This is a genomic window from Saccharopolyspora sp. NPDC002578 (genome assembly GCF_053592695.1).
This window is the reverse complement of record NZ_JBSFWJ010000008.1, coordinates 1-57,671: the sequence shown is the minus strand read 5'-3', so window position 1 is coordinate 57,671 and position 57,671 is coordinate 1. Positions and strand designations below refer to the sequence as shown.

Annotated in this window: 46 protein-coding genes, 1 tRNA gene and 2 pseudogenes (1 of these 49 running past the window's edge); 21 read left to right on the top strand and 28 right to left on the bottom strand. The window is 71.3% G+C overall.

Going from position 1 to position 57,671, the window contains the following annotated elements:
- The 4 genes from ACWD38_RS06530 to ACWD38_RS06515 all read right to left on the bottom strand — a co-directional run.
- Positions 1-329, bottom strand: partial view of a DegT/DnrJ/EryC1/StrS family aminotransferase gene (locus ACWD38_RS06530; protein WP_184480122.1) — the beginning only. Its footprint begins 808 nt before the window's first position; the window shows 329 of its 1,137 coding nt (coding positions 1-329); the start codon lies at positions 327-329; its stop codon lies beyond the left edge, outside the window.
- 71 nt (positions 330-400) lie between these two features.
- A complete protein-coding gene (locus ACWD38_RS06525; RefSeq protein WP_184480119.1) occupies positions 401-730 on the bottom strand; it encodes a hypothetical protein in 330 nt (109 codons plus the stop codon).
- 208 nt (positions 731-938) lie between these two features.
- A complete protein-coding gene (gene ilvD, locus ACWD38_RS06520; protein WP_450123501.1) occupies positions 939-2,807 on the bottom strand; it encodes a dihydroxy-acid dehydratase in 1,869 nt (622 codons plus the stop codon).
- 115 nt (positions 2,808-2,922) lie between these two features.
- Entirely contained in the window at positions 2,923-3,447 is a 525-nt protein-coding gene (locus ACWD38_RS06515) for an Lrp/AsnC family transcriptional regulator (protein ID WP_184480114.1), read from the bottom strand.
- Positions 3,448-3,858: 411 nt separating this feature from the next.
- Between ACWD38_RS06515 and ACWD38_RS06510 the strand changes: the two genes are divergently transcribed.
- A complete protein-coding gene (locus tag ACWD38_RS06510) occupies positions 3,859-4,383 on the top strand; it encodes an Lrp/AsnC family transcriptional regulator (RefSeq protein WP_246456938.1) in 525 nt (174 codons plus the stop codon).
- Positions 4,384-4,533: 150 nt separating this feature from the next.
- Positions 4,534-5,328 carry an FCD domain-containing protein gene (locus tag ACWD38_RS06505; protein ID WP_184480111.1) on the top strand — a complete coding sequence of 265 codons (795 nt, stop codon included), beginning with the start codon at positions 4,534-4,536 and terminating at the stop codon, positions 5,326-5,328.
- A gap of 11 nt (positions 5,329-5,339) precedes the next feature.
- Here ACWD38_RS06505 and ACWD38_RS06500 read toward each other — a convergent pair whose 3' ends face one another.
- Complete coding sequence (locus ACWD38_RS06500; protein ID WP_450123500.1) at positions 5,340-6,776, bottom strand: MFS transporter; 1,437 nt, start codon at positions 6,774-6,776, stop codon at positions 5,340-5,342.
- Between the two features lie 220 nt (positions 6,777-6,996).
- On the opposite strand from ACWD38_RS06500, the gene ACWD38_RS06495 reads away from it, so the two are divergent.
- Positions 6,997-7,974 carry a bile acid:sodium symporter family protein gene (locus tag ACWD38_RS06495; protein WP_450123499.1) on the top strand — a complete coding sequence of 326 codons (978 nt, stop codon included), beginning with the start codon at positions 6,997-6,999 and terminating at the stop codon, positions 7,972-7,974.
- Between the two features lie 10 nt (positions 7,975-7,984).
- Here ACWD38_RS06495 and ACWD38_RS06490 read toward each other — a convergent pair whose 3' ends face one another.
- The 11 genes from ACWD38_RS06490 to ACWD38_RS06440 all read right to left on the bottom strand — a co-directional run bounded on the left by ACWD38_RS06490 (position 7,985) and on the right by ACWD38_RS06440 (position 21,018).
- Positions 7,985-9,199 (bottom strand): 3-deoxy-7-phosphoheptulonate synthase, encoded by a 1,215-nt coding sequence (locus ACWD38_RS06490; RefSeq protein WP_450123498.1) that lies wholly within the window; start codon positions 9,197-9,199, stop codon positions 7,985-7,987.
- Positions 9,196-11,463, bottom strand: coding sequence for an anthranilate synthase component I (locus ACWD38_RS06485; RefSeq protein ID WP_450123497.1), 2,268 nt, complete (start codon positions 11,461-11,463; stop codon positions 9,196-9,198). The genes ACWD38_RS06490 and ACWD38_RS06485 overlap by 4 nt, the downstream gene beginning before the upstream one ends.
- A 49-nt stretch (positions 11,464-11,512) precedes the next feature.
- Positions 11,513-12,526: a ketol-acid reductoisomerase gene (gene ilvC, locus ACWD38_RS06480; protein WP_184480096.1), complete on the bottom strand. Its 1,014-nt coding sequence runs from the start codon at positions 12,524-12,526 to the stop codon at positions 11,513-11,515.
- Positions 12,523-12,648: a hypothetical protein gene (locus tag ACWD38_RS06475; RefSeq protein ID WP_281398336.1), complete on the bottom strand. Its 126-nt coding sequence runs from the start codon at positions 12,646-12,648 to the stop codon at positions 12,523-12,525. Before ACWD38_RS06475 ends, ilvC begins: the two co-directional genes overlap by 4 nt.
- Positions 12,645-13,463 carry an acyl-CoA dehydrogenase family protein gene (locus ACWD38_RS06470; protein WP_184480092.1) on the bottom strand — a complete coding sequence of 273 codons (819 nt, stop codon included), beginning with the start codon at positions 13,461-13,463 and terminating at the stop codon, positions 12,645-12,647. The genes ACWD38_RS06475 and ACWD38_RS06470 overlap by 4 nt, the downstream gene beginning before the upstream one ends.
- Before the next feature lie 29 nt (positions 13,464-13,492).
- On the bottom strand, positions 13,493-14,716 hold the full coding sequence (locus tag ACWD38_RS06465) for an acyl-CoA dehydrogenase family protein (RefSeq protein WP_184480089.1): 1,224 nt from the start codon (positions 14,714-14,716) through the stop codon (positions 13,493-13,495).
- Positions 14,689-15,645, bottom strand: coding sequence for an enoyl-CoA hydratase/isomerase family protein (locus ACWD38_RS06460; protein ID WP_184480086.1), 957 nt, complete (start codon positions 15,643-15,645; stop codon positions 14,689-14,691). The genes ACWD38_RS06465 and ACWD38_RS06460 overlap by 28 nt, the downstream gene beginning before the upstream one ends.
- A gap of 159 nt (positions 15,646-15,804) precedes the next feature.
- On the bottom strand, positions 15,805-18,186 hold the full coding sequence (locus ACWD38_RS06455; RefSeq protein ID WP_450123496.1) for a bifunctional salicylyl-CoA 5-hydroxylase/oxidoreductase: 2,382 nt from the start codon (positions 18,184-18,186) through the stop codon (positions 15,805-15,807).
- A 10-nt stretch (positions 18,187-18,196) separates the two neighbouring features.
- Positions 18,197-19,813: an AMP-binding protein gene (locus tag ACWD38_RS06450; protein ID WP_450123495.1), complete on the bottom strand. Its 1,617-nt coding sequence runs from the start codon at positions 19,811-19,813 to the stop codon at positions 18,197-18,199.
- A 30-nt stretch (positions 19,814-19,843) separates the two neighbouring features.
- Positions 19,844-20,251, bottom strand: a complete 408-nt coding sequence (locus ACWD38_RS06445; RefSeq protein WP_184480077.1) for a RidA family protein — start codon at positions 20,249-20,251, stop codon at positions 19,844-19,846.
- A complete protein-coding gene (locus ACWD38_RS06440) occupies positions 20,251-21,018 on the bottom strand; it encodes an SDR family NAD(P)-dependent oxidoreductase (protein WP_184480075.1) in 768 nt (255 codons plus the stop codon). The genes ACWD38_RS06445 and ACWD38_RS06440 overlap by 1 nt, the downstream gene beginning before the upstream one ends.
- Positions 21,019-22,123: 1,105 nt before the next feature.
- On the opposite strand from ACWD38_RS06440, the gene ACWD38_RS06435 reads away from it, so the two are divergent.
- Entirely contained in the window at positions 22,124-23,272 is a 1,149-nt protein-coding gene (locus ACWD38_RS06435; RefSeq protein WP_450123494.1) for a glutathione-independent formaldehyde dehydrogenase, read from the top strand.
- A 292-nt stretch (positions 23,273-23,564) separates the two neighbouring features.
- On the opposite strand, the gene ACWD38_RS06430 is transcribed toward ACWD38_RS06435, so the two are convergent.
- Entirely contained in the window at positions 23,565-24,167 is a 603-nt protein-coding gene (locus tag ACWD38_RS06430; protein ID WP_184480070.1) for a TetR/AcrR family transcriptional regulator, read from the bottom strand.
- Between the two features lie 199 nt (positions 24,168-24,366).
- Here ACWD38_RS06430 and ACWD38_RS06425 point away from each other — a divergent pair, with 199 nt between their 5' ends.
- From ACWD38_RS06425 to ACWD38_RS06415, 3 genes are all read left to right on the top strand, one after another.
- On the top strand, positions 24,367-25,719 hold the full coding sequence (locus tag ACWD38_RS06425; protein WP_450123493.1) for an FAD-dependent oxidoreductase: 1,353 nt from the start codon (positions 24,367-24,369) through the stop codon (positions 25,717-25,719).
- Between the two features lie 167 nt (positions 25,720-25,886).
- Complete coding sequence (locus ACWD38_RS06420) at positions 25,887-27,029, top strand: epoxide hydrolase family protein (RefSeq protein ID WP_450123492.1); 1,143 nt, start codon at positions 25,887-25,889, stop codon at positions 27,027-27,029.
- A gap of 229 nt (positions 27,030-27,258) precedes the next feature.
- The gene (locus tag ACWD38_RS06415) at positions 27,259-28,674 is read left to right on the top strand and encodes an MDR family MFS transporter (protein WP_450123491.1); all 1,416 of its coding nucleotides are present in this window, start codon (positions 27,259-27,261) and stop codon (positions 28,672-28,674) included.
- A 134-nt stretch (positions 28,675-28,808) separates the two neighbouring features.
- On the opposite strand, the pseudogene ACWD38_RS06410 reads toward ACWD38_RS06415, so the two are convergent.
- From ACWD38_RS06410 to ACWD38_RS06395, 4 genes and pseudogenes are all read right to left on the bottom strand, one after another.
- A pseudogene (locus tag ACWD38_RS06410) lies at positions 28,809-29,384 on the bottom strand (LLM class flavin-dependent oxidoreductase); the annotation flags it as partial.
- A gap of 106 nt (positions 29,385-29,490) precedes the next feature.
- Complete coding sequence (locus ACWD38_RS06405; RefSeq protein ID WP_246456935.1) at positions 29,491-30,039, bottom strand: phage integrase N-terminal SAM-like domain-containing protein; 549 nt, start codon at positions 30,037-30,039, stop codon at positions 29,491-29,493.
- A gap of 115 nt (positions 30,040-30,154) precedes the next feature.
- Positions 30,155-30,228 (bottom strand) — tRNA-Pro (locus ACWD38_RS06400).
- A gap of 57 nt (positions 30,229-30,285) precedes the next feature.
- A pseudogene (locus ACWD38_RS06395) lies at positions 30,286-31,346 on the bottom strand (DNA polymerase IV).
- Positions 31,347-31,401: 55 nt separating this feature from the next.
- Here ACWD38_RS06395 and ACWD38_RS06390 point away from each other — a divergent pair.
- Complete coding sequence (locus tag ACWD38_RS06390; protein WP_184479936.1) at positions 31,402-31,869, top strand: NUDIX domain-containing protein; 468 nt, start codon at positions 31,402-31,404, stop codon at positions 31,867-31,869.
- Positions 31,870-31,872: 3 nt separating this feature from the next.
- On the opposite strand, the gene ACWD38_RS06385 is transcribed toward ACWD38_RS06390, so the two are convergent.
- A complete protein-coding gene (locus ACWD38_RS06385) occupies positions 31,873-32,325 on the bottom strand; it encodes a DUF1707 SHOCT-like domain-containing protein (protein ID WP_184479935.1) in 453 nt (150 codons plus the stop codon).
- Positions 32,326-32,518: 193 nt separating this feature from the next.
- Entirely contained in the window at positions 32,519-33,835 is a 1,317-nt protein-coding gene (locus ACWD38_RS06380; RefSeq protein WP_184479934.1) for an MFS transporter, read from the bottom strand.
- Between the two features lie 186 nt (positions 33,836-34,021).
- Here ACWD38_RS06380 and ACWD38_RS06375 point away from each other — a divergent pair, with 186 nt between their 5' ends.
- The 3 genes from ACWD38_RS06375 (at position 34,022) to ACWD38_RS06365 (ending at position 41,054) form a co-directional block, all read left to right on the top strand.
- Entirely contained in the window at positions 34,022-35,416 is a 1,395-nt protein-coding gene (locus ACWD38_RS06375; protein WP_425503562.1) for an arsenic transporter, read from the top strand.
- Positions 35,417-35,675: 259 nt separating this feature from the next.
- Positions 35,676-36,215 carry a hypothetical protein gene (locus ACWD38_RS06370; protein WP_450123490.1) on the top strand — a complete coding sequence of 180 codons (540 nt, stop codon included), beginning with the start codon at positions 35,676-35,678 and terminating at the stop codon, positions 36,213-36,215.
- Positions 36,216-36,278: 63 nt separating this feature from the next.
- Positions 36,279-41,054, top strand: a complete 4,776-nt coding sequence (locus ACWD38_RS06365; RefSeq protein WP_450123489.1) for a hypothetical protein — start codon at positions 36,279-36,281, stop codon at positions 41,052-41,054.
- Between the two features lie 18 nt (positions 41,055-41,072).
- Here ACWD38_RS06365 and ACWD38_RS06360 read toward each other — a convergent pair whose 3' ends face one another.
- The 3 genes from ACWD38_RS06360 to ACWD38_RS06350 form a co-directional block, all read right to left on the bottom strand.
- On the bottom strand, positions 41,073-41,291 hold the full coding sequence (locus ACWD38_RS06360) for a hypothetical protein (protein ID WP_184479931.1): 219 nt from the start codon (positions 41,289-41,291) through the stop codon (positions 41,073-41,075).
- A gap of 62 nt (positions 41,292-41,353) precedes the next feature.
- On the bottom strand, positions 41,354-43,636 hold the full coding sequence (locus ACWD38_RS06355) for a glycoside hydrolase family 3 C-terminal domain-containing protein (RefSeq protein ID WP_450123488.1): 2,283 nt from the start codon (positions 43,634-43,636) through the stop codon (positions 41,354-41,356).
- A gap of 199 nt (positions 43,637-43,835) precedes the next feature.
- On the bottom strand, positions 43,836-44,930 hold the full coding sequence (locus tag ACWD38_RS06350; RefSeq protein WP_450123487.1) for a GDSL-type esterase/lipase family protein: 1,095 nt from the start codon (positions 44,928-44,930) through the stop codon (positions 43,836-43,838).
- A 150-nt stretch (positions 44,931-45,080) separates the two neighbouring features.
- Between ACWD38_RS06350 and ACWD38_RS06345 the strand changes: the two genes are divergently transcribed.
- The gene (locus ACWD38_RS06345) at positions 45,081-45,662 is read left to right on the top strand and encodes an FxsA family protein (RefSeq protein WP_184479928.1); all 582 of its coding nucleotides are present in this window, start codon (positions 45,081-45,083) and stop codon (positions 45,660-45,662) included.
- A gap of 403 nt (positions 45,663-46,065) precedes the next feature.
- Positions 46,066-47,679 (top strand): amidohydrolase, encoded by a 1,614-nt coding sequence (locus ACWD38_RS06340; protein WP_184479927.1) that lies wholly within the window; start codon positions 46,066-46,068, stop codon positions 47,677-47,679.
- Between the two features lie 388 nt (positions 47,680-48,067).
- Here the strand turns inward: ACWD38_RS06340 and ACWD38_RS06335 are convergent, their stop codons facing one another.
- Positions 48,068-48,781, bottom strand: a complete 714-nt coding sequence (locus ACWD38_RS06335; protein WP_246456908.1) for an IclR family transcriptional regulator — start codon at positions 48,779-48,781, stop codon at positions 48,068-48,070.
- 145 nt (positions 48,782-48,926) lie between these two features.
- Here ACWD38_RS06335 and ACWD38_RS06330 point away from each other — a divergent pair, with 145 nt between their 5' ends.
- The 8 genes from ACWD38_RS06330 (at position 48,927) to fahA (ending at position 57,123) form a co-directional block, all read left to right on the top strand.
- Positions 48,927-49,352, top strand: a complete 426-nt coding sequence (locus ACWD38_RS06330; protein ID WP_343071455.1) for a nuclear transport factor 2 family protein — start codon at positions 48,927-48,929, stop codon at positions 49,350-49,352.
- A gap of 25 nt (positions 49,353-49,377) precedes the next feature.
- Positions 49,378-50,205: an SDR family NAD(P)-dependent oxidoreductase gene (locus ACWD38_RS06325; RefSeq protein ID WP_184479925.1), complete on the top strand. Its 828-nt coding sequence runs from the start codon at positions 49,378-49,380 to the stop codon at positions 50,203-50,205.
- Positions 50,198-50,989: an SDR family NAD(P)-dependent oxidoreductase gene (locus ACWD38_RS06320; RefSeq protein ID WP_450123486.1), complete on the top strand. Its 792-nt coding sequence runs from the start codon at positions 50,198-50,200 to the stop codon at positions 50,987-50,989. Before ACWD38_RS06325 ends, ACWD38_RS06320 begins: the two co-directional genes overlap by 8 nt.
- Positions 50,989-52,410, top strand: a complete 1,422-nt coding sequence (locus tag ACWD38_RS06315) for an FAD-dependent oxidoreductase (RefSeq protein WP_184479923.1) — start codon at positions 50,989-50,991, stop codon at positions 52,408-52,410. Before ACWD38_RS06320 ends, ACWD38_RS06315 begins: the two co-directional genes overlap by 1 nt.
- A gap of 63 nt (positions 52,411-52,473) precedes the next feature.
- Positions 52,474-53,817: an MFS transporter gene (locus ACWD38_RS06310; RefSeq protein WP_184479922.1), complete on the top strand. Its 1,344-nt coding sequence runs from the start codon at positions 52,474-52,476 to the stop codon at positions 53,815-53,817.
- 86 nt (positions 53,818-53,903) lie between these two features.
- Positions 53,904-55,100 carry a homogentisate 1,2-dioxygenase gene (locus ACWD38_RS06305; RefSeq protein ID WP_184479921.1) on the top strand — a complete coding sequence of 399 codons (1,197 nt, stop codon included), beginning with the start codon at positions 53,904-53,906 and terminating at the stop codon, positions 55,098-55,100.
- Positions 55,097-55,954 (top strand): hypothetical protein, encoded by an 858-nt coding sequence (locus ACWD38_RS06300; protein WP_184479920.1) that lies wholly within the window; start codon positions 55,097-55,099, stop codon positions 55,952-55,954. Before ACWD38_RS06305 ends, ACWD38_RS06300 begins: the two co-directional genes overlap by 4 nt.
- Positions 55,951-57,123, top strand: coding sequence for a fumarylacetoacetase (fahA, locus tag ACWD38_RS06295; RefSeq protein ID WP_184479919.1), 1,173 nt, complete (start codon positions 55,951-55,953; stop codon positions 57,121-57,123). The genes ACWD38_RS06300 and fahA overlap by 4 nt, the downstream gene beginning before the upstream one ends.
- A gap of 51 nt (positions 57,124-57,174) precedes the next feature.
- Here fahA and ACWD38_RS06290 read toward each other — a convergent pair whose 3' ends face one another.
- A complete protein-coding gene (locus tag ACWD38_RS06290) occupies positions 57,175-57,564 on the bottom strand; it encodes a hypothetical protein (RefSeq protein ID WP_450123485.1) in 390 nt (129 codons plus the stop codon).
- Between the last annotated feature and the right edge of the window lie 107 nt (positions 57,565-57,671).

Sequence of the window (57,671 nt, the reverse complement as noted above, 5' to 3'; positions counted from 1 at the left end):
ACGAACACCGGAGTCGCCCCCACCGCGTTGACGGCGAAGGCGGTGGCCGCGAACGTCATGTCCGGCACGATCACCTCGTCGCCGGGGCCGATCCCCGCGGCGCGCAACGAGAAGTGCAGCGACTCCGTGCCCGATGACGTGGCCACCGCACGACGACCCCATCTTTCGTAGAGCAGCGCTTCCAAGCGCCGGGTGTGCGGGCCCATGACGGTGGTGGCACCGTCGATCACCCCGTCCAGGAAGCCGTGGATCACCTCGCGCATGCTCGCCAGCCGCCGGTGATGTCCCTCCGCCGGAATGACATCGGGCTTTCCCGACTCGAACCTCATGACCGAACCTTCCCGTCTGGCAATGGCATGACTCGTCCGTAGCGTCGACACATCTCCGCGACACCTGAAGATCACGAAGGACTGGTGCCGCCCGTCGCGCTCCGCATCCAGCGACCGGAATGCTCGTCGGCATCGGGAGTCCGCGAGGTCGGCAGCTGTTCGCTTGCCGACACGTCGACGCGGGGACAGCTCCAGGCGTGCGGGTTGGTTTCGATCCGGTCGGACCGGGCAACACCGGTAGCTCTCGCCACGCTAGGAGGAGGGGCCTTCGCAGGGCAGATGAGCTGCGCGGCCGGCGGTTCGCGATCCTGGCCACCGACGGTGTCGAGCAGGTCGAACCGACCCGGCCCCGCCAGGCCGTGGAGCAGGCCGGGGCGCAGGTGGCGCTGCTGTCGATCCACACCGGACAGATTCCGCCGACGCGCTGTTGCGGGCCGCGCCGTCACCGGCGGTGCCCTCGCTCGGGCACTCGCGCTGCTTCGGGACCGGCGCTCGCCGTTCGGGTGCGGGATCTGCTCACCCCGAAGGACTTTCTGATCGCGACGCTGACCGGCGAGATCGTCACGGACTCGGTCCACGGCGCCTACACGTCACGCGGGGAGCGGATCGTCACGGGCGCTGCGCGAACGCCTCGTCCAGATCTCGTACCGCGCCCGTCGACGCGGAGGTCGCGAGCGCGGCGTACACCCGCAACGCCTCGCTGACGGGCCGGACCCGCGCGGCGGGCCGGAAACCGCCCGGTTGCTCGCGCACCTCACTGCGCCGCCGGACGAGCTCGGCATCGGGCACCTCCACCGAGATCGCCCGCTCCGGAATGTCGATGGTGATCGGGTCGCCGTCGCGCACCAGGGCGATCGTCCCGCCCGCGGCCGCTTCCGGGGACACGTGCCCGATGGAGAGCCCGGCGGATCCTCCGGAGAACCGGCCATCGGTGATCAGGGCGCAGGAGGTGTCCAGGCCGCGTCCTTTGAGGAAGGACGTGGGTTGCAGCATCTCCTGCATGCCGGGGCCTCCTCGCGGTCCTTCGTACCGGACCACGAGGACGTCGCCGGGCTCGACCAGTCCGCCGAGGATGCCTTCGGTGCACTCCTCCTGGCTCTCGAACACCTTCGCCGGTCCGGTGAACCGCAGCATCGAGGCGGCGACCCCGGCGGTCTTCACCACGCAGCCGTCGAGCGCCAGGTTCCCGAACAGCACCGCCAGGCCGCCATCGGGGGAGTAGGCGTGCTCCGGCGAGCGGATGCAGCCGTTCTCCCGGTCGGTGTCGAGGTCCGGGTACCGCTGCGTCGAGCTGAACGGTGCGATCGTGCGCACTCCGCCCGGAGCGGCTCGGAAGAACCGGGCCTTGTCCGGCGCGGCCGTGGCCGACCGGATGTTCCACGCGTCGAGCTGCTCGCCCACCGTGGCGCCACTGATGGTCGACAGCGATCGGTCGATCAGTCCGGCCCCGTCCAGCTCGGCGAGGATGGCCTGGATTCCGCCCGCCCGGTGCACGTCCTGCACGTGGTAGCGGCTGCTCGGGGCGACCTTGCACAGGTTGGGCACCGACCGGGACAGCTCGTCGATGTCCTCCAGCGCGAAGTCGACCTGTCCCTCGCGAGCGGCGGCCAGGATGTGCAGGATCGTGTTGGTCGACCCGCCCATGGCGAGATCGAGGGCCATCGCGTTGCGGAATCCCGCCCGCGAGGCGATCGCGCGTGGCAGCGCGGTCTCGTCGTCGTGGTCGTAGAAGCGGCGGACCAGGTCCATCGCGGCGCGGCCCGCGTCGGCGCAGAGGGCGCGCCGGTCGGCGTGCGTGGCCAGCAGCGTCCCATTGCCGGGCAGGCCCAGCCCCATCGCCTCGACCAGGCAGTTCATCGAGTTCGCCGTGAACATGCCCGAACAGGACCCGCAGGTGGGGCAGGCGCTGTCCTCGACCGCGGCGAGCTCCTCGTCGGACAGCCGCTGATCGGCCGAGGCGGAGAACGCGCTGATCAGATCGAGGTCCTGGGTGCGCAGCCGCTCGGGGATCGAGGCAGGGGGGCGGCCGGCTTCCATCGGTCCGCCGGAGACGAACACGGTCGGGATGTTGAGCCGCAGGGCCGCCATCAGCATTCCCGGCGTGATCTTGTCGCAGTTGGAGATGCACACCAGCGCATCGGCGCAGTGCGCGTTGGTCATGTACTCGACGGAGTCCGCGATCAGCTCGCGGCTGGGCAGGGAGTACAGCATCCCCAGGTGACCGTTGGCGATGCCGTCGTCGACGGCGATCGTGCTGAACTCGCGCGGCACGCCGCCGTGCGCGATCACCGACTCGGCGACGATCTCGGCCACCTGGTCCAGGTGCACGTGCCCCGGCACGAACTGCGTGTAGCTGTTGGCGACGGCCACGATCGGCTTGCCCAGATCACGCCGCGCCACCCCGGCCGCCATCAGCAGGGATCGCGCCCCGGACATGGATCGGACACCGGTGATCGTCGCTGATCGAAGTGCTCCCATTCCGGCAGCGTAGCAGTCAATCGGCCAGTTTTTACATGTTGAAAACGACAATTGATTGATCGCGGGGGATCAGGGTCACCGTGTGATCGATCCGGTGGTGAGCGGGGCGTCGAGGTCAGCCGACCGGCCGGTCGTGCTCGTCCGCCTGCTCGCCCGCGGCGCCGACGCTGTCGAGCACGATCATGGCCTCGGTGTGGATCACGCCTTCGATGCCGCGCAACGTCCCCTGCAGCAATTCCCGCAGGTGGAACGCGTCCCGGACGTAGCACTCGACGACCAGATCCCACGACCCCGTCACCACCCAGACCGTGTGCACCTCCTCCAGGTGCGAAAGGGTTTCCGCGCAGCTGTCGCTGTGCTGGTCGTCGTTGGTGCGCACCACCACCAGCGTGTGCAGGTACCCGAGCCGGGCCAGGTCGACCTCGGCGTGGTAGCCGGTGATGACCTGCGCCGCCTCCAGCCGCGCGATCCGCTCGCCCACGGCGCCCGGCGAGCGGTTCAGCTCCCGGGCGATCGCCCGCACGGACATCCGCGCATCCGCGCGCAACAACGCCAGGACCGATCGATCCAACTCGTCGAGGACGACCGGTCCTGCCGCCGCCTGATGGTCGACCGGGGCCGCACGCACCTTCTCCGTCATCGGACGCTCCTCCTCTGCCGGTGCCGGATGACACTTGACGATGTTTCGGCGCGCATATCGTACGTCTGTTCCGCGGGCTCGCGGTGCGCTTCGCGCCGCGGCGCTCTCCGCGATCACCACGATTTGCACGATTGACATGGATTACTGGACTGACCAGCATGCTGATGTCACCCAGATCCAGTGACCGGGGCCACCGCCGGGAAGCGCTGGAGCGAGAACCCGTGAGGTGCGGCCGAAGGGGCGAGCGCGTCCGCCCGGTCGCCGCACTTCGTCCGTGCTCGCCCCCTGCTGCGGCGGACCGGCAGACCAGGTTTCCCGCGCGCCGATGGCGGACTCCGGCCGATCGCCGAGCTCCGCCGTCGGGAGAACCACCGGAGCCACCAGCTCTCCGGTGTCGAGACGGAGGCAGAGATGGACCAATGGACCGGCTGTCCTGAACCCGAGACGTCGTCCCGGCCCGAGGTCGACGTGGCCGACAGGATGCTCATCAGCCTGCTTCGATCGAACGCCTGCGCCGAGACGCACGACCTGGCGAGCCGGATCGGCCTGTCCCGCTCCCAGGTGCGCGTGCGGTTGCGACGGTTGGAGCGCTCCGGCGTCGTGCGCGGCTACCACGCGCGGATCAGCGCCCGCGCGGTCGTCGAGGGCTGCGTGCTCGCCTTCGTGCGGTTCACCGGCGACGGACGTCCCACCGCGGGTGATCTGAGCGGTCTCGCGGGGGTGCAGCGCGTGCACGTCCTGTCCTCCGGCTGGGACTACATGATCGAGGCGGCCGAGTCCTGCTTCGCCGCGTGCGGTGCTCCCGGCGGCGGCACGCTGCTCGGGCACGAGGCCGACATCGCGCTGCTCCCGGTGGCGCACGGCCGGCAGGGGGCGACCACCGGCACGACCGGCGAGCCGTCGACGCTGCTGCGGTCGACCCAGACGATCCGGTGACGGCGCGCGGGTCAAGCGGCACCCGCCTGCGGGGCCGGGGTATCCGCGCAGGTCGACGTGTCTATGCTGCGCACGTCGGCGCCGCTCCGCGGGTCGGCGGAGGCGGAGAGGTCGCTGTCACGCAAACGGCTCGACGAGTGGAGTGCGAAGGTGCCCACCCCGAAGTTCGCTCCGGTCGCCCGAACGCGCGCGCACGAGGCGGTCAAGGCGCAGATCGAGGAGAAGATCCTCCAGGGGCAGCTCCAGCCGGGCGACCGCTTGCCGTCGGAACGCGAACTCTGCGCCCAGATGGGCGTGAGCCGGCCGACCGTGCGCGAGGCGATGCGCACGCTGGAGAGCGCGGGAGTCGTGGTCCTGCGCCCGAACGACCCCACCGGCGGCGCCATCGTCCGGATGCCCGACGGCGCGAACCTGGAGCGTTCGCTGCTGGACCTCGTCCGGTACTCCCAGCTCTCGCTCGGCGACCTCATCGGGTTCCGCATGCTGGTCGAGACGACCGCCTGCCACCTCGCCGCGCAGCGCCGCGACCAAGCGCAGATCGACGGCATCGTCCGGGCTCAGCTGGCCGTCGAGGCGGCCGTCGAGAGCGGCACGAACGAGGAGTACATCGCCGCCGACGTGGAGTTCCACGTCTCGGTCGCCCGCGCCTCGGGCAATCGGCTGCTGGAGCTGTCCACCAGCGCCGTGCGGGCGGCGATGGCCGGACTGATCGGCGACGCCACGCTCAAGGGCGGCGATGCCGTCAAGCGCGACTTCGTCCGCCGCCACGGTGCCGTCGTCGACGCCATCCGGCTCGGCGACCCGGACCTGGCGTCGTCGTGCGCCCGGCGGGACATCGTCGACTACTACCTACCGCTGGCCGAGGACGACGAGGTGGGCACGTTGAGCGCGCTGGAGGCGTTCGTGGCGGCGGCCACCTCGAACGCGCCCCCGACCGCGGTGTAGGAGACGCGCGGTCACCGCTGCGCCGCCCGCGAGGTGGTGCGCCGGTGCGCGCGGTCGGCGACGCCGCGGCGGTGCGGCAGCAGGACGCTGACCGAGGCCAGGATCCCCAGCGCCAGCTGGAGAACCCAGGCATGGCTGAAAGTCCGGGCCGACGGTGCGGCGGCCACCATCGCCACCAGCAGGGCCACCCCGATCGCGCTGCCGATCTGGCGGCTCATGTTCAGCACCGCGCTGCCGGTCGTGGCGCGGTCGGGCGCGAGCGCCCCGGCCGCGGCGAACAGGGGCGCCTGGGAAAGACCGCCCGAGACGCCCATCAGGACCAGGCCGGGGAACATCGCCGACCAGTAGGCGGGGACGTCGGTGACGGTGAGCAGCCAGTACCCCGCCGCCGCGGACATCGTGAGGGTTCCGACGGCGGCGGGCAGCACCCGGCCGAACCTGCGCCGGATCGGACCGGCGTTCACGGCGAAGCAGACCGAGACGATCGGGGCGGCGGCGATGCCGATCCCGGCCTCCAGCACGCTGAAGTGCCACACCTGCTGGAGGAACAGCGCTCCGCCGAACAGGTAGACCGCGAAGCCCGCGAACAGGCTGAGCAGCGCGAGCGCAGCGGCGGTGAACTCCCGGCTGCGGAACAGTGCGGGCTCGATGATCGGTGCGGACGCGGTGAAGCCGCGTCGCACCGTCACCGCCGCGAGCAGCGCGGCCGAGGCGAACAGCCCGATCGTCCACGGGCTGCCCCAGCCCCACTGCGGACCCTGGGTGGTGGCCAGGACCAGTGCGCTCACCGCCGCGAGCAGGGTCGCGGTGGACACGACGTCGGGCAGGGGACGGCCGCTCGGCTCCCGTACCTCCGGCAGCAGCCGGGCGCCCCCGAGGAGCGTGAGGGCACCGATCGGCAGGTTGATGAGGAAGATCCACCGCCAGTCCAGGCTGGCGAGCAGCCCGCCGAGCGGCGGTCCGGCCATGGCGGCCACTCCGGCCACCCCGGCCCACAGCCCGACGACCAGGGCGTGCTGGCGTGGCGGGAAGCTGGGGTAGAGCAGGCCCAGCGACGGCGGCACGCTCATCGCCGCGCCGACCGCCTGCACGGCCCGGGCGGCCACCAGCACCGGCAGCGACGGCGCGAACGACGCCAGCGCGGAGCCGATCGTGAACACCGCGACACCGGCCAGCAGCATCCGCTTCCGGCCGTGCAGGTCCGCCAGCCGGCCCGCGGGCACCAGCAGCGCGGCGAAGACGATGGCGTAGGCCGACAGCACCCAGGACATCGCCGGTGTCGACGCCCCGCCGAGGGACCGCCCGATGCCGTCCACGGCGACGTTGACGATGAAGAAGTCCAGCTGGGCCATGAACGCCACCGCGCTCAGCACCGCCATGATCAGCCAACGGCGCGGTTCGCCGCGCTCGTCCGTCGCTTCCGGACCGGACTCAGCCCCGGTGTCCACGGGCAGCACCACCTTCGTCGATCCGAAATCCGAGCAGCGACGGGGAGAACCGGCGCGCCCGTGGTTGAAACCGTTCCGGCCCAAGGGAAAATGTGAGGTGCTCCGCGATCGTGCCCCACGATCTAGAAGTCGTCGGCCCGCGTGCGGTAGCTTCGTTTCGCCACGTGCCATCGACCGTGGCATCGGCAGCGTAGCCGGGACCGCCCGGTGTGGAGGAACGATGACCTCGCGCATAGGCGCTTTCAGCCAGCTGGTCGGCCGCTGGTTCCCACTGATCGTGTTGATCGCCGGAGCGATCGCACTGTCCTTCCCGAACACGTTCGCCGGGTTGACCTCGGTGGTCCCCTGGCTCCTCGCGGTGATCATGCTCGGGATGGGCATGACCCTCGAACCGCGGGATTTCGCTTACGTGGCACGCCGTCCGGTCGCCTTCGCGATCGGGGTCGTCGCGCACTTCGTGATCATGCCGCTGCTCGCGTGGCTGCTGACCCTGGTCCTCCCGCTGAGCCCGGAGCTGGCGGTCGGGGTGATCCTGGTCGGCTGCGCTCCCAGCGGTACCTCGTCGAACGTGATGGTCTTCCTGGCCAAGGGGGACACCGCGTTGTCGGTGGCGATGAGCAGCGTGTCCACTCTGGTCGCCCCGGTCGTCACGCCGTTCCTGGTGCTCTGGCTGGCGGGCAGCTACCTGCCGGTGGATCCGACCGAGCTGATCGTGGAGATCCTGCAGATCGTGCTGATCCCGGTGATCCTCGGCTTCACCTTGCGGCGGGTCGCCGGAACCGCCGTGGCGAAGGCGTTGCCGGTGCTGCCGTTGATCTCGGTCATCGGGATCACCGGCGTGGTGGTCGCCGTGGTGTCGGGCAGCGCGGACAAGCTGCTCAGCGTGGGACCGATCGTGGTGCTCGCAGTCGTGCTGCACAACCTGCTCGGCGTCGCGCTGGGCTACGCGGCCGCCAAGGTGGTCGGGATCGACGAGGCGGCCCGGCGCGCGATCGCGCTGGAGGTCGGCATGCAGAACTCCGGCCTCGCGGCCAGCCTGGCGTCGACCTACTTCTCCCCGGTCGCGGCGCTGCCCGGGGCGATCTTCTCGGTGTGGCACAACATCTCCGGTTCGCTGGTCGCCACCTACTGGGCCCGGCGGCCCGCCGCGGTCGCCGGGAACGAGCAGCAGAGCCCGGCAGCGAGCGACGAGGCGTGACGTCGTCGGCTCAGGGCACCGGCCGGATACCGCGCCGGAGGCCCTGAGCCGCACCGCGCACCAGGGTCGAGGCCTGGTCGGCGTCGAGGCGGGGATCGCACAGCGGCTGTTGCTCGCCGACCTCGGAGGTGTCCTCGTCCACGCACTCCCGGACGTCGTCGGGCGTGCACTCCAGGTGCAGCCCACCGGGGTGCGCACCGGCTCCGGCGAGCACGTCGAACCAGCCGTCGAGCTCGGCCAGCAGATCGGTGACCCGGCGGGTCTTGATCCCCGAGGGGAGCCGGATCGTGTTGCCGTGCATCGGATCGCACATCCAGACCACCGGGTGCCCGGCGGCGGACACGGCCGCGACGAGGTCGGGCAGGACGCGGCGGACGGCGTTCGCGCCGAACCGGGTGATCAGGGTCAGGCGGCCCGGCGCGCGCTCCGGATCGAGCCGGGCGCAGAGCGCCACGAGCTCCTCCGGCGTGACCGCCGGTCCCACCTTCACCCCCAACGGGTTCACCACGCCGCTCAGCAGCTCGACGTGGGCTCCTCCGATGTCACGGGTCCGCTCGCCGATCCACGGGAAGTGGGTGCTGGACAGGAACCACTGCTCGCTGGCGGGGTCGTTGCGCAGCGTCGACCGGTCGTAGGGGAGCAGCAGGCACTCGCGGCTGACCCACAGCTGCCCGGCCGGGTGCGCGTGCAGGGTGCGGAGCAGGTTGAGCGTGGTGGCCGATCGGTAGTAGCCCTGCACGAGCCGGGAGGCGTCGGCGCGCCGCGCCGAGGCCGTGGGGGCGGCACCGTTGACCATGTGCCCGCGGAACACCGGGAGGGCCCGTCCGTCCACGAGTTCGGTCGGCGCGCTGCGCGGCTTCGCGTACTGCCCGGCGATGCGGCCGATCGCGACGGCGGGCCGGCCGGAGATCTGCTCGAAGCCGCGCGCGAGCCGGGCGATGAGCCGACCCCGGCTCGTGATGTGCTCGGTGGTGGCGTCCTCGAAGGACTCGGCGCAGTCGCCCGCCTGGACGACGAACGCCCTGCCGTGCGCCGCGTCGGCGAGCGCTCGGCGCAGGTTCGAGATCTCGCCGGGTTGCACCAGGGCGGGCAGGCTCCGCAGCTCTGCCACGGCCCGCTCCAGCTCGGCGGGATCCCACGCGGGCTGTTGGTGCGCGACGAGCGAACGCCAGGAATCGGGTGTCCACGGGGTGCGCCGGGCCTCGGCGGTGCGACTGTGGATCATGCTGGCCTGACCTGGGCCGCGGCGGTGCGCCTGCCGGAAGCCGAACCGGTCCGGCAGCTTTCGATGAGGTTCGCGATGACGCGATGCCCCACCTCGCCGTCGAGCGACAGCAGGGACTCGGGGTGGAACTGGACCCCGCCGACGGGCAGAACGGGGTGCTCGATGGCCATGACGACGCCGTCGTCGGTGACGGCGGTGACCCGCAGCGGCGGTGGTACCTCGTGGGAGGTGACGTAGAGCGAGTGGTAGCGCCCGGCGGTGAACCGCGCGGGCAGTCCGCGCAGCAGCGCGCCGCCGCCGTCGACCGCGCGGATCTGCGACGCGCGGCCGTGGATCGGATCGGCGAGCACGCGCAGGTGCCCGCCGAAGTGCTCGACGATGCCCTGCATCCCCAGGCAAACGCCGAACACGCCGGCGCCCGCAGCGAGTGCGGCGTCGATCGTGCCGCTCATGCGGAAGGCCCCCGGCCGGTCCGGCCCGGGGGAGAGCACCACCAGATCGGTGCCCTCGTCGAACCCGGTCAGCGCGGACCACCTCCGCGTGACGACCTCGCAGTCGTTCTGGCGGAGGTAGCCCGCGAGCGTGTGGACGAAGGAGTCCTCGTGGTCCACGAGCGTGACGCGCGGCCCTCGTGCGCCGGTCCTCGCTCCGCCGCGCGCACCGACCGGCCGCTCGGCGCGCGCAGGTGCGGCCGTCCTGCCGCGCAGCGCGTCCAGCACGGCGGAGGCCTTGAGCCGAGTCTCGGCCTCCTCGGCGTCCGGGTCGCTGCCGATGAGCAGGGTCGCTCCCGCGCGGACCTCGGTGGTCGTGTCCGTCAAGCGCGCCGTCCGGAGGGTCAGCGCCGTGTCCATCGCTCCGTCCACTGTGGCGTAGCCGACCGCGCCGCCGTACCAGCGTCGAGCCGAGGTCTCCCAGTGCTCGATGAACTCGGCGGCGGCGCGTTTCGGCGCGCCGCTCACCGTGGCGGCCCACATGTGGCTGAGGAAGGCGTCCCAGGCGTCGTAACCGCGTTCCAGCTCGCCCTTCACGTGGTCCACGGTGTGGATCAGTCGGGAGTAGAGCTCGATCTGGCGGCGGCCGACGATCCGCACCGAGCCCGGGACCGCGACGCGGCTCTTGTCGTTGCGGTCCACATCGGTGCACATCGTCAGCTCGGCGGCCTCCTTCTCGGATGCCAGCAGCGCGGCCACGTTCCGGGACTCCTCGATCGCGGACGCGCCCCGCGCGATGGTGCCGGAGATGGGGCAGGTCTCCACGACGCCGTCCGCGACCCGCACGTACATCTCCGGCGAGGCGCCGACGAGCGACTCGCCGCGCCCCAGGTTGATGAGGAAGCCGTACGGGCTGGGATTCGCGGCGGTGAGCCGCTCGAAGACCACGCTCGCCCGCTCGCCGCCGCGGTCGGCGGTCAACGTCTGGCTCAGCACGGTCTCGAAGGCGTCGCCCGCGTGGAACTTCGACAGCGCCGCGCGCACACCTGCCCGGTAGTGCCCGGGATCGGTCCGCGCGGGCGGGTCGGGGTCCCGGCGAGCACCGGCGAGGTCGACGGTCGCGACCGGCCCGGAGGTGCCGGGCGGACCGGAGAACGTGTAGTCGACCTCGAGCGCCAGCTCGCGCTCGGGATCGGCCACGATCACCGAGGCGGGCAGGAACGCGACGATATCCCGGTAGCCCGCCGGGCGGCGGTGCCGCCGGGTGATGGGGTCGAACCCGAGCATCAGGTCGTAGCCGAACGCCCCGTACCAGCCCAGCACCGGCTCGTCGGGATGCGCGAGGGCCCGGGTGAGCGTGCGCAGCACGCCGACCGTCGACGGTTGCCGGGTGCGGTCCTCCTCGGCGAAGCCGGTGCCGATGGGAGCGACGGCGCCGCGCAGGCCCGAACCGTCGGGCAGCACCGCGAGGCCGCGCACCTGCGGGTCGGCGGCCAGCGCGGTGGTGGCCAGCTCCAGCAGCGGGCCCGCACCGGGGTCGAGGGCGAGCACGCGGAACGCGCGACCGCGGGCCTCGAAGGCCAGCGCCACCCGCTCCGTGGCGCGGGTCCACGGCGAGTAGCGCCCGGGTTGGGTCACTGACCCGTGGAACAGCGCTCCCGGCGCGGAATCGAGCGCGGCGGCGACCCGGCTCAGGGATCTCGAAGCGGCGTTCGGCCCGGGTAGCGGGCGAACGCGCCGTTCGACGTCGAGACCGCCCGCCGTGCGGTACCGAGCAGCGCTCTGCGCGCCCTCCTCCAACGCCCGGGCAATCCAAGCGAAGTCCACCCGCATAACCACTCCATTGATCAGAAGGTGAGGAACGTGTTGTTCGGGCGCCTCGTCAGGAGGTGGCCGAGCCGCCGGTCATCCGGCGCAGCGGTGCCCCCACCGCCTCGATCGCGTGCGCCCTCGCGGTGGCGCGCGCCGACCGGAAGTGCGGGCGACCGCCGCGGTCCTCGGCCACCCACTCCGAGGCGAACCCGCCGGACCTGATGTCGTCGAGCACGGCCTCCATCGATGCGCGGACGTGCGCGTCGATCACGCGCGGACCCCGGCTGTAGCCGCCGTACTCGGCGGTGTCGGAGATGTGGTCGGTCATGGCGGCCAGACCGTGCCGCTGGATCAGATCGACGGTCAGCTTGAGCTCGTGGAGGCATTCGAAGTACGCCGACTCCGGCTGGTACCCGGCGTCGACCAGCACCTCGAAGGCAGTCTTGATCAGTTCCGTGACCCCGCCGACCAGCACGGCCTGCTCGCCGAACAGATCGGTCTCGGTCTCCTCGGCGAAGGTCGTCTCCAACGCCCCGGCCCGGGTCGCGCCCAGCGCGTCGGCGTAGTCCAGGGCGAGCGAGGACGCGGTGCCGGTGGCGTCCTGCGCCACGGCGACCAGCGCCGGGCAGCCGTGGCCGTGCTCGAAGCTCGCCCGCACGTCCCGGCCGGGTGCCTTCGGGGCCACCATGACCACGTCGACCTCGTCCGATGCGGTGATCAGGCCGTGGTGCACGGCGAACCCGTGGGCGAAGACGAGCGCGTCGCCGGGTGCCAGGTTCGGCTCCACCGACTCGGTGAACACCGCGGGCGCGAGGGTGTCCGGAACCAGCATGACGATCACATCGGCCCACTCGGCGGCCGACCCGGTGTCGGTCACCGTGAAGCCCTCTTCGCGGGCGCTGGCCACGCGAGCCGAGTCCGGCCGGAGCCCGACTCGGACTGCGATCCCGGAGTCGCGGAGGTTGTGCGCGTGCGCGCGGCCTTGCGAGCCGTAGCCCAGCACCGCGACGCGGCGGTCGGGCAGCAGGGGAATCCGCCCCTCGTCCGCGTAGTGCACGGTCGCGTCGTTCGTCGGGCGGGTCATCGCGCCACCGCCTTCGGAGAGTTCGGCGTCGTGCGGATCTGGTGCTCCCGGCACGCGCTGGTGCCGCGCACCGCGCCCGGACCGGGGAGGGCGGGCCGTCGGCGCTCTAGCTCGACGATCATGGCTGGGCTCCTGGGATCGAGGTCGTCCGCCGGGCGCGTTCGGCGAGGTCCTGCAGATCGCCGCGCAGCGCGTCGAGGACGTGGTCGGGGTGCGGGGGCAGCGCGCGCAGCACGAGCGCCCGGCGCAGCGCGGTGTGCACCGCGACCTCGCCGGTCAGCCCGATCGCGCCGTGCAGGTGCACGGCGGAGATCGCGACGTCGGGCGCGGTCGTGACCGCGAGCCTGCGCGACAGCCGTGCGTCGGTCGCGGCGCCGGTGGCCGCCGCGAGCAGCACCCCGGAGCGGGCCAGCTCGACGGCGCAGTACATGTCGGCCAGCCGGTGGGCGACCGACTGGAAGGATGCGATCGGGCGCCCGAACTGGGTGCGCTCGCGGGCGTGGGCGACGGCGAGACCGAGCGAGCGGTCCGCGACCCCGACGAGGGCGGCGGCCACGGCGATGTCGTCGACGACCGCGAGCCGCTCGGCCGCGTCTCCGGGCAGGAGGGCGGGTTCGGCCGGGGCGTCCGGTTCCACCGAGCCCCGCCACCGGCGGACCGAGGGGTCGGTGAGCTCGGTGCCCTCGGCGGACCCGACCGGGCGCAGCACCCACCCCGCGCCGGGTTCGCGGCGTTCGAGCAGCACGTCCGGCGGCGAGACCGCGACGACGTCGAACCGCCCGCCGGTTCCGGTGGCGACGGTGCCCGGGAGGGCGTCCGGGGCCAGCCGCGCCCGGAGCCACCCGGCGACGGCCGCACCGGCCGGCCACTCCGCCGTCCCCTCCCGCTCCGCGGAGAGGCAGCCGAGCGCGAGTTCGGCGAGCACATCACCGTCCACAGGGGACGGTCCTGTACCGCGTTCCGGGCTCATGCGGGCAGTCCCAGGACGTGGCGGGCGATCGTGGTGCGCTGGATCTCGCTGGTGCCGCCCTCGATGGCGTTGCCGATCCCCCGGTAGAGCTCCATCAGCCACCCGGTGGCCATCCCGCCGGAGGGGGCCAGCGCGTCGAGCCCGCCCAGCAGCACCGCGTGATCGGCGACCTGCCGGGACAGCTCGCCCCAGAGCAGCTTCTCGGTCGACGCGACCGGGCCCGGCACCCCGTCGGCCGCCAGGTCGGCCACCTTCCGGTAGGCGAGGCCGCGCAGCGCCTCCGTCCTGGCGTGGAAGTCCGTCAATGCGATCACCTCGGTCGGCGGCAGGTCCGCGGCTGACCCGCAGACCTCGATGCGTTCGGAGATCAGGCGGGCCAGTGCCCGGCGCAGCGCGCCGACCCGCGTGAGGGTGGAGAGCCCGCGCGCCAGGGACAGGCTCGTCATCAGCACGGACCAGCCGCGGTCGAGCTCCCCGACCAGGGCGCCCGGCCCGACGCGGACGTCGTCGAACACGATGTCGGATTCCTCGGCATCGCCGTAGAGCATCGGGACGGGCAGCACGCGCACTCCGGGGTGCGAGAGCGGCACGATGAAGCACGAGAGGGCCTTGTGCCGAGCCTCCGCGCTGCCGGTTCGGGCGAGCACCAGGACCTGGTCGGCGAACCGCGACCAGCTGCTCCAGCGCTTCCGTCCGCGCAGCACGAAACCGTCGCCGTCCGGGGTGGCCCGGGTCGTCACCGCGGCCAGGTCCGAACCGGCCTCCGGTTCGGAGAAGGCCTGGCACCACACGGATCCGCCGTCCAGGATCGCGGGCACGTGCTCGGCGCGCTGGTCCGCGCTGCCGCAGGCCACCAGGGTGGGCGCCACGAGCTCGACCCCGACCCAGTTCGCGATCGGCGGGGCGTCGGCGGTGGTGAGCTCGTCGATCACGATGGCCCGGTGCAGCACGTCGAGCCCGTGCCCGCCGAGCTCGGCGGGCAGGTCGACCCCGATCCAGCCACCGCTGTGCAGCGTCCGGTGCCAGGCGTGGCGCCACCAGAACCGGTCCTCGACGCCGTCCGGTTCCGGGGTGCTGGGCAGGTGCTCCGGCAGCCATTCGCGCAGCCGTCCCCGGAACTCCGCGCGGGCGGCGTCGTCGATCAGCACCGAGGAGAGCCCCTCGTCGGCGGTGTGGTCCATCGTCGCCGCCCTCAGCTCGCGGCCAGTTCCGCGCCGCACGCCCCGCACCACCGGAACGTCGCGGGCAGGTCCGCGGTCCCGCAGCTGGGGCACGATCCGACGGGCGGTCCGTGCGGGAACTCCGGCGACTCGTCTCGGGCCGCCCGCTCCCGCAGTTCCGCGTGGTCGACGGGACGCTTCTCGATGAACGACCCCATGCCCCGACGGGTCTCGACGGACCCGCTGTGGATCGCCAGCCACTCGCCTGCGAGCGCGGCGCTCGACGCCCACGCCGCTTCCTTGGCCTGGTTGACCAGTGCGCGGGTGAACCGGAGGGATTCCGGGAAGGTGTCGGTGAGCCGTCGCGCCGCGGCGTCGACGGCGGAGTCCAGCTCCGCCGCCGGAACGACCTTGTTGATCAATCCCCAGTCGTGCGCCGTCGCGGCCGGGAGGTCTTCGGAGAGCAGGACGACCTCGCGGGCGCGCCGGTCGCCGATCATCAGCGGCAGCCACTGCGTGACGCCGATGCCGGAGACGCTGCCGACCAGAGGCCCCACTTCCCGGATCACGACGTCGTCGCCGGCGATCGCGAGATCGCAGGCGAGGGCCAGCTCGTTCCCGGCGCCGACCACCAGGCCGTTGAGCCGGGCGATCGTCGGCTTGCCGCAGCGCACGATGGCCGTCTGCATGGCGATGAACTCGCGCACCCACGGGACGTAGTCGCGCGGGCGCTGGCACAGCTCCCAGTGCTCGTGCAGGTCGGCGCCCGCGCAGAACGCCTTGCTCCCGGTGCCGGTGATCACGATGACGGCGACCGAGTCGTCCCGCTCGGCCACCCGCAGCGCGTCCTGGATCTCCTGGAAGGCGAGGAAGTTCAGGCTGTTGAGGGCTTTCGGGCGGTCGATCGCGATGATCGCCTGCCCCTCGCGCCGGGTGTAGGTGATCGTGCTCGCCTCGGCGGGTCGATCCTGCTGCGGTACGCGCGCCATCTGGCAACCCCTCGGATGAACCGGTCGGAAATGAACGATTGAGCGATTTTGCCGCAGAATATTACTCAAGTGTATCCACAGTGCGGCATAAGACAAGACATTTGACCGATCTGGTCGCGGCTGTGGCGATGCGCTCCCGCAGCACGCCCGCCTGGGCGGTCATCCACCGGCGGGCTCGGGCGGGAAACCGGCCGGGTTCCACCTGGCGTGGCGCGCGCGGACGGGGCCGCTCCGGAGGAGGTCCAGCCGTGGCGGCGGCCCGTCGGTGCGGCCCGTCCGCGGACGACGGGAACCCGCCGCGAACGGCTCCGGCCACACCGCGGCGGGGCCGGCGTAGTCCTGCTCGGCCGCGGCGTGCAGGGTCCACTGCGGGTCGTAGAGGTGCGGGCGGCCCAGGGCGCACAGGTCGGCGCGCCCGGCCAGCAGGATCGAGTTGACGTCGTCCCAGCTGGAGATCGCGCCCACCGCGATCACCGCGGGCCCGTCGTGCGGGCGCCCGACGGCGTTGCGGATGCGGTCGGCGAACGGGGTCTGGTAGCTCCGGCCGAACTCGGGGGTCTCCTCGCGCACCACCTGGCCGGTCGACACGTCGATGGCGTCGGCACCGTGCTCGGCGAACGCGCGGGCGATCTCGACCGAGTCGTCCGCGTCGACACCGCCCGGATGCCAGTCCGTCGCCGAGATCCGCACCGACATCGGCCGGTCCGCCGGCCACGCCTCGCGGACGGCGTCGAAGACCTCCAGCGGGAAGCGCAACCGCCCGTCGAGGTCGCCGCCGTAGCGGTCGGTGCGCCGGTTCGACAGCGGGGAGACGAACGACGACAGCAGGTACCCGTGCGCGACGTGCAGCTCCAGCAGGTCGAACCCGCAGCGGGCGGCGGCGCGGGCGGAAGCGGCGAACTCGTCCCGGATGCCGCGCAGCTCGTCCGCCGTCAGCTCGTGCGGCATCGCGTTCCGCGCGGAGTACGGGATCGCCGACGGCCCCACCACCGGCCATCCGCCGGTGTCCAGCGGCTCGTCGATCCCCTCCCACATCAACCGGGTCGAGCCCTTGCGGCCCGAATGTCCTAGTTGGACACCGATCCGGGAGGAGGTCGACGAGTGGACGAAGTCGACCACCCGGCGCCACGCGGTCTCCTGCTCGGCGTTCCACAGGCCGGTGCACCCCGGGGTGATCCTGCCGGTAGGGGAGACGCACACCATTTCGGTCATCACCAACCCCGCGCCGCCGAGCGCCTTGCCGCCGAGGTGGACGAGGTGGAAATCCCCGGGCACCCCGTCGCGGGCCGAGTAGACGTCCATCGCCGAGACGACGACCCGGTTCGGCAGCGCGAGACCGCCGATCCGGACGGGCGTGAACATCGGCGGCACGGGGTCTGCTCCGGCGCTCCTGCCGCAGAACCAGCGCTCGGCGTTCTCGACGAACGCGGCGTCCCGCGTGCGCAGGTTGTCGTGGGTGACGCGGCGGCTGCGCGTGAGCAGGTTGAACGCGAACTGCTGCCGTTCCTGGCCGACGTAGCGGTCGATGTCCTCGAACCAGGCCTGGCTCGCCGCCGCCGCGCGCTGGGTGGAGGCGACCACGGGTCGCCGCTCCGCCTCGTACGCGGCGAGCGCGGTCGCGACGTCCCCCTGCTCGTGCAGGCACGCCGCCAGGGCGAGCGCGTCCTCCATCGCCAGCTTCGTCCCCGACCCGATGGAGAAGTGCGCGGTGTGCGCGGCGTCGCCGAGCAGCACCAGGTTCCCCGCATGCCAGCGGTCGGTCCGCAAGGTCCGGAACCGCGACCAGCGCGAGGCGTTCGCCAGCAGCGCGGCGCCGTCGAGCCGGTCCGCGAACAGCTCCTCGACGAGCTCGATCGACGCCAGGTCGCTCTCGCCGGGTCCCGGATCGCGGGAGCAGCGGTCGCGGAAGAGCTGCTCCCAAGCCGGTTCCGAGGTCTCCACCACGATCGTCGAGGCCCGGTCGGAATAGGGGTAGCCGTGCAGCTGCACGACGCCGCAGGGGGTCTCCACGACGTCGAAGGTGAACGCGGGCAAGACGCGGTCGGTGCCGAGCCACATGTACCGGCTGCGCCCGGTCGTGATGCGCGCGCCGAAGTCCGCCGCGCGCGCCGCCCGGACCGCGGAGTTCACCCCGTCCGCCGCGACGACCAGGTCGTGATCGGCTTGCAGGACCGCCGCGTCCGGGCACCGCGTGCGGTAGTGCACGGTGACCCCGAGTTCCGCGCAGCGGCGCTGGAGCACGCCCAGCAGCTCCCGCCGGCCGATCGCGGCGAACCCGTGCCCGCCCGAGGTGGACACGGCCCCGCGGTGGTGCACGTCGATGTCGTCCCAGCGCGCCATCCGCTCCGACATCGCGGCGAACACGGCGGGGTCCGCCTGCTCGATCCCACCGAGGGTCTCGTCGGAGAGCACGACGCCGAAGCCGAACGTGTCGTCCGCGGCGTTCTGCTCCCACACCGTGATGTCGTGCGGGCCGAGCTGCGCCAGCAGGGCGGCCAGGTAGAGGCCGCCCGGTCCGCCGCCCGCGATCGCGATCCGCATGCCCGCCACCTCAGACCGCCTCGCGGAGCGCGGACCGCTGCAACTTCCCGGTGCTGTTGCGCGGCAGCGCGTCGGCGAAGTGGATGCGGCGCGGGTACTTGTACGGGGCGATCACGCCCTTCGCGAACGCCTGCAACTCGGCGGCGGTGGCCGTTTCCCCCGGCCGCAGCACGACGTGGGCGGTGACCACGTGGCCGCGTTCCGCGTCCGGGGTGCCGACGACCGCGCAGTCGGCGACCGAGGGGTGTTGCAGGAGCGCCTGCTCCACCTCCGGCCCGGCCACGTTGTACCCGGCGGTGATGATCATGTCGTCGGAGCGGGCCTGGAACCAGAACAGGCCGTCGGCGTCGCGGACGTAGATGTCGCCGGTGCGGTTCCAGCCGTGCACCACGTACTCCCGCTGCCTGCGCCCGTCCAGGTAGCGGCAGCCGGTCGGCCCCCGCACCACGAGGTGCCCCGGCACGCCGTCGGGCGCGCTGCGCCCGAGATCGTCGACGACGTCGACCCGGTAGCCGGGAACCGCCCGGCCGGTGGCCCCGGGCCTGATGTCGTCGTCGGCGGCGGACACGAACACGTGCAGCATCTCGGTCGATCCGATCCCGTCGATGACGCGGATTCCGGTGGCAGCGCGGAAGTCGCGCCACACCGAGGCGGGCAGCGGCTCGCCCGCCGACACGCAGCGGCGCAGGCTCGCCAGCCGCTCGGGCCGGCCGTCCCCGGCGAGCGCGCGGTAGGCGGTGGGGGCGGTGAACAGCACCGTCGCGCGGTTCTCGGCCACGTGCGCGGCCAGTTCCTGGGGGGTGGCGCGTTCGAGCAGCAGCGCGGCGGCACCGGCCCGGAGCGGGAAGACGAGCAACCCGCCGAGCCCGAAGGTGAAGGCGAACGGAGGGGTCCCGGTCACCAGGTCGTCCGGGCGCAGCGCCACCACGTGGTGGGCGAAGGTGTCCGCGATCGCGAGCACATCGCGGTGGAAGTGCATCGTGACCTTCGGCTCGCCGGTCGTGCCGGAGGTGCAGGCCAGCAGCGCGACGTCGTCCGCCGAGGTCGCCACGTCGTCGAACGGGTCCTGCCGGGCCGCGCGCACCGCGAGGTCGTCGGCGCCGGCACCGCCGAACGGCACGATCGGCATCCCGGCGATGCCCGCGGACGCCAGCTCGGCGGCGAAGCGGTGGTCGCACAGGGCCACCGCCGGCCGGGTCAGCCCGCCGACGGTGGCGAGTTCGCCGGACCGGAGCATCGCGGTCGTCGTGACGGCGACCGCGCCCGCTTTGAGCACGCCGAGCCAGGCCGCCGCGAGCCACGGGGTGTTCGGCCCGTGCAGGATCACGCGGTTCCCCGGCACGACACCGAGTTCCCGGGTCAACGCGGCGGCCACGGCGGCGGCGCGGTCGCGCAGCTCGCCGTAGGTCCACGCGACGGGATTCGGTGCCGGGGCGCGCAAGGCGGGACGGTCCGGTCCGTACCGCGCGATCGCGGTGTCGAGGAGTTCCGAGCCCGCGTTGAGCCGCGCGGAGTAGTCCAGTTCCGGCAGCTCGAACAGCAGCTCCGGCCAGTCCTCCTCGGCGGGCAGCCGGTCCCGGCAGAAGGTGTCGATGTGCGCGGACGGGTTGAGGGACGACGTCGGCACCACGGCCAGGTCCTCCTCGCTCGCAGGGGACTACGGGTTCCGCGGCTCGACGTCGAGCACGGCGATTCCTTGCAGTTCGACCAGGGCCGCGCGATCCCACAACCGGGTCACCCCGACCGCCGCGGTCGCCGGGTAGTGCGCGCCGACGTGCCGTTTCCAGACCGCCCCCACCTCGCGGCCGACGGCCCGGTACGCCTCGACGTCGACCAGGTAGATCGTCAGCTGGGCCAGATCGTCAGGAGATCCGCCCGCGGCGCGCAGCGCCGCCACCAAGTTGGCCAGCGCGCGGTCGAACTGGTCGAGGACACCCGCGTCGACGATGCGCCCTTCGGCGTCGGTCCCGGTCTGCCCGGCCAGCAGCACCACCCGGCCCTCGGCCACGACGGCGTGGCTGAAGCCCGAGGGCCGGGCCAGCTCGGGAGGATTCACGCGGTCCATCACGAGTGCACCCCTCCGCCGTCGATGACGATGCCCTGGCCGTTGATCGCGCCGCTGGCGACGCAGACGGCCACGACGTCGGCGACCTCCTCGGCGGTGATGAGCCGGCCGATCGGTTGCTTGGCGGCCAGGGCCGCCCGGGACGCCGCGAGGTCGCGGCCGGTGCGGGCGCTGATCGCGGCCACCGTGGCGTCGGTCATGGGCGTGTCCACGTACCCGGGGCACACGGCGTTGACGGTGACGCCCGTCCCGGCCAGTTCGGCCGCGGCCGAGCGCACCAGTCCCAGCACGCCGTGCTTGCTGGCGGTGTAGGCGCTGATGTAGCGCTCGCCGCGCCGGGCGGCCACCGAGGCGATCGACACCACGCGGCCCCACCCCGCGTCGGCCATCGGCGGGGCCGCCCTGCGCAGCAGGCGGAACGGTGCCGTCAGGTTCAGCGCGAGCATCTGCTCCCACTGCTCATCGGTGGTCGACGCCAAGGGTGCGGACGTCCCGGCACCCGCCGCGAGCACCAGGACATCGACGTGCCCCCAGCGGGATTCGACCGCGGCGCACGCGGTCTCCGCGGCCTCCGGCGCGGTCAGGTCCAGCGGCAGGGTGAGGGTCGGCCCGGGCAGCTCGGCCGCGACCGACTCCAGTTCCGAAGCGGTGCGGGCGGCCAAGGCGACCCGGTGTCCCGCGGCGCCGAGCCGCCGGGCGACCGCAGCCCCGATGCCCCGCCCCGCCCCGGTGACGAGACAGACCCGCGAATCTGATCGAGTGACCATGAAGACAACATACGATTGGTCAATCGCCCATGTCTAGAGACTGATTCAGGTCAAGTGATACCCCTCCTGGGGGGCGGCAGGCGACGGCGACCTCCGGCAGCGGTGCCCGCCGCGGCCACGCGGTCGAGCAGCGCGCGGTGCCCGGACTCGAAAAGGCGGTGTCACGCGGAGAAATCAGCACTGCCGACCTCGAACGCGACCGGACGGTCCTGCGCGGAAACCAAGCGCACCAGCTTCACTTCGACGGTGCGACCCGGCATTCGGCCGAGCCCCGTGGAGAGAAATGCTCGGCCGGGGCCGGGTTCGACCCGAGGTGAGGGGATCGGCGAGCGGCCTCGCAGAACCGGCCGCTACTTCGCAGGACGAGCGGCGGTGGCTCACCGACACCTTCGAGCAGGCGGAGATTCAGCGTCGCTGCTCCACGCGCACTGCTCGACCGCGCCGTTTTCGGAGAGGAGTTCACCTCAGGTGCGCCGCAAGCGTGCCCAGTGCCTCGCCGGGTGGTTTCGAACCGGCCTGACCGGGTAACACCGGTGGCTCTCGCCGCATTAGGAGGAGGGGCCTTCCGATGGCAGATGAGCTGCGCGGCCGACGGGTCGCGATCCTGGCCGACGGTGTCGAGCAGGTCGAACCGACCCGGCCCCGCCGGGCGGTCGACCAGGCCGGGTGCAGATGACGCTACGTTCGATCCACACTGGACAGATCCGGTCGATGAACGCCGACATCGACAGGGACGACACCTCCACCGTCGGCCGGTCGGCCTCCCAACGTTGTCGAGCGACGACTTCGACGCCTTGGCCCTGCCGGGCGGCGGGCTGGGTCGACTCCGACGCGGTGGGCCTCCTGCGGGACATGGTCCGGTAAGCCGGTCGGCTCGCCGTGTCATGGCCAGCGGACGTTGGTCGAGGCCGACGTGCGTGGCCGGACCCTGACGTCGTTTCCCAGTGCCCGCAACGAAATCCGCAAAGCCGGGACCAGGGCTTGGTCATCAGCCGCGCCCCCACTGCCCGCGTTCTTCTCCCAGATCGTCGAAGAGTTCGCCGAGGGCCGCCAGCCCGTCGGCGCCCAGACCTGATCGGGCCACGATTCGCACCCGGAGATCATCATGAAGGCACTTGTGTACAACGGACCCCGCGACGTGACGGTCGCCGACGTCGACGACGCCCGCATCGAGGCGCCCAACGACGTCCTGGTCAAGATCACGGCGACGAACATCTGCGGGTCGGATCTGCACATGTACGAAGGCCGTACCGACTTCGAGCAGGGCCGCATCTTCGGCCACGAGAACGTCGGCGAGGTCGTCGAGGTCGGCGCCGGGATCGACAAGGTCGCGGTGGGGGACATGGTCTCCGCGCCGTTCAACGTCTCCTGCGGGCACTGCCAGAACTGCGAGCACGGTCTGACCAACTACTGCCTGGCCGCGAACGTGGAGGGCATGGCAGGCGGGGCGTACGGGTTCGCCGACATGGGCGGCTGGGCCGGCGGCCAAGCCGAGCTGTTGCGCATCCCCTGGGGTGACTTCCAGTGTCTGCGCCTGCCCGAGGACGCGGCCGAGAAGCAGAACGACTACGTGATGCTCTCGGACATCTTCCCCACCGGCTGGCACGCGGTGGAGATGTCGGGCCTGAAGCCGGGCGAGTCCATCGTGATCTACGGCGGTGGTCCGGTCGGACTGATGGCGGCCCTCTCCGCGAGCGTGAAGGGGGCGGCGAAGGTCATGGTCGTCGACCGCCACCCCGACCGGCTGCGCCTCGCCGAGCAGATCGGTGCGATCGCGATCGACGATTCCCAGGGCGACCCGGTCGAGCAGGTCACCGCGCACACCAAGGGAATCGGCGCCGACCGCGGCGCGGAGTGCGTCGGCTACCAGGCCCACGACCCCCAAGGCAACGAGGACAACGCGGCGACCTTGAACAAGCTGGTCTCCTCCGTGCGGTTCACCGGCGGCATCGGCACCGTCGGGGTGTTCGTTCCTGAGGACCCAGGCGGTCCGGATGAGCTGTCCCAGCAGGGCAAGGCCCGCTTCGACTTCGGCAACTTCTGGTTCAAGGGCCAGCAGATGGGCTGCGGGCAGGCCCCGGTCAAGCGCTACAACCGCCACCTGCGCGACCTCATCGCCGAGAACAAGGCCGAGCCTTCGTGGATCGTGTCCCACAACCTGCCGTTGGAGAAGGCGCCGGACGCCTACAAGCACTTCGACGCCCGCGAAGACGGCTGGACCAAGGTCGTGCTCAACCCGGCCCAGGCCGCCTGACTCGCCCCCACGCGAGGTCGACTCCGCGCTAGCCGGTGATCCACCGGCGTAGCAGGGAACATCCCCGCGTGCGCGGGGCCGACCCGAATTGGACTGGTCGAAGATGTGGACGCGGTGGGTTCGGGAAGATCCACTGCATGATCGGCAATCGAACATCAAAAGGCCCGCTGGACTGCACTTTCGTGCTAGCTCAGCGGGCTTTTGCGCCGTCGGACGGCGGGATTCGAACCCGCGGCCCCTTGGCCCCCAGCGGCCTTGAGGAGTGAGCTCGCGCTGTGCGCAGCGGCCCGGCCTACGCCTCGGGCAGCGGGTGGACGGCCCCCATGGTGATGTCGAGGAGTTGCGCCACGGAACGCTTGCCGTCGCAGCTGACCCATTCGAGACGGGCGTATTCGAAGCACGAGACGGCTGCGGCGGCGAGTGCGCCGGCACGCAGTCGCCGCTCGCCGGAAGGTGCGGCGATGAGCCGGGGCGCGAGTACATCGGCGAGAAGCTCGTTCCACTGCGCTTGTTTGCGCAGGTGGCCGCCGTAAAGAACTGGCGTTTCGTAGACGAGCCGCGTCATCCGAAGTGACCGCTCTGCTCCGTCGAGCATCTCGATCAGGTGATCGAACGATCGGCGCAATGCGAGCCAGGGGTCCTCGTGGGGTGAGCGAGCCTCGAGTCGGTCGGCGATGCCGGTGCCGGTCTCGTCCAGCATGTGGGTGAAGACGGCTTCCTTGTTCGCGAAATAGCGAAAGAAGCTGCGAGGGGACAACCCGGCTGCGGCGGCGATCTGGTCCACGGTGACGGCTTCGTATCCAGCTACGAGGAAGAGGTCGATGGCGACCGCCGTCACCTCCGTGCGCACTGCCTGTCGCTTGCGATCTTGCAAGGTCAACTCTGCTCGCTGCATCTCCCGACGTTAACAGAGGAAGTCGGATATGGCATGTCGTGCCTGTAATGGCAGAGTCTGCCAAACCGTGCTACCGTGACTTCTCGGGCGGCGAACCGAGCTCCGGACTCGTGGCCGCCCCCTCCTCCCGAGCGCCGAGCTGGATGCGCCGGCATCAACCAGGCGCGCTTCTCGGAACGAACGACGACTGAAGGCGGACATGTCTCCTGAAACGATCACTGTCGATTACCTGATCATCGGCGCGGGAGCCACCGGAATGGCATTCGCGGACGCCCTGCTCAGCGAGAGCGGCGACACGATGGCCGTGGTGGATCGCAATCACGCCCCTGGTGGCCATTGGACGGTGTCGTACCCGTTCGTCAGGCTGCACGGGCCGTCCAACGTCTACGGGGTCCACTCGCGGCCGATGCCGAGCGATTCGATCGGAGCGAGCCTCGCTTCGCGTCACGAGGTCCTCGACTACTACGACCGCATCATGCGCGACGTGCTGCTGGCTTCGGGTCGCGTCACCTACCTGCCGATGCACGACGTCGCCGACGTGCACCCCGGCCGACCGGCGATCGCGCAGGCGCGGTCCCTCGTCAACGGGGTCACGACGGAGATCATCGTCAGGAAGCGGGTCGTCGACGCGTCCTACGTGAACGTGACCGTGCCCGCGATGAATCGCCCGAGCTACGGAATCGAGGACGGTGTGCCGGTCGTCCCGGTCAACCAACTCGTCGAGCTCGGCGGTGCGCCCGAGCGGTTCACCATCGTCGGAGCCGGAAAGACCGGCCTGGACGCCTGCCTATGGCTGCTCAACCATGGGGTCGACCCGGACCGCGTCAGGTGGATCGCCCCGCGTGACGCGTGGTTGGTCAACCGCAGTCACGACGGAGCCGAGCCGCAGTTCCGGGAGCTGACGAAACTGCACGGACACGATTCGGTCGACGCCGCGATCGGAGTGCTTGAGGAGCTAGGCCTGGTGCTCCGGCGTGACGTCGCCGTCACGCCCAGCGCCTTCCGGTGCGCGACGGTCAGCTCCACCGAACTCGGTCAGCTGCGGCAGATCGAGAACGTGGTGCGGCTGGGGCGCGTGCGCCGCATGGACTCCGCCGGAGTCCATCTTGAGGGCGGCAGTATCACGACACCGCCCGGGACCGTCTACATCGATTGCTCCGCCGACGGCCTCACGCAGAAGTCGCCGAGGCCCGTCTTCGAGGACGGCTCGATCGCATTGCAACCCCTGTTGCCGTGCCTTGTCGCACCTAGTGCCGCGGTCATCGCGAAATTGGAATGCCTCGACCTTGACGACAACGCCCGCAACCGCTTGGCCCCTCCGGCGGAGAATCCCCGTACCGCTCGTGACCTGCTGTCCTTCTACGGCACGCGCATGGAGCGCTTGCACCGGTGGTCTGGTTCGCCCGCTCTGTTCGAGTGGCTCCTCGGATCTCGGTTCTCGGCCGGCTTGTTCGACCTGCACGAGATGGCCCATCCGGACAACCGGGCCACGGCGGCAGCGCTCGCCGCGCACTTGGGCAACGTCCTGAACCGGGACAGCGTAGCTGTGTGAATCGGCCGGAGTTCGAGCGAAGCATAGGGAATCGAGCGTCTGTGGCAGAAAACGACAAGAAAGGTGTGCGACGTCAGCATGTTCAGCGATTCTGGATTCGGTCGGCATCATCGAGATGCAGCAGGTTCCGGCGCCCGTATCGGCGGGGAAGAGGCGGAGGTCGTCCGGTGACAGTGCGCCCGTTCGTGGTCGATGTGCCGCAACGCGAACTGGACGAACTGAGGGAACGCCTGCGTCGTACTCGACTGTTCGATTCGGATCTTGGTTGGTCCGCCGGGATGCCCGCCCGAACGCTGCGCGGCCTGATCGATTACTGGATGAATGAGTTCGACTGGCGCCTGATCGAACGTCAGATCAACGAGCTTCCCCAGTTCCAGGCCGACGTTTCCTCCAAGGCCGGCGAGTTTCGCCTGCACTTCGTGCATGCACGTGGAAGGGGACCGGACCCGTTGCCGCTGGTGTTCAGCCATGGCTGGCCGGGATCGTTCTGGGAGGTGCATAAGATCATCGGTCCGCTGACGGATCCGGTCGCTCACGGAGGCGACGCAAGGGATGCCTTCGACGTTGTCGCGCCGAGCCTCCCGGGGTATGGATTCTCTCCCCATCCCGGCCGACCAGGCGTCGATCCATCAGCGATCGCAGAAGCGTTCCACACCCTGATGGCGGACACTCTCGGTTATCGTCGCTACGTCGCCCAGGGCGGGGACTGGGGTTCGTTCGTCACCGCCGCGCTGGGACGCAGCCACTACGGGGTCAGTGAAGGTGTCGCAGCCATTCACCTGAACTTTTTTCCAGACCGGCCTTCGCGGGCGTCCGTGGAACATGAGGAGTACCTGCGGGCCGTTGAAGATTGGAACGCCCGCGAGGGCGGGTACTCCCACGTGCAGGCGACCAAGCCGCTGACCATCGGTCACGCGCTGACGGATTCCCCGGCGGCCCTGGCAGGTTGGATCGTAGAGAAATTCCAAAGCTGGAGCGACTGCGAGGGGGACGTTGAATCGGTTTTCTCCAAAGATGACCTACTAACTGAAATCATGTTCTACTGGCTCGGCGGCACTAGTGCAACCGCGGCCCGCCTGTACTACGAAGCGGCCTCCACGTCCGGAGTCGCGCCGAGCGGCTCCAGGGGTGTCCCCACCGCTTACGCGGCTTTTCCCCAGGAACTCTTCGTGCCATCACGCGAAGTCGTTTCCACAGCCTTCAACGTTCAACGGTACAGCAAGTTCTCCCGCGGCGGCCATTTTGCCGCTTTGGAGCAGCCCGACGCGCTCGTGGAAGATATCCGCACCTTCTTCCGTAGTTATCGGTAATGCCGGTCGGCTTCGGATTGATCAGAATGTAGACGTATCCCTGCTCTCGCGCACTAGTGTCGCCATGTTCCTTTTCGTTGGATTTCGAGTCCACCTCCATCGCACAGTTGGCCATCGTGGGGCTGGCGGTTGACTTATCGCTTCACGTGTTCACTGTCGGCTCGATCAGGTGCGCTCGGCAGATTGCAGTTCTTCTTCGAAATTGCCACGGGCGGAAAGGGGGCCCCGCGTGACCAGTCCCGCGTCGCGTATCGAACAAAGGGCGGAAAACCACGCAAGACCGTTGATCGGCGTCATGGTCAGCGCTGCATTCGTGATGATTCTCAACGAGACCATACTCAGTGTTTCACTTCGTGACCTGAGCATCGAGCTTGCCGTGCCGTCTACTACTGTGCAGTGGTTGACCAGCGGGTATCTGTTGACTATGGCCATCGTCATCCCGGCGACCGGCTACTTGCTCGATAGATATACGCCCCGTCAGATGTTTCTAGTGTCGCTGCTGATATTCACCGCAGGTACCGTCCTGGCTGGTTTGGCTCCTGGATTCGAGGTTCTGCTAGCTGGGCGTGTGGTCCAGGCCGTTGGTACTGCGTTGATACTCCCGCTGCTGATGACGACGTCATTGCGGCTCGTCCCGGAGGAGAAGCGCGGCGCTACGATGGGAACGATCACCATTGTCATAGCCGTAGCCCCTGCGATCGGCCCGGCGATCGGTGGCGCCGTCCTCTCCGGACTCAGCTGGCGCTGGATGTTGTGGCTGGTTCTTCCGCTGTCCCTGGCCGCGCTCGCGATTGGTGCCCGGTGGCTGCACCTCGACACCGCTGAAAGCCCGCCCCCGCTGGACATCTCGTCGGTATTCCTTTCGGCGATCGGGTTCGGCGGCCCCGTCTACGGCCTGTCGGCGATCGGTAAGGGAAGTGGTGGCGGTGTCCCGTCATGGATCGCCGCTGGAGCCGGGCTTGTAGCGCTCGTGCTCTTCGTAGTCCGACAGCTGCGGCTGCAACGAGAAAATCGAGCATTGCTCGATCTGCGACCATTCGGGCGGCGTCCGTTCGTCATCGCATTAATGATTACGGCGTTGATGTTGCTGTCCCTGATCGGCGTTGCGTCAGTGCTACTGCCGCTCTACTTGCAGACGGTGCTCGGTGTGAGCCCGTTAGTGGCGGGGCTCATCATGCTCCCGGGAGGACTCCTTTTCGGAATTCTCGGTCGGCCGGTCGGCGCACTGTTCGATCGGCGCGGAGCCCGACCCTTGGTCATTCCAGGTGCTGCGCTAATGGCGTCGGGCCTCGGCCTGTTCTCGATCACGGGTACCGGAACTCCGCTGTCGGCTATCGTCGTATTTCACCTCGTGCTGATGTCCGGGATGTCACTGATGCTGACGCCGCTGATGGCGGAAGCTCTGGGTTCGTTGCCGGACAAGCTGTATTCGCATGGCAGTGCCAGCCTCTCCGCGGTGCAACAGGTCGCAGGCGCGATGGGTACGGCGTTGTTCGTCTCCATAGCCGCACTCGGCTCAGCCACTGACGAGCTCTCCCCGGACGCTGCCGGCCTACATGTGGCGTTCGCAACGGCCGGCGCTATCGGGCTCCTGACGTTGCTGCTGTCACTACTGGTGGGTCATCGGTACGCGCAAGCGCGGTAGTGATCGGGGTGGCGCATGCATGCACGACGCGTCAGGTGCGTCCAACAATCCAGTGCGGCACGAAGCTGTTCTCTGCCGAAGCGACCACCTTCACGCGCCACCCTCGATTCTGCTTGTCGGCTCCTGCCCGCTGGTCAGGTGACGATGTCGGCGAGCCGGGTGATCTCGTCGGGGTCGTCTACGGCGGAAACGAAAATGATCTCGTCGATACCGAGGTCGGTGTAGACCGTGACGGTCTGCTCGATCGTCTTCCGGGTGGTGCAGAGCACCGCGTTGGTGGCGATCTCCTTGGGTGCCAGCCGGTAGAAGTCCTGGATGTTCGCCCGTCCGGCCTCGGGGGCGCCCAGTGCGAAGTAGGCGAGCACGACGAGTTTCGGGGCGCCCTGGCGGCCTGCCTCGTGCCAGGCACGCTTCGCCGCCTCGAAGCGCGGGGCCGTCGTGGACGACGGCAGCGAACCGCCGATGTAGCCCTCGCCCCAGCGCACCATGCGATCCAGCGCGTGAGCGGAGTACCCGCCGAACAGCATGGGGACTTGCCGGGTTCCCGATGGCACGGCTGGGTTCGGCCCGTTGCCGACCGGGGCGCCGGCCCAGACCTCGCGGTAGGTCGCCAGGTCGGATTCCAACCGCGCGCCGTGACCGTGCAGCTCGTGCCCGGGAACGGTGAATTCGTCCCCGCGCGAGCCGACGCCCACGCCGAGCGTGAGACGGCCGCCGGAGACACCGGGGACGTGAAGTTGATCCCGGCATGGGGCAGGCCGAGACGAAGAAGTTGCTGGGGGGCAGAGGGAAGGATTTCGTCAGCTTGCGCGATGACTACTGCAACACCGGTGCCCGGCTGTCAGAGGTCGCGATCTGTCGGTCGAGGATCTGGACTTCGGCACTGATTCCGTTGCGTACCGCGGAAAGGGAGCGAAGACCCGTCGGGTGCGGTTCGGGCACAAGACCGCTCGTGCGCTGAGTCGCTACCTGCGGGCTCGCGCGAAACATCCGGGGTCCGGGCGGCCCAACGTGTGGCTCTCGGTGCGAGGCGGTCGGCCGCTGGGCGCCGAACGGTCCGCGTTCCGAGAGGGCTTTGTGCTTGTTCGCGGCAGTTGAGGCGGACCTGGTTTCGATCATCCAGGCTTGGAAGGACTCGATGTGGGCTTTGGTGATCTCGGCCGGGTCATCGGCGGCGTCGTCGGCGTCGGGGTCCGGTGAGTGTTCGGCGACGTTGCGGGCGAGCTGGGAGGCGGCGAGCAGGTAGTTGTAGCGGGTGGTCTCCGGGTGGTTGCCGGATCGCAGCGCGCGGTCCCAGTCGCGCAGGTATCCGGACCACGTCGGGGACAGTTCCCCGGTGATCCGATCAAGATCGAGAATGGGCATCGGGAACCTCCGAAGTCAAGGGGTCCAGCAACGGCGTGCTCGACTTCGAAGAACCGACCAAGAGCAGAAAAAGAGGGCCTTCGCAGTGTCTGACCTGCGAAGACCCTCTCGACCGTCGGGACGGCGGGATTCGAACCCACGACCCCTTGACCCCCAGTCAAGTGCGCTACCAAGCTGCGCCACGTCCCGGCCACACCCGTTGTTTGCGGTGTGCGGAAAGCTTAGCGCACTGTCCGCAGAGGATCTTCATCGCCCCTCGGTTTCGGTGTTCGTGCTGGTCAGGAGTTCGGCTCGGGTGCCGATGAGGCGTACGGGGCGGGTGAGGGCGAAGGCGGCCAGGGCCTCGTGGGAGGCGGCGGCTAGGGCGCTGGGTTCGCGGGTGGGGGTGGTGAGGCGGACGCCGTGCGAGTGGGTGCGGAAGTGGGAGTTTCGGAGCTTGACGACGACGCGGCCCGCTAGGAGGTCGTGGACCGCGAGGTCGTCGGCTATCAGGTGGGCGAGGCGGGTGAGTTCGGTCCGCAGCCTTTCGGGGTCGGTGGTGTCGGTTTGGAAGGTGATCTCGCGGCCGTAGGAGCGGGGCCGGTACGGCTCGGGTTGCACGGGGGTGGGGTCGTAGCCGCGGGCGAGGGCCACGAGCCACGGGCCGGTGCGGGGGCCGAAGTGCTCGGCGAGGGCGAAGCGGTCGGTGGTGGCGAGGTCGCCGACGGTGCGGAGGTCGTGTTCGGCTTGGCGGTGCGGCGGCCCACGCCTCGGAGGGCTTCGGGCGGGCGCTCGTTCATGATGTGCGGCCAGTTGTGCTGGTCCAGGCGGAAGATTCCGGTGTCGGTGAAGCCCGCGGTGGGTTTCGCGAAGCCGGAGGCCGTTTTCGCGCGGAGCTTGTTGTCGCCGATTCCCACGGAGCACACGAGTCCGGTCCGGGCGTGCACGTGGTCGCGGAGTTCGGTGGCGGAGCGGGTGGCGTCGTCGGTGTCGAGCAGGAGGTACGCCTCGTCCCAGCCTGCTTCCTCGACGACGTCGGAGCGGTCGCGCAGGGCTTCGACGAAGGTCGCGGACGCCGCCAGGTACGCGTCCTTGTCGAGGGGGAGGAACACGGCTCGGGGGCAGCGCTTCGCGGCGGTGCGCAACGGGGTTCCGGAGTGCACGCCGGATTCGCGGGCTTCGTAGGAGGCTCCGGCGACGACGCCGCGGCGGGTGGGGTCTCCGATGCCGCCGACGAGCACGGGTTCGCCGCGCAGTTCGGGGCGTCGCAGCAGTTCCACGGCGACGATGAACTGGTCGAGGTCCACGTGCAGCACCACCTGCTCCACCTGGCCAGCTTGCCTGGTTCGGGGAGTGGCGGCAGCTCGGCGGTACGGTCGGCGGATGGCGAAGCGCAGCGCGGGGATCCTGCTGTACCGGATGCGCGAGGGTGCTCCGGAAGTGCTGCTGGTGCATCCGGGCGGCCCGTTCTGGAAGAACAAGGACCTCGGTGCCTGGTCGATCCCGAAGGGCGAGTACGGCGAGGACGAGGCGCCGTTGTCCGCCGCGGTGCGCGAGTTCGAGGAGGAGACGGGGCTGCGGCCGGTCGCGGACTCGGCGATCGATCTGGGCGAGGTGCGGCAGAAGAGCGGCAAGGTCGTCACGGCGTGGGCGGTGCGGGGCGAGTTCGACGTGAGCTCGTTGCGCAGCAACCTCGTGGAGCTGGCGTGGCCGCCGCGGTCCGGTCGCACGCAGAGCTTCCCCGAGGTGGACCGGGCCGAGTGGTTCGCTCCGGCGGTGGCTCGGGAGAAGATCCTTGCCGCGCAGGCGGAATTCCTCTCCCGGTTGCTGGGGGAACTGGGGTCGGAGTGAGGGTCAGCGTTCGGTGCGGTGGCCGAGGATGACCAGCGCGAAGTACACCGTCAGCAGTACCCCGGCCGCGGCGAACAGGACCGCCGGCTCCTGGAGGGCGAGCAGCAGGACGCCGAGCGCGCCCGCGACGGCGCACGACGAGACGGTCGCGGTGACGGCGTAGCGCAGGTGGGGGACGTCCGCGCGGGGCTCCGGGATCGCGGTGCGGCGCAGCTCCACCGGCTCGTCGAGACGAGGGTGGGGGCGGGGCAGGTCCTGGAACGCCGCGAGCAGTTCCGACCTGGTGCGGGCGTGCTGCACCTGCACGGCGCGGTCCCCGAATTCCTCCGAGGTGAGGCGGCCCATCGCCACGTGCTCGTTGAGGAGGCGCTGGCCCTGCGCCCGGTCGGAGTCGGACAGGCGGGTGCCGCCGTGCTCCAGGATCCAGGTGCTCGTATCCACGTCCGCGTGCGTCATCGCGTTCACCTCGAAGTGCTCGTGCCGCCGTCCGTCGGCGATGAGCTCACGCTAGGGCGCGGGGCGAGGTGCGCGGATCGGACTCCGGGTCGGTGGCGGGTGGCCGAAAGGACGAGAATTCGCCGCCCTGCCAAGTGGTTCCGGCCTGGAGGACGAGCGTCGCCGGCTCCTCGCGGAACCGGCGACGACTCGGTCAGTCCAGCGCGGAGTCCTTCGTTTCGCGGCTGATCAGCAGCGCGATCAGCGTCAGCGCTCCCATCGCGGCGAGGTAGACGCCGACCCAGCCGACGCCGTGGCTGCCCGCGAGCCAGGTCGCGATGTAGGGCGCGACGGAGGCGCCGAGCAGGCTCGCCAGGTTGTAGGACACCGACGCTCCCGTGTAGCGCACCGCGGTGGGGAACAGCTCCGGCAGCACCGCGCCCATCGGGCCGAACGTCAAGCCCATCAGGGCGAGGCCGACGATGAGGAAGCTGAGCACCGCGGGCAGCGAACCGCTCCCGAACCACGGCCCCATCAGCAGTCCGAACACGATGATCGCCGAGGTGATCACGAGCAGCGTGGAGCGGCGGCCGAAGCGGTCGGCCAGCACGCCGGCGATGGGCACGGTCAGGCCGAAGAACACCACTCCGATGAGCAGGAACACCAGGAACTCGGAGCGGCTGTAGCCCAGCCCGGACTCGGCGGTGCCGTAGGACAGGGTGAACACGGTCATCAGGTAGAACAGCACGTAGGTCGCGAGCATGATGAACGTGCCCAGCACGAGGCCCTTGAGGCCGGTGCGGAAGACCTGCACGAAGGGGACCTTGGCGCGGGCGCCGGACTCGACGACCTTCGCGAACGCGGGTGTCTCGTGCAGGCTCAGCCGCACCCACAGGCCGACGATGACCAGGACCGCGGAGACCAGGAACGGCACCCGCCAGCCCCAGGCCAGGAAGGTCGCGTCGTCCATCGTCTCGGACAGCAGCAGGAACAGGCCGTTCGCCACGAAGAAACCGATGGGGGCGCCGAGCTGCGGGAAGGTGCCGAAGGTGGCGCGCTTGCCGCTGGGCGCGTTCTCGGTGGCCAGCAGTGCCGCGCCGCCCCATTCGCCGCCGAGGCCGAGCCCCTGCCCGAACCGGCACAGCGCCAGCAGCAGCGGCGCGGCCACGCCGATCGACGCGTAACCGGGCAGCAGCCCGATGAGCACCGTCGAGATCCCCATCGTCAGCAGCGAGGCCACCAGGGTCGACTTGCGGCCGATGCGGTCGCCGAAGTGCCCGAACAGCGCGGAACCGACGGGCCGCGCGACGAAGGCGATGGCGAACGTCGCCAGCGACTGCAAGGTCGCGGCGGTGGGGTCGCCGGCGGGGAAGAACAGCTTCGGGAACACCAGCACGGCGGCGGTGGCGTAGACGTAGAAGTCGTAGAACTCGATGGAGGTTCCTACGAGGCTGGCCACCACGACTTGGCGAGTGGAGTTGCGCGGCGCGGAGTCCTCCGCGACGGCATCGGGAACGTGGCCGACCGCCATGGTCCGGAACCTCCCTGTTCACACGTTCAGACCAGAATGAGCACACGTAGGGTAACCCTCGCTGCCCATTCAGCGGGAACCGATTCTCAAGAAATGGACGTGGCATCGACCACGGCGCGTCGTCCTCCGAGGTGGGGCATGGCCTAGTCTCGCGGGGCGAGGGCGGCGGCGAGGGTTCCACCGCGCATGGCGGAGGGGTTCGAGCTCGTGATGACGGTGGTCGCTGGGGCGATCTTCGTGCTGACCTTGGCGTTGGTCATCCGGCGCCCCGGTGGGCTGGGGATCGGGTGGAGCGCGCTCGGCGGGGCCGCCGCGGCGCTGCTGACCGGGGTGGTCGCGGTCTCCGATGTGTCCACTGTGGTCGGACTGGTGTGGAACGCGACGCTCGCCTTCGTGGCGATCGTGCTGGTCTCGCTGCTGCTCGACGAGTCCGGCTTCTTCGAGTGGGCCGCGCTGCACGTGGCCCGCTGGGGCGGCGGGCGCGGGCGGCGACTGTTCGTGCTGGTGGTGCTGCTCGGCGCGGCGATCTCGGCGGTGTTCGCCAACGACGGCGCCGCGCTGATCCTCACCCCCATCGTGCTGCAGATCATGCTGGCGCTGCGCTTCACCCCGGCCGCCACGCTGGGGTTCGCGCTGGCCACGGGGTTCGTGGCCGACACCGGAAGCCTGCCGCTGGTGGTGTCGAACCTGGTCAACATCGTGTCCGCGGACTTCTTCGGGATCGGGTTCGCCCGGTACGCGGTGGTGATGGTGCCGGTCGGCCTGGTCTCGGTGGCGGCGAGCCTGGTGGTGCTGCTCTGGTACTTCCGGCGGGACATCCCGGCGGCCTACGACCTGACCGCGCTCGCCGAGCCCGCGTCCGCCATCCGGGACCGGGTGACGTTCCGCGCCGGGTGGGCGGTGCTGGGCATGCTGCTCGTCGGGTACTTCGCGGCCGAACCGCTGGGAGTGCCGCTGTCCGCGGTGATCGGGGCGGGAGCGGTGGTGCTGCTCGCGGTGGCGGCCCGGTGGCCAGGATTCCTGTTCCGCGCCGAGCGCAAGGCGCTCGTCGTGTCCGGTGGCGGACCCGCCGGGCCGGACTCCGGTGGGCGGCGCATCGCCGTCGGCAAGGTCGTCCGCGAAGCGCCGTGGCAGATCGTGCTGTTCAGCATCGGCATGTACCTCGTCGTCTACGGCTTGCGCAACGTCGGGCTGACGCGGGAGTTGGCGGCGCTGTTCGGCCACTTCGGCGCGCACGGCACGGTCGCCGCCGCCGTGGGGACCGGCGTGGTGGTGGCGGTGCTGGCGTCGATCATGAACAACCTGCCGACGGTGCTGATCGCGGCGCTGGCCATCGCGGGTGCGGGCGCGACCGGGCTCGCGCACGAGGCGATGATCTACGCGAACGTCATCGGATCCGACCTGGGGCCGAAGATCACGCCGATCGGCAGCCTGGCCACCTTGCTGTGGCTGCACGTGCTCGACCGCAAGGGCCTGCACGTCGGGTGGGGGCGCTACTTCCGGACGGGGATCGTGCTCACCGTGCCGGTGCTGCTGGTGACGTTGCTCGCGCTGGCCGGATGGCTGACGGTGCTCGGCTGATCCGCATCGGATCGACGGCGGTCGTCGCGACGGGCTCATCATCCGCGAGCGGAGATCACCGCAGGGCCTCGTCGAATCCCCCGCATGCCAAGAGATTCGCGTCCCGGCGGCGAGACGCGCTCTGAATGCCGGGAAATGCTGGTCCCTTCGGGTTCTTCTCGGTTGCGCTCGTTGGCGCAGCGGCGAACGCGGCGGTAGATCTCGTCGTGCTCCCGTCTTCCGGATGCGGCGCACCTCCGGCCGCGCATGCGAGGTTCACATGCGGTTCCCCGTTCGATCCCGTCGGTGGCGGCGGACGCTCGGCCTGCTGCCGTTGCCGCTGATCGCCGCCTGCGCGGTGGGATTCGGCCTCGTGGCGCCGGAACCCGCGACCGGCGTCCCGGCGCGGTGGGGAGCCGGTTGGCTGGACGCCACGGCCACGTTGATCCCGTCGCCGCCGATGGAACAGATGATCGCGCCGATGCCGATGGACCACAGCCCCGAGGTCCAGATCGTGCTGCAACTGCGCAACACGACCGGCGCGCCGGTGCGAGTGCCCTTCGAGGACGTCGAGCTGCGGATCGACGGCGCGGACGGACCGGCCGCCGCCGTCGCGGGCGTCGGCGGGCCGCGGTGGATCCGGCCGGGCGGCACCGTCGAGGAGCGGCTGCGGTTCCGCGCCCGGGACGGCGCCGAGCACGTCCGGCTGACCGTTCCGGACGGCGACGGCGAGATCACCCTCGGCCTGCCGGTCCGGCCGATGGAGCAGGAGCCGGAGCGAGATCCTGCGCCGCCGGGGCACGGCCACGGCGGTCATTAGGGGCGTGGCGGCATGCGCAGCGATCCATCCGACAGCTCGCCGGGAGAAAGCGGGGGAGGCCTCGTGCGAACGACGATGCAGCGCCGGTACCGGTCGTCGGTGCTGGCCCGGAGCACTGCGGCGGCGGTGCTCGTCGCGGGCGTCGCGCTGGCGGAACCGCGCGGCGTCGGGTGGATCGACGTCGGCGGGTTTCCGGCGCCGGCGCAGGCGGTGGGGTTCGGGCTGTTCGCGTTCGCGTTCGCCATGACGGCCGTGGTGCTGGCGCTGGCCGGTGTCGACGTCGCGGTGGGCTCCGCCGCACCGGCGACGCGATGGGTGCAGCGGTCCTGCGCCGCCGCGCTCGCGATGTGCGCGTCGCTGGCGGTCGTGGCCCCGGCGAGGACGGCGCTGTCCGGGGTGTTCCTCGGGAGGCCGGAGTCGCTGCCGGACGCGGGCGGGATCGTGCACGAGGTGGCGGTGGTGGCGCCGGTGCTGGTGGTGGCGGCGGCCGTGGTGTGCCTGCCGACGACGGTGATCGTGGCCCTCGGGGCGTGGTGTCGTGAGCGGTCGTGGCGGCGGGCTTCGGTTGCCGGGGTGCTGGCGGTGCTCGTGGTGGTGCCGCTGTGCGCGGTACCGGCTACCGGTGATCCCGGCCCGCCGCCTCCCGCCGCACCGCCGTCGTCGGGGGTGTGCCCGGCCGGAGCGCGCCAGATCACCTACGACCTGTCCGCCTTCCAGCTGGACATCCCGCTCAACGGCTGGGGAGACCACCTGCCGGACGGGTTGGTGTACGCGCTGAAGAACGACGACGCCCGTGTCGGCAAGCGCGATCTGGAACGGAATCCGCAGCTGTCGCAGCCGTTGACGATCCGGGCGAACGTCGGGGACTGCGTGCGGATCGAACTGCGCAACGACATCCGCGACCGCCGGGTGGGCATCCACCCCGACGGCCTGGTGCAGTTCGACCCGCGGGACTCCGACGGTGCGATGGTCGGCGGGAACCCGGACACCTCGCTCGGCCACCGGGAGCAGGGCACGTTCACCTGGTACGCCGACCACGAGGGGCAGGCGCCGGTCGTGGACATCGCGAACCTCGACAGCGCGGCCGAAGGCTCCACCAGCACTCAGCGCGGCTTGTTCGGCGGCGTGATCGTGCACCCGCGCGGTTCGACGTGGCACGACCCGATCACCGGAGCGGACCTGCTCGACCGCCGCACCGGCCGGGCGGTGCAGTCCGAGCTGTTCGCCGACGTCCACGTTCCGGGCGGCGAGGACCACCGCTCCTTCGCCATCATGATCATGGACGAGGTCGAAGGGGTCCGGGACCGCGACGGCGAGCAGCCCACCTTCCCGACCACGGGCCTGGCGGACGCCACGTTCGGGATCAACTACCGCAGCGAGCCGCTGCGCAACCGGCTGCGGGCCATCCTGGAGCATCGCGGCACGCCCACCCCGGAGAACCCGTCGGGCACGGCGAAGACCATCACGTTGCCCAACGGGCGCACCTTCACCCCGCAGGACCACTTCTGCGACGGGTACGTGGTGGAGCTCGACCGGGTCGTCGAAGATCCCGGTGCGAAGTGCCAGAGCGAGGAATCGCACCTGCAGTCCTGGGTCTTCGGCGACGAGGGCAAGCTGACGCGACCGGGCGGACCCGGCGCGGAGCCGGTCGTGGACACCGACGCGATGATCTCCAAGGCGTACGTGGGCGACCCGGTGCGGTTCGCGCTCATCCATCCCGGCGTCCGCGAGACCCACCCCTGGCACCAGCACACCCAGCGCTGGTTCGCCGACCCGGACAACCCGACGTCACCGCGCAAGGACGTCCAGGCGATCGGGCCGGGCGAGGCGTTCGAGCTGCGCCTGGAAGGCGGCGCGGGCGGAGTGCAGCGCACCGTCGGCGATTCGGTCTTCCACTGCCACTTCTACCCGCACTTCGCGCAGGGCTTCTGGGGGCACCTGCGGATCTTCGACCGGTTGCGCGACGGCACCGCGGCCAACCCGGACGGCACGCCGCTGCAAGCGCTGCGGGAACTGCCCGACCGGGCCGGTGCGACACTCGCGCCGGACGCCCGGCACCCCGGTTTTCCGCTGTTCGTCGAAGGACAATTCGGCCAGCGCGCGTACAAACCGCCGCACACCGTCATCGAGGACGACTTCGCGGAGCTGCGGCGCCCCGGCGACACGGTCCGCGGGCCGACTCCGATGGAAGCGGCGAACATGCCGGCGCTGGACCCGGCCAAACCCGGCGCCGGATTCGTCGACCCGTGCCCGCCGGAACGCCCCGAGCGCACCTACCGGCCGCACGCCATCGACCTGCCGCTGCTCTACAACGAAGCGGGGTGGAAGGACCGCCAAGGACGGCTCTACGTCGAGGAGAGCCACCTCGACGCGGTCACCTCCGGGCGGGAGAGACCGGAGCCGTACACGATCCGTGCGCGCCAAGGCGACTGCATGCGGATCCTGCTCACCAACGACCTGCACCTGGACGAGGATCCGGACGAACCGATCGACCACGTCAACCGCTTCGACGGCGACTACATGCTTCCGGAGGAGACCTCGGAGGTCTCCGCGCACGTGCACCTGGTGCAGTTCGACGAGCTCGCCTCGGACGGCACGTCCGTCGGGTTCAACTACGCGCAGACCGCGATGCTCGGGCAGACGGCCGCGTTCCGGTGGTACGTGGACGAACCGCTGAGATCGGTGTTCTTCCACGACCACCAGTACCCCAGCCTGCACCAGCAGAAGGGGCTGTACGCGTCGATGAACGTGGAACCGCCGGACGCGGTCTGGCGCGACACCCGCACCGGCGAACCCACCGACGGCGTCGGCACCGAAGCGATCATCGAATCCGACCTGGGCATGGACTTCCGCGAATTCACCCTCTACTACGCCGACCGCGTCCCGCTGTGGCGGAACTTCGGCGCGGGGCCACCGGTGCAGCCGCCGGGCGTTCCGGGTGACTTCGGCGAAGACCAGGGCGGTTACGCGGTGAACTACCGCAACGAGCCGTTCCAGATCCGCACGCGGCCGGGCCTACCGGGGCCTCGCGGTGATCCTGCGTACGTGTACTCCTCGACGGTGCACGGAGATCCGGCCACTCCGGTGCTGCGCGCCTACACCGGTGAGCCCGTGCTGATCCGCAACATCGCCGCGGCGCACGAGGAGATGCACGACTTCACCTTGCACGGGCACAAATGGCTCAACGAACCGGACAACCCGAACAGCGAGCTCACCGACCAGCAGGCCCTCGGGCTCGCCGAGTACTTCAACTACGAGATCATCGGGTCGAACGTCGTCCACCGGGGAATGGAGGGCGAGCAGCTCAAGGACGAAGCCGAAGTGACACCGGGCAATGGCGGGCCGGCGATCGTGAACAGGGGCGCCGGTGGACCGGGCGACTTCCTGTACGGCTCGACCGCGCTCGACGACCAGTGGCTGGGGCTGTGGGGGATCTTCCGCACCACCGACCGGCCGCAGCCGGATCTGGCTCCGCTGCCCGACCACGGCCTCCCGGGACAGGCGCCCGCGCGGGAGCCCGCCGCCGACCGGTCGCGGCCCCACGCACCACCGCGCGCGGAACCGGTGAACACCTGCCCGAGCACGGCACCGGTGCGCAGGTTGGGCGTCGACGCGGTCGAGCACCCGCTCCGGTTCAACCCGGACGACGGGGACCACGATCCGTTCGGGCTGGCCTACGTCAGGTCGCAGGACGCGGCGGCGGTGCGCGCAGGACTCCGGCCACCGGAACCGCTGGTCCTGCGGGCGCGCGCAGGTGAGTGCATCGAGATCACGCTGACCAACGGGCTGCGCCCAGGCGGCCAGCCGCCGCACGGGAACCACGTGCCGCTGCCCGCGGACGCCCCGTTCCCGCGCGGTGACCGGGTGTCGCTGCACGGCGGGATGGTCGACTACGACGTGCGGACCTCCGACGGATCGACCGTCGGGTTCAACGCGGACCAGACGGTGCGGCCCGGTGAGTCGATCACGACCTACTGGTTCGCCGCTCCCGAGATCGAGGGCTCCACGATCACGCTGTCCGACTTCGGGGACCGCCGGGGCAACGCGCACCACGGCCTGTTCGGGACGCTGATCATCGAGCCGCCAGGGTCGATCTGGACGGACCCGGTGACCGGCCGCCCGGCCACCGGCACGGCCGCCGATGTCCGCTGGGTCGAGGACGGCGCTGCGCGGGCCACCCGCGAGTTCGTCGCGATCTGGCAGGACGGGGTGCGGCTGTTCGACCGCGACGGCGAGCCGATCCCGGAGGCCGTGTCGGGCGAGGACGTCGACCTGGATCCCTACGAGCGGGGCAACCGCGGCATCAACTACCGCAACGAGCGCTTCGCCCCGCGGCTGCGGGACGATCCGGAACAGGCGCACGTGTTCAGCTCGCGGGTGCACGGCGACCCGGCGACACCGGTGTTCCGCGCGCACCAGGGTGATCCGGTGACGGTGCGGTTCGTGCACGGTGCCGATCGCGGGCGGGTGCACACGATGCTGGTGTCGGGGCACATGTGGCGCTACCAGCGCGGCGACGCGAACGCGGCGATCCGGTCCGCCGTCGGCGGAATGCTGCCGGAGACCGAGGCGACCGTCGAGCTCATCGGCGGCGCCGGCGGACCCGGCGGGCGGACCGGGGACTTCCTCATCCGGGACGGGTTGACCATCAACCAGGTCAACGCCGGGTTGTGGGGGCTGCTGCGGGTGGAACCGCGCCACCGGCCCGGTTTGCTGCCGCTGAACGGGCGAGCGGGTCCCGCACCGGAACCGGTGCACCCGGCGGTGCTGCCCGCCGCCGCGATCGTCGAGGGCCGCGGAGCACCCCGCCGTCGGAGGCGGCGGCGGACCCGGGGCTGAGCGGGAACGGCCGCGAGCTCAGGCGGGGTTCTTGGCCTCGTCGCCGGGCAGGAGGCGATCCTCGAACACCTGCGGCTCGGCGTCGGCCGACCAGTGCCTGCGGTAGTTCGCCAGCGCGTTGCCCAGCCGGTCCCGCGCGGCCCGCGCCACCGAGTCGTCCGCTCCGATGCCCACGTGTGCGCACACGGCGACCGACGAGGCGTCCAGCCGGGGGCGTGCGTTCTTCACCGTCTCCACACCCCCAGTGTGCAGTCCCGGCAGAACCGGCCTCGACCGGGGCGTCCGCCGCGAGATGCCGGTCACCGCCGCGCGCGGTTCGCCTGCTCCGCCCACTCCCGCAACTGCGCGTGGGTGATGGCCACACCGGGGAACCTGGCCAGCCGCGAAGCGGGGAACGACCGCATCATCCGCACGTGCTGCGGGTCGGCGGCCAGCTCGCTCATCGGGCCCGCCGCCAGCGCCTCGCCCAGCAGGCGGCTCGCCACCGGGTCGTCCAGCCAGGCGCCCAGCTCGGATTCCGGCGCGAGCGGGCTGCGGATCGGCTCACCCGCGAGCTCCACCACGGCCGACAGCCGCGTGCTGCGGGACGACGACGCGGCCCGCAGCTCGAACTCGCCGCCCTCCACGACCCAGCGGCCGAGCGGCCCGTGCCAGTAGGCGAACGCGCGCTGATCCAGCTCCAGCGCCACGCGGGTGCTGCCACCGGGCTCCAGCGCGACCTTCGCGAACGCCTTGAGCTCCTGCTCCGGCCGGGACACCGAGCACTCCGGGTCGGCGACGTAGAGCTGCACGACCTCCTGGCCCGCGCGGGAACCGGTGTTGGTGACGGTGAGCGAGACGCCGACCTTCGGCCGCGGCCCGTCCTCCAGCACCGACACGTCCAGGTCGGTGTAGTCGAACGTCGTGTAGGACAGGCCTTCCCCGAACGCGTGGCTCACGGGCAGTTCGTGCGCGTCGTACCAGCGGTAGCCGATGAGCAGTCCCTCGCCGTAGCGGACCGCGCCGTGCTCCCCGGCGAACCCGCCGGCGGCCGGGGCGTGCGCGCCGCGCACCGGGATGGTCTCGGCGAGCCGTCCGGACGGGTTCGCGGCGCCGGTGAGCAGGTCGGCGAGCGCGCCGCCGCCCGCCTGGCCGGGCAGCCAGCCCTGCAGGATCGCCGTCGCGTGCCGCTGCCACTCGTCGACGGTGACCACCGAACCGCCCGCGAGCACCACGACGACGTGCTCGTTGACGGCCGCCACCTCCCGCAGCAGGTCGAGCTGGTTCGCGGGCAGCGACAGGTGATCCCGGTCGTAGCCCTCGGATTCCGCGGACGGGGGCAGGCCCAGGAACAGCACGGCGACGTCGGATTCGGCGGCCCGGCGCACCGCTTCGGCGGCCAGGCCCGGATCGGGGGCGTCGGCCTCCACCTCGTAGCCGGGGGCGAAGCGCAGCTCGGCGAATCCGGCGGTCTCCAGCGCGCTCAGCGCGTCGTCCAGCCGCGTCGGGCGCACCTGGGAACTGCCCGCGCCCTGGTAGCGCGGCGTGCGGGCGAGTTCGCCGAGCACGGCCACCGTCGTCGACTCCGGCCGCAGCGGGAGGACGCCGGAATCGTTCTTGAGCAGCACCGCGCTCTCGATCGCGGCCCGCTTGGCGAGCGCGTGGTGCTCGTCGGGGTCGAAACCGGCCGCGCCCGGTGCGGAGGTGGCGCGCTCGACCAGGCGCAGCACCCGTCCAGCGGCGACGTCGATGTCCTGCCCCCGCAGCGTTCCCGCCCGGTGGGCCGCGACGATCACCTCGGCTCCCGCGCCACCGGAGGAGGGCATCTCCAGGTCCAGCCCGGCCGCCAGGCTCTCGTCGCGCGCGTTGACCGCGCCCCAGTCGGACACGACGAGCCCGTCGAACCCCCACTCGTCGCGCAGCAGCTCGGTGAGCAGCCAGCGGTTCTCCGAGGCGTACACCCCGTTGATCCGGTTGTAGGAGCACATCACCGTCCACGGCCGGGCTTCGCGGACGACGTGCTCGAACGCGGGCAGGTAGATCTCCCGCAGCGTCCGCTCGTCGACCTCGGCGGAGATCGTGAGCCGCTCGGTCTCCTGGTTGTTCACCGCGAAGTGCTTCACCGAGGTGCCCACGCCCTGCGACTGCACGCCCCGCACCAGCGCCGCCGCCAGGTGCCCGGCCAGCAGCGGATCCTCCGCGAAGTACTCGAAGTTCCGCCCGCACAGCGGGGTCCGCTTCATGTTCACGCCCGGCCCCAGCAGCACCGCGACGTCCTCGGCCCGGCACTCGGCGCCGAGCGCGCGGCCGACCTCGTCGAGCAGGTCGGTGTTCCACGAGCTCGCCAGGCCCGACGCGGTGGGGAAGCAGGTGGCGGGCACGCTGTCGGCGAGCCCCAGGTGATCACCGCCGGCGCGCTGCTTGCGCAGGCCGTGCGGGCCGTCGGTGAGCATGATCGACGGGACGCCGTGCTCGCGCAGCGGTTCGGTCGTCCAGAAGTCCGCGCCGTCTAGCAGCGCCGCCTTCTGCTCGATCGTCAACGAGCGCAGCAGCGCGGGAACGTCCCAGGTCCCGTCCGCTGCGGTCTCCGGCGTTGTCGCCATGACGGCTCCCCTCCGACGGTCCGATACCGATGAGATCGTCCCATCGAGGACGTGGAGATCAGCCCCCGCCCGCCGGGCCGGAGCCGCCGTTCGCGGCGAAAGCCCAGGTACGCCAACGAGAACGACCTCACTGCCTGTCCCTGATCTTGGTTTTCCAGGTGAGCGGCCAGCTGCTCAAGCCAAGATCAAAGAAAGCCCGTCAAGGTGCCTGTTCGGGAACGGGCTTGAGCTCGCCGCGCTCGTCGGCGACGCAGGCCGCCCGCTGGACGTCACCGGCGAGGAAATCGCCCAGGCATCCCGCGAGGGCCGCGTGACCGGCGGGGTTGGCGTGGAAGGACTCCTGCATCGCGTGCGGCGCGCGGTAGTCGTCCTGCAGGCTCTCCCAGTCGACGGTGAGGCGGGTGAACCACTCGGCGTCGTTGCGAGGCACCGGCACCTGGCCCGCGGGCGTGCCGTCGGTGGGCGCCCCCGTGCAGGCCTCGTGCCCGTGGCCCGCGCGGGAGAGGTCCAGGAAGCGCGCCCCGGTCTCGTCCGCCGCCGCGCGCAGTCCCTCGGACAGCTGCGGCACCCCGGTGTCGCGGATCCACCGCAGGTCACCCGGCTGGAACGGGCACCCGGAGAGGTTGTTCAGCCGCGGGTCGAGGTCCGGGCCGACGGGGGAGGCGTAGGACTGCACCACCAGCGAGTAGGCGCCCGGGGTGTAGCCCGCCTCGTCCATCACGGACCGGACGTCGCGCAGCGCGGAGACGACCTTGGGGCGCATCGCCGCCACCCGCTGCGGCCACTCGTCGCGCATCGGCTCGGCGCAGCCGCCGGGGGCGCGGGTGGCCCACGCCTCCACGCAGCGGTTGACCAGGTCGGTGAAACCGGGGTCGTCGTTGGCGCCGACCTGCACGACGATGTCGGTGATCCGGAACCGCTGCGTGAGCTCCGCGAGCCGCGCCGCCTGGGAACCTTCGGCGTGCTCGGGGCTCTCGTCGGAGCCGACCAGCTTCGCCTGCGCCCCGGAGCAGGCGAGGTTGATGGGCGTCACCTGCGGCGGCAGCGCCAGCTGGTGCACCGGGGCGGCCGGTGAGCGGTGGCACCAGTCGCCGTTCTCACCGTTCGTGCCCGCTTCATAACGCCCGCCGCCCTCGCCGGACAGCGTGCTGTCGCCGAGCGTGACCACCGCCGGGGGCAGCCGTTGCGGCTGCTGCGGCAGGCTCGGCAGGTACTGATCACTGACCAGGATCGCGAGCGCCAGGACGCCGCAGACCGCCAGCAGTGCGAGGAATCTCGATTTGTGCGCCCGCATCGCCGATCAGTCTATGAGCAGCCGAACTCGATCATGGGCGGTGTCCGGAGTGGTGCCGGTAACACCGCGTGAATCGATCGTCCGGTTCGGGAGCAAATCGGGCATCCCGTGCGTTGAGCGAGTGAGACGGAATGCCTCCGGAGGTTCGCTTTGCCCATTCTCCTGCTGCTCCTGGCCATCGGCGTCGTGGAGATCAGCGTGCTCGTGCTGGTCGGCAGCGCCATCGGCGTGCTGCCCACGATCGGCCTGCTGATCGCGGGCGCCGCCCTCGGCAGCTGGATGCTGCGCAGGGAGGGGCGCCGCGCCTTCGAAGCGTTCAACGAGGCCGCCCGGCTGCGCAGGCCACCGGAGCGGGAGGTCGCCGACGGCGTGCTGATCGTCGCGGGCGGGCTGCTCGTCGTGCTCCCCGGTTTCGTCAGCGACGTGCTCGGGCTGCTGTGCCTGCTGCCGCCGACCAGGGCGTTCCTGCGCCGCCGCCTGCAGCGCGCCGCGGAACGCCGCGCCGAGCAGATGCAGGAGCGGATGCGCGCGGGCGCCGGCGCCGGCTGGGTCGGCGGCATGCCCGGCGCCCGGTTCCCCGGCGCGGGACGGCCCGGCGCGGGCTACCGCGACGACGGCGACGTCATCGACGGCGAGGTCGTGTCGGTCAGTGAGGACGACATCCCGAAGCAGCACCCGTCGCTGGACGCATCGACGCAGGCAGAGCGCCCGGACGGCGGCTCGGCGCGGTGAACCGCACGGCGTGACGTCGATCCCGCGAGCACTGCGGGTAAGCTTCGGCGAACGATCGTGGCCGGAGTCGGGAGCGGCGCTCCAGACGCCGGCCACGGTGGCGCACGGGCGAAGTCCGGACGGCGCGGACCTCGATCGACCCCAGCCGCGGTGATCCGCGTAAGGTGATCGACCCGGCTCCTGACCGAGCGGGTGGGGTCGTTCGGGTGGGAGAGTGCCGCCCTGATCGGCCGGACCAGGTCGGCGACGCGGAACCGGCGGTCCCGCGTCGACCGAGGCGGTCGGCGCGGCCCGGAGTGGAGGGGTCCGCCGATGGGCGGGGACCAGGTGAAACAGGTCGCCACGCCTTGCGCCGCCAGCAAGCCGAAGCCGGGGGAGATCCCCAGGACAGGGAACACAGGACATGTCCGAGACCACGTTGCTGCTCGGCGGCCGGATTCATTCGCCCGCCGATGCCGACGCCACCGCGATGGCCGTCATCGACGGCACCATCGCCTGGGTCGGTTCTGACAGGGTCGGCCGTGCACTGCATCCCGAGGCAGAGATCGTCGACCTCGGCGGGGCGTTCGTCGCGCCCGCGTTCGTCGACGCGCACGTGCACGCCACCTCGTCCGGGTTGTTGATCAACGGCCTGGATCTGACCGGCTGCGCTTCGCTCACCGAGTTCCTGCACGCGCTGCGCGATCACGTGGAGGAACACCCCGGTGCGCTCGTGTGGGGGCACGGCTGGGACGAGACGTGGTGGCCGGAGCGCCGCCCGCCGTCCCGCGCGGAGATCGACACCGCCTGCGGTGGCGCGCCCGTTTACCTGTCGCGGATCGACGTGCACTCGGCCCTGGTGTCGAGCGCGCTGATCGACCGCGCGCCGCTGGCCAAGGACACCGAGGGCTGGAGCCCGGACGGCCCCCTCACCCGCGTCTCGCACCACCACGCGCGCAGCGCGGCCAGGGAATCCCTGAGCCTGCAGCAGCGCCGCGAGGCCCAGCTGGCGTTCCTGCGCCACGCCGCGTCGCAAGGCGTGGCCAGCGTGCACGAGTGCGCAGGCCCGGACATCTCCGGTGCCGACGACCTGCGGGACCTGATGGAGCTCTCCGCTCGCGGCGACGTGCCGGAGGTCATCGGCTACTGGGGTGAGCTGGGCGCGCTGCAGACCGCGCGCGAACTCGGGGTGCGCGGCCTCGGCGGCGACCTGTTCATCGACGGCGCGGTGGGGTCGCGCACGGCCGCGCTGGGCGAGCCCTACACCGACGATCCGACGACGTCGGGCGTGCTCTACCTGGACGCCGAAGCGGTGGCCGAGCACCTGATCGACTGCACCCGGCAGGGCTTGCAGGCCGGTTTCCACGTGATCGGCGACGCCGGGGTGGCCGAAGCCTGCGAGGGTTTCCGCCGGGCGGCGAAGGTGCTGGGCGTTCCCGCGCTGGCGAGCATGCGGCACCGCCTGGAGCACCTGGAGATGGTCGACGCGGAGCAGGCCGCCGAGCTCGGTTCCTTCGGTGTCGTCGCTTCGGTGCAGCCGTCGTTCGACGCCGCCTGGGGCGGCTCGTCGGACATGTACGCGCGCCGGTTGGGCGTGCAGCGCGGCACCCGGCTGAACCCGTTCTCGGCGCTGGCGGCGAACGGGATCGTGCTGGCCTTCGGCTCGGACGCACCGGTGACCCCGGTGGACCCGTGGGCGTCGGTGCGGGCCGCGGTGCACCACCGCACGGACGGTTTCGGGATCTCCCCGCGAGCCGCGTTCACCGCGCACACCCGTGGTGGCTGGCGCGCCGCCGGTTTCGACGACGGCGTGACGGGTGCGCTGGTGCCGGGCGCCCCGGCGACCTACGCGGTGTGGGAAACGGGCGATCTGGTCGTGACCGCACCGGATTCGCGGGTGCAGCGCTGGTCGACGGATCCGCGCGCGGGCGTGCCGCCGCTGCCGGACCTGAGCCCCGGAGCTCCGCTGCCGCGCTGCCAGCGCACGGTCCTGCGCGGCAAGGCGCTCTACATCCGCGACCCCGACGAAGAGGACTGATCCGCCGCACCCGGCCTGCTCTGCGGGCCGGGCGGCGGAACCTCGGCGGTTCGTCCCGGTGGCTCACCCACGCGGAAAGGTGTTGTCCTCGCGAGGAAATCGCTGAGGACCCGCCGGTGGCCCGTGGTCGCTGCTGACGGGGCGACGACCGAAAACGCACCTGGAATGACGAGCTCAAGCAGCGGTAGTCAGCGCTCTTCCCGCTGCGGGAGCGATTTCTCTTGTGCGCCGGGGTGAATGTCGTCGGAAGCCGGCCGCTGAGAACGCGCGGGCGGTCCGGTTGCTCAAGGCCGCTCGCCGCTCTCGCGCGAAGGTCGTTCGAGAATCCGCGGCGATGACGGTTGCCCGGTGGCCCCTGCCCAGCGATTTCCCGGCTGACGCGCCTCGGTCATCGCAGGAGCGCACCCAGGCGGTGTGCGGCGTCGAGGACGATGCGGCCGAGTTCGCGTTCGTCGTCGACTTCGAACAGCGACAGCCCGAGGCTGGTGGGGCGTTCGGTTCCCGGTACCAGCGCGGAGATCCCGGTGATCGACGGCGCGATCTCCCCGTAGGACACGGCGAATCCGCGTTCGCGGGTGCTGCGCACCTCGTCGCGCTCGTGCTCGCGGGCGGGTGCGGCGGCCAGCAGCGCGAGGCCCGCGGAACCGCGGTCGATCGGGTCGACCTGGCCGGGCCGGAACGACACGTGCATCCGGGCGCGGCGCGGCTCGACGATCATGAGCATCCGGACCTGCTGCTCGTCCTCCTGCACCACCAGGTGCGCGGTCGCCTGGGTGCGTTCGGTGAGCTCTTCCAGCACGGGCCGGGCGAGCGTGCGCAGGTCCTGCTCCACGGGCTCGCTCAGGTGCACGAGGCCGGTGCCGAGCGAGATGCGCTTGACGTCGTCGCGGCGGCACAGCCGGTGCGCTTCGAGGGTGCGGACCAGCCGGTGCGCGACGGTGCGGTGCACGGCGACGCGTTCGGCGATCTCGTTGAGGGTGAGCCCGCGCGGGTGTTCGGCGAGCACTTCGAGGATGCGCAGCCCGTTGTGCAGGGTCTTCGACATTCCCGAGTCGAGTTCGACGCCGCTGGGCGCGGTCGGTTCCGCGCTGGTCTCGGACATGCTGCACCTCTCGTACGGCTCTTGACGGGGTGGGTGAGCCCGCTTACAGTCCAGTTGAATCGCACGCCGAGTGCGATAATAGCACGTCTGCTTCGGGTGATCGACCCGACCCGGACGTTCGAGCTCAGGAAGGTGCTCCGTGCCGGTGGGAGACGTCAGCGACGAGGTGCTCGGGCACGTCCACCGCCTCTACGGCGCGCAGAGCCACCGCATCGACGGCGGGCGCGCGCAGGAATGGGCGGCGACGTTCACCCCCGACGGCGAGTTCTGGTCGCCGAGCTACCCCGAGCCCGCCGTCGGCACCGCCGCGCTGGTCGCCTTCGCCGAGCGCTTCGCCGCCGCCGATGAGCAGGCGGGCACCAGGACGCGGCACGTGATCACGAACCTCGACGTCGCATCGGCGGACGGCGCCGGTCTCGTCGTGCGCGGCTACCTCCAGATCGTCGTCACCGAAGCGGGCGGTGCGTCGCGGCTGGCGCGGATGACGACCTTCATCGACGACCTGGTGCGCCTCGACGGGCGGTGGCGAATTCGCCGCCGCGTGGTGCGCCGCGACGACGAACCGCGCTGATCCCCTGACACCGCAAGGAGAAACCATGAGCACTGCGACCGGCCCCGGCGGGGCGCTGCACCGGCCGATCGGCGCCGTCTACCCGGAACTGCCCGGCAAGGTGGCCGTCGTGACGGGCGCCGCCCGCGGAATGGGAGCGGTGTTCGCGCGCGGCCTCGCGGCGCGCGGCGTGCACGTGGTCGGCGGTGACATCGACGCCGCCGGGATGGCGGCCGAAGCCGAGCGGATCAACGCGGCCGTCGCAGACGAATCCTATGTGGATGTTCCGGGGCGCGTTGTCGGACAGGAGGTGGACGTGACGCTCGCCGAGCAGCACGAGCACCTCGCCGCGACGGCGCTCGCGGAGTTCGGCGGGCTCGACTTCTGGGTCAACAACGCGGGAATCTTCCCGTTCGCGCTCGCCGAGGAGATCACCCCGGACCAGTTCGGCGGCACCCTCAAGGTCAACGTCGAAGGCGTCCTCTACGGCGCGCAGGCCGCCGCGCGCCACCTCGCGCCCGGCGGCGCGATCGTGAACATGTCCTCGGTGTCGGCGACCAGGGTGCGTCGCGGCCGGGGCGCCTACTGCAGCTCGAAGGCGGCGGTGGCGCACCTGACCGAATCGCTCGCGGTGGAGCTCGGCGACAAGGGCATCCGGGTCAACTCCATCGCCCCCGGCTACATCGACACCGACATGACCCGCTGGGTCAAGGAGGACCCGGTGGCGCTCAAGCACGCGGTCGACACCGTGCCGCTGCACCGGATCGGCTCCCCGGAGGAGGTGTTCGGCGCGCTGCTGTTCCTGCTGTCCGACAGCGCCCGCTACGTGACCGGGCACAGCATCGCCGTCGACGGCGGGTCCCGGCATGTCTGAGGCGACCGAGCCCGTGCGCTACCCGGACGTCGTGCTGATCACCGGCGCCGCGGCCGGGATGGGCGCCGCGCACGCGCGGGCGCTGGCGCGGCGCGGCGTGCACGTGTGCCTGGCCGACGTCGTCGACGCGGCACCGGTGGCGGCCGAGATCGCCGCGGCGGGCGGGTCCGCCTCCGCGCACGACCTCGACGTCACCGACCCCGCGGCGTGGGAGCGCGTGGTGGACGAGATCCGCGCGGATCGCGGCGCGCTGGGCGGACTGGTGAACAACGCGGGCATCTCGCGGCGGCTGGAGTTCTCCGAGACCACGACCGAGATCTGGGACCTGGTGCTGCGGGTGAACCTGCACGGGCCGTTCCACGGGATGAAGGCCGCGTCCGGGCTGATGCGGGACTCCGGCGGCGGTTCGATCGTGAACATCTCGTCGATCTCCGGGCAGATCGGCTACTTCTCACCCGCCTACTCGGCGAGCAAGTGGGGACTGACGGGGCTGTCGAAGTCGGCGGCGGGCAACTTCGCCGAGTGGGGCATCCGGGTCAACTCGGTGCACCCGGGGCTGGTGGACACCGGATTGCTGGCCGGGTCGGACGCGTTCGTGGAATCCGCGGTGGCCAGCATCCCCGCCGGGCGCACCGGCACGCCGGAGGAGGTCACCGACGCGGTCCTGTTCCTGCTCTCCGACCGCTCGGCGTACATGACCGGCAGCGAGGTGACCGTGGACGGCGGGCTCGTGTCCAACGGCCTGTACCACCGCATCCTCGCCGACACCGGAGGTGAGCTCTGATGACCGAGCACTACGACGTGATCGTCGTGGGCGGCGGCGGAGCGGGGCTGGCCGCGGCCGTCTCGGCCGCCGAACGGGGCGCCTCGGTGCTGCTGTTCGAATCGGAGCGCGAACTCGGCGGCTCCACGCGGCTGTCGGCGGGCATGTTCACCGCCGCGGGCACCAGCGTGCAGGCGGCGCTGGACGTGCGGGACTCGCCGGAGGCGTTCTTCCAGCACTACATGGACCTCAACCAGTGGCTGCTGCGACCCGGCCTGATCCGCGCGTTCTGCGCGCACGCCGGGGCGGCGCTGGAATGGCTGATCGAGCTCGGCGTGGAGATTCCCGCGCAGGTATCCGGGAACGCGCACCAGCCGGGGCTGTGCCAGGCCGGGGTGGAGGACGTGTGGCGCGGGCACGTGCCGAAGGACCAGGGCTACGGCGTGGTGCTGGCGCTGGACGCGGCTCGTCGCGCGCACCGCGTGGAGACCGTGCTCGCCACCCGCGTGCAACGGTTGCTGACCGACGGCGATCGGGTCACCGGTGTCGTCGCCGACGACGTGGCGGTGTCGGCCGACGCCGTGGTCGTCGCCTCCGGCGGTTTCGCCCGCGATCCGGAGCTGGTGGCGCGGTACTACCCGGCCGCGAATCGGGCGGGCGAGGCGCTGTTCGTCGTCGCCGCCGAGGGCAGCAGGGGCGATCACCTGCGGTTCGGCGAGCAGGTCCGCGCCGGGCTCGCCGGGGACGGCTGGGGGCTGATGCTGCCCACCGCGTACTTCCAGCGCAAGCACCACTGGCAGTCCGGTTTCCCGCCTAAGTCCCGCATCCACGTCAACGCGCACGGCCGCCGCTTCATGGACGAGGACGCCTCCTACGCGGTGTCCACCGGCATCATCGAGGCCCAGCCCGGCCCGGTGTGGGCGGTCTTCGACGACCGGGCCCGCCGCGCGCTGCCCGCCGGGTACGCCGACTGGGACGCAGCGAAGGTCCACGACGAAGCCGAAGCGGGCCGCACCGCGCGAGCCGGGAGCCTGCCCGCGCTGGCGGAGCTGATCGGGGTGCCCCCGGCGGCGCTGAGCGCGGCGGTGCGGCGCTGGAACGAGCAGCTCCCGCACGGCACCGACGAGGACTTCCGGCGCCACGAGACCTTGCGCAACAAGGGATCCGCCGCGCCCCCCGAACCGATCTCGGAACCGCCGTTCTACGCGGTGCGCACCCTGCCCGCGGAACTCGTCTGCACGCACGCCGGGCTGGAGATCAACGGCTCGGCGGCCGTGCTGGACCAGGACGGGGCGGTCGTGCCCGGCCTGTTCGCCGCCGGTGAGGCCGGCGCGGGCGTGCTCGGCGCCCGCTACGTCGGCGGCGGCAACGCCGTGGCGAACGCCGTGACCATGGGCCGCATCGCGGGCCGGACGGCGGCGATCCGCGCCGACCGCGCCTGAACACCGTCCCTGGGCGACTCGTCCAGGGCGAGGACTCACCTGCTCAACGTCGAGGAGAACGTCATGCCAGCACCCGCCGAGGTAGAAGGCGGTGACATCGGCAGGAGAACGGTCCGGAAGGTCTCCACCCGGATCTTGCCGATCGTGGGCCTGCTCTACGTGTTCAACTACATGGACCGGGCCAACATCAGCTACGCCCAGCTGGGCATGCAGCACGAGCTCGCGATCACGACCGCCACCTTCGGCGTCGCCGCGTCGATCTTCTTCCTGGTGTACGTGCTGTTCGAGATCCCCAGCAACATGATCATGAAGAAGATCGGCGCCCGGGTCTGGCTGGCGCGCATCGCGATCAGCTGGGGCCTGGTCACCGTGCTCACCGGCTTCGTGCAGAACGTGCCGCAGCTCTACGGCGCGCGCATCCTGCTCGGCATCGCCGAAGCCGGGCTGTTCCCCGGCCTGCTGCTGTACATGACGCTGTGGTTCCGCACGCGGGAACGGGGCAGGGCCATCGCGGCGCTCGCGCTCGCGCAGCCCGTGGCGATGGTGCTGGGCAGCCTCACCGGCGGCGTGATCCTCGACCACGTGCAGTGGTTCGGGCTCAGCGGCTGGCGCTGGGTGTTCATCCTCCAAGGCGCCCCGGCGCTGCTGCTGGGCGCGCTCACCCTGCTGTACCTGCCCAACGTGCCCAGCCAGGCCCGGTTCCTGAGCAAGCAGGAGAGCGAATGGCTGGAACGGGAGATCCGCTCCGAATACCACTCGGAGGAACCCGAGACCTTCCTCGGTCAGCTGCGAATCCTGAAGAACCGCAAGGTGCTGTACCTGGCGGTGGCGAACCTGTTCGCGGCCTGCGGGCTCTACGGCTTCACGTTCTTCCTGCCGCAGATCATCAGCCAGCTCGACCCGTCCTACTCGGCCACCAACATCGGCGTGCTCGGCGCGATCCCGTTCCTGGTCGGCGCCGTCGGCATGCTGCTGGTGGCGCGCAACTCCGACCGCACCGGGGAGCGGCGCGGGCACGTGGTGGCGCTGATGGTGCTGGCCGCGGCGGGCCTCGCGGGCACCATCGCCTTCCGCGAGCAGCCGGTGCCCGCGCTGGTGTGCCTGTCGCTGGTGGCGATCGGGGTGCTCGGCTACATGGCGCCGTACTGGGCGATGGCCGCGCGGGTGCTCTCCCGCGAGCACACCGCCGTCGGCCTCGCGGCGATCAACTCGATCGCGGCGCTGGGCGGGTTCCTCGGGCCGTACGTGATCGGCGTCAACGCGGGCGAGGGCGACGTGTCGGTAGGCCTGTACTTCCCGATCGGGTGCTTGATCGTGTGCGCGGTGATGCTGCTGGCGGTGCGGGTACCCAGGGACGACGGTGCTGAGCGGAAGCGGTCCGAGGGCTCGGCCTCCGCGGTCGGGTGAGCCTCAGGCGTTCAGCGGTGGTGGGCTCGCGGCTCGTTCTGTGCAATGACCGCGCAGCGTGGACGAAGGATCGAGGAGGGGAAGTCATGGCGTACTACCGCCAGGTCGGTGCGGTGCCGCCGAAGCGGCACACCCAGCACCGGGACGACCAGGGCCGGCTGTACTACGAGGAGTTGATGGGGGAGGAGGGCTTCTCCTCGGACTCCTCGCTGCTCTACCACCGCAACCTCCCGTCGGCGATCGTGGACTCGGGGGTGTGGGAGCTGCCGGAGCAGGCGACGACGCCGAACCACCCGCTCACGCCGCGCCACCTGAAGCTGCACGACCTGTTCACGGCCGAGGCGGCCGGTTCCACCGACGTCGTCACCGGCCGCAGGCTGGTGCTGGGCAACGCGGACGTGCGGATCTCCTACGTGGTGGCGAGCAAGGATTCCCCGTTGTACCGCAACGGGATCGGCGACGAGATCGTCTACGTCGAGTCCGGTGCGGCGACCGTGGAGACGGTGTTCGGCGCGCTGGAGGCGAAGACCGGGGACTACGTGCTGCTGCCGCGGGCGACGACGCACCGCTGGCTGCCGCACGACGGCGAACCGCTGCGGGCCTACGCCATCGAGGGCAACGGGCACATCGTGCCGCCGAAGCGCTACCTGTCCCGCTTCGGGCAGCTGCTGGAGAACGCGCCGTACTGCGAACGCGACCTGCACGGGCCCGGTGAGCCGCTGCTGCGGGAGGGCACCGACGTGGAGGTGCTGCTCAAGCACCGCGGCTCCACCGGCATCGTGGGCACCAGCCTGGTCTACCCGCAGCACCCGTTCGACGTCGTCGGCTGGGACGGCTGCCTGTACCCGTACACGTTCAGCGTGCACGACTTCGAGCCGATCACCGGCCGGGTGCACCAGCCGCCGCCGGTGCACCAGGCGTTCGAGGGCGAGAACTTCGTGATCTGCAACTTCGTCCCGCGCAAGGTCGACTACCACCCGCTGTCGATCCCGGTGCCGTACTACCACTCCAACGTCGACAGCGACGAGATCATGTTCTACTGCGGCGGGAACTACGAGGCGCGCAAGGGGTCCGGCATCGGGCAGGGCTCGGTCTCGGTGCATCCCGGCGGGCATTCGCACGGTCCGCAGCCGGGCGCCTACGAGCGCAGCATCGGCGTGGAGTTCTTCGACGAGCTGGCCGTCATGGTCGATACGTTCCGGCCGCTGGAGCTCGGCGAAGGCGGCACCGCCTGCGACGACGGGAAGTACGCGTGGACCTGGGCGGGCGGGAAGCGATCATGACGGTGCCCGCCCTGGTGCGGGGGCTGCTCGACGACGCGGCGGTGTTCCCGCCCGGCCTGCTGCCGCTGCCGCAGGCCGCGCGGGCGCACGCCCGGCACCGCGCCGCGGCCCGCGCGGAGATCGTCGGGCCGCTGGTGGTGCCCGCCTCCGCACTGGCGACGCCGCAGGACCTGGAACCGGTGGGCGACGCGCCGCTGTCGGTGACCGTGCCGGAAGGCCCGGCGGGCGTGCCCGGCGTGCTCGACGCGGTCTCCGGGCGGTTCTCCTTGCGCGCGCTGGAGATTCCGGCCCCGGAGGGCATGGCGGTGGACGTCCTGCGCGCCGAGCTGGAACGGGTGCGGGCGACCACCGGCGCCGAGGTGTTCGTCGAGGTCCCGCGGGACGGCCGGCGCCCCGGCGTGCTCGCGTCGCTGGCGCCGCTGGGCTGCCGGGCGAAGTTCCGCACCGGCGGCGTCCGCGCCGAGCTCTACCCGCCGGTGCCCGAGCTCGCCGCGGCGATCGAGGCGGTGGTGCGCGCCGGAATCCCCTTCAAGGCCACCGCGGGCCTGCACCACGCCGTCCGCAACACCGACCCGGAGACCGGGTTCGACCAACACGGGTTCCTGAACATCCTGCTCGCCGTGGACTCGGCGCTGCGCGGCGGGACCGCCGCCGACCTGGAGCGGGTGCTGGCGGACCGGGACGCGGCGGGCATCGCCGCGCGGATCACCGGCCTGGGCGAGCCGCGGGTGCGCGCCGCGCGCGAGCGGTTCGCCTCCTTCGGCACCTGCAGCATCACCGACCCGCTCGTCGAGCTCGCCGAGCTCGGCCTCACCCCCGACGACCTGGCGCACCCACGAGGAGCCACCGCGTGATCATCGACGTTCCCGCCGATTCCCCCTACGGCACCGAGAACCTGCCCTACGGCGTGTTCAGCACGCCCGGAGCGCCGCCGCGGGTCGGGGTCCGGCTCGCGGACCAGGTCATCGACCTGGCTGAGGCGCTGCACGACGACGTCTTCGCGGCCCCGTCGCTGAACCCGTTCCTGCGCCGCGGCGCGCGGGAGTGGCGGGAGGCCCGCGACCGGCTCACCGAGCTGGTGTCCGGCGACGTGCCCGACGCCGCCGTGCACCCGGTGGAGCAGGTGACGATGCACCTGCCGTTCGAGGTCGCCGACTACGTCGACTTCTACGCCTCCGAGCACCACGCGACGAACCTGGGCAGGTTGTTCCGGCCCGATTCGGAACCGCTGATGCCGAACTGGAAGCACCTGCCCGTCGCCTACCACGGCCGCGCGGGCACCGTCATCTCCTCCGGCACGCCGATCGTGCGGCCCAGCGGTCAGCGCAAGGCACCGGACGAGTCCGCTCCCGGTTTCGGGCCGAGCAGGCGGCTGGACATCGAGGCGGAGCTCGGTTTCGTCGTCGGCACCGGTTCCGACCTGGGTGTTCCGGTGCCGGTGGAGGAGTTCGCCTCGCACGTCTTCGGGGCCGTGCTCGTCAACGACTGGTCCGCGCGCGACCTGCAGGCCTGGGAGTACGTGCCGCTGGGGCCGTTCCTCGGCAAGAGCTTCGCCACCTCGATCTCGCCGTGGGTGGTTCCGCTGCTCGCCTTGGAAGGGGCCAGGGTGCCCACGCCGCGCCAGGACCCGGAGCCGCTGCCGTACCTGCGCGAGCCCGAACCGTGGGGCCTGGACGTCGAGTTCAGCGTGCGGTGGAACGGACAGGAGGTCAGCCGCCCGCCGTACCGCGAGATGTACTGGTCCCCGGCGCAGATGCTCGCGCACCTGACCGTCAACGGCGCCACCTGCCGCACCGGGGACCTGTTCGCCTCCGGCACCGTCTCCGGGCCGGCGCGGGACCAGCGCGGCGCGTTCATCGAACTCACCTGGGGCGGCGCGGAACCGGTGCTGGTCAACGGTGCCGAGCGGACGTTCCTGGAGGACGGCGACGAGATCACCCTCACCGCTTCGGCGCCCACCGCTTCGGGCGCTCGCCTCGGTTTCGGTGAGCTCACCAATCTGATCCTGCCCGCCCGGACCTGATCCACCGCCTACGTGGCCCGTTCCGCCCGGCCGGGGTTCGGCGGGACGGGCCTAGCAGGTGAGCACGGCGGTGTCCGGTGCCTGCCGGACGCGCGGCGCCAACGCCGGGTGGTCCGCGGCGAGCGCCGCATCGAGATCGGCCCGCGACGAGCCGAGCAGCTCGGCCACGAGCACCAGGTCCTCGCGTTCCGGCTCGTCGAGCACGCCACCGGCGGTGGCCGCCGCGGCCAGCGCGCGCAAGTAGTCGGCGTGCAGCGCCGAGACCTGCTCCTGCTCCAGGCCGCAGTGCTCGGCGGCCTGCGACAGCGCGTCCTGCCCGTCGATCGACAGGTTCCGGTCGACCAGCGTCGCGTCGAGCGCGGTCAGGTACTCGTCGGCCTGCGGCGGTTCGGGCACGCTCGGGAGCACTTCGACGATCCGGGCCAGGAAGTGGTCCGGCACCGCGTCGGGGTGCCGTCGCGGCGCCGGCGCCGCCCCGGATCTGATCCGGCGTCCACACTCCCTGCACGGAGACCTCCCACTCGCGGTTGCTGCCGTCTTACCCGATC

What these genes read in the sequence shown, in the direction of transcription:
- ACWD38_RS06485 (WP_450123497.1), bottom strand. Translation starts at nt 11,463, where the DNA reads ATGCGGGTGGACTTCGCTTGGATTGCCCGGGCGTTGGAGGAGGGCGCG.
- ACWD38_RS06315 (WP_184479923.1), top strand. Translation starts at nt 50,989, where the DNA reads ATGACCGAGCACTACGACGTGATCGTCGTGGGCGGCGGCGGAGCGGGG.
- ACWD38_RS06390 (WP_184479936.1), top strand. Translation starts at nt 31,402, where the DNA reads ATGGCGAAGCGCAGCGCGGGGATCCTGCTGTACCGGATGCGCGAGGGT.
- ACWD38_RS06310 (WP_184479922.1), top strand. Translation starts at nt 52,474, where the DNA reads ATGCCAGCACCCGCCGAGGTAGAAGGCGGTGACATCGGCAGGAGAACG.
- ACWD38_RS06490 (WP_450123498.1), bottom strand. Translation starts at nt 9,199, where the DNA reads ATGATCCACAGTCGCACCGCCGAGGCCCGGCGCACCCCGTGGACACCC.
- ACWD38_RS06320 (WP_450123486.1), top strand. Translation starts at nt 50,198, where the DNA reads ATGTCTGAGGCGACCGAGCCCGTGCGCTACCCGGACGTCGTGCTGATC.
- ACWD38_RS06455 (WP_450123496.1), bottom strand. Translation starts at nt 18,186, where the DNA reads ATGCGGATCGCGATCGCGGGCGGCGGACCGGGCGGCCTCTACCTGGCC.
- ACWD38_RS06375 (WP_425503562.1), top strand. Translation starts at nt 34,022, where the DNA reads ATGGCGGAGGGGTTCGAGCTCGTGATGACGGTGGTCGCTGGGGCGATC.
- ACWD38_RS06425 (WP_450123493.1), top strand. Translation starts at nt 24,367, where the DNA reads ATGTCTCCTGAAACGATCACTGTCGATTACCTGATCATCGGCGCGGGA.
- ilvD (WP_450123501.1), bottom strand. Translation starts at nt 2,807, where the DNA reads ATGGGAGCACTTCGATCAGCGACGATCACCGGTGTCCGATCCATGTCC.
- ACWD38_RS06435 (WP_450123494.1), top strand. Translation starts at nt 22,124, where the DNA reads ATGAAGGCACTTGTGTACAACGGACCCCGCGACGTGACGGTCGCCGAC.
- ACWD38_RS06350 (WP_450123487.1), bottom strand. Translation starts at nt 44,930, where the DNA reads ATGCGGGCGCACAAATCGAGATTCCTCGCACTGCTGGCGGTCTGCGGC.
- ACWD38_RS06440 (WP_184480075.1), bottom strand. Translation starts at nt 21,018, where the DNA reads ATGGTCACTCGATCAGATTCGCGGGTCTGTCTCGTCACCGGGGCGGGG.
- ACWD38_RS06380 (WP_184479934.1), bottom strand. Translation starts at nt 33,835, where the DNA reads ATGGCGGTCGGCCACGTTCCCGATGCCGTCGCGGAGGACTCCGCGCCG.
- ACWD38_RS06510 (WP_246456938.1), top strand. Translation starts at nt 3,859, where the DNA reads ATGGACCAATGGACCGGCTGTCCTGAACCCGAGACGTCGTCCCGGCCC.
- ACWD38_RS06335 (WP_246456908.1), bottom strand. Translation starts at nt 48,781, where the DNA reads ATGTCCGAGACCAGCGCGGAACCGACCGCGCCCAGCGGCGTCGAACTC.
- ACWD38_RS06300 (WP_184479920.1), top strand. Translation starts at nt 55,097, where the DNA reads ATGACGGTGCCCGCCCTGGTGCGGGGGCTGCTCGACGACGCGGCGGTG.
- ACWD38_RS06370 (WP_450123490.1), top strand. Translation starts at nt 35,676, where the DNA reads ATGCGGTTCCCCGTTCGATCCCGTCGGTGGCGGCGGACGCTCGGCCTG.
- ACWD38_RS06385 (WP_184479935.1), bottom strand. Translation starts at nt 32,325, where the DNA reads ATGACGCACGCGGACGTGGATACGAGCACCTGGATCCTGGAGCACGGC.
- ACWD38_RS06405 (WP_246456935.1), bottom strand. Translation starts at nt 30,039, where the DNA reads ATGCCCATTCTCGATCTTGATCGGATCACCGGGGAACTGTCCCCGACG.
- ACWD38_RS06495 (WP_450123499.1), top strand. Translation starts at nt 6,997, where the DNA reads ATGACCTCGCGCATAGGCGCTTTCAGCCAGCTGGTCGGCCGCTGGTTC.
- ACWD38_RS06325 (WP_184479925.1), top strand. Translation starts at nt 49,378, where the DNA reads ATGAGCACTGCGACCGGCCCCGGCGGGGCGCTGCACCGGCCGATCGGC.
- ACWD38_RS06515 (WP_184480114.1), bottom strand. Translation starts at nt 3,447, where the DNA reads ATGACGGAGAAGGTGCGTGCGGCCCCGGTCGACCATCAGGCGGCGGCA.
- ACWD38_RS06430 (WP_184480070.1), bottom strand. Translation starts at nt 24,167, where the DNA reads ATGCAGCGAGCAGAGTTGACCTTGCAAGATCGCAAGCGACAGGCAGTG.
- ACWD38_RS06305 (WP_184479921.1), top strand. Translation starts at nt 53,904, where the DNA reads ATGGCGTACTACCGCCAGGTCGGTGCGGTGCCGCCGAAGCGGCACACC.
- ACWD38_RS06355 (WP_450123488.1), bottom strand. Translation starts at nt 43,636, where the DNA reads ATGGCGACAACGCCGGAGACCGCAGCGGACGGGACCTGGGACGTTCCC.
- ACWD38_RS06460 (WP_184480086.1), bottom strand. Translation starts at nt 15,645, where the DNA reads ATGGCGCGCGTACCGCAGCAGGATCGACCCGCCGAGGCGAGCACGATC.
- ACWD38_RS06475 (WP_281398336.1), bottom strand. Translation starts at nt 12,648, where the DNA reads ATGATCGTCGAGCTAGAGCGCCGACGGCCCGCCCTCCCCGGTCCGGGC.
- ACWD38_RS06340 (WP_184479927.1), top strand. Translation starts at nt 46,066, where the DNA reads ATGTCCGAGACCACGTTGCTGCTCGGCGGCCGGATTCATTCGCCCGCC.
- ACWD38_RS06445 (WP_184480077.1), bottom strand. Translation starts at nt 20,251, where the DNA reads ATGGACCGCGTGAATCCTCCCGAGCTGGCCCGGCCCTCGGGCTTCAGC.
- ilvC (WP_184480096.1), bottom strand. Translation starts at nt 12,526, where the DNA reads ATGACCCGCCCGACGAACGACGCGACCGTGCACTACGCGGACGAGGGG.